The organism is Shewanella sp. ECSMB14101, assembly GCF_000773485.1.
Taxonomy (GTDB): domain Bacteria; phylum Pseudomonadota; class Gammaproteobacteria; order Enterobacterales; family Shewanellaceae; genus Shewanella; species Shewanella marisflavi.
Window position 1 is genome coordinate 1 of record NZ_JSFF01000011.1, and the last position, 56,594, is coordinate 56,594.

58 protein-coding genes are annotated in these 56,594 nt (G+C 49.9%); 39 read left to right on the plus strand and 19 right to left on the minus strand.

Translation table 11 applies throughout. From position 1 onward, the window contains the following. Positions 1–398: 398 nt before the first annotated feature. Positions 399–1,088 (minus strand): YccT family protein, encoded by a 690-nt coding sequence (locus tag NY07_RS09585; protein WP_052125581.1) that lies wholly within the window; start codon positions 1,086–1,088, stop codon positions 399–401. Positions 1,089–1,286: 198 nt separating this feature from the next. Here NY07_RS09585 and NY07_RS09590 point away from each other — a divergent pair, with 198 nt between their 5' ends. Further along, complete coding sequence (locus NY07_RS09590) at positions 1,287–1,658, plus strand: hypothetical protein (protein WP_033539139.1); 372 nt, start codon at positions 1,287–1,289, stop codon at positions 1,656–1,658. Between the two features lie 160 nt (positions 1,659–1,818). Further along, positions 1,819–2,766 carry a magnesium/cobalt transporter CorA gene (corA, locus tag NY07_RS09595; RefSeq protein WP_033539140.1) on the plus strand — a complete coding sequence of 316 codons (948 nt, stop codon included), beginning with the start codon at positions 1,819–1,821 and terminating at the stop codon, positions 2,764–2,766. 32 nt (positions 2,767–2,798) lie between these two features. Here the strand turns inward: corA and NY07_RS09600 are convergent, their stop codons facing one another. Both NY07_RS09600 and NY07_RS09605 read right to left on the minus strand, forming a co-directional pair. After that, positions 2,799–3,107 (minus strand): DUF3135 domain-containing protein, encoded by a 309-nt coding sequence (locus NY07_RS09600; protein ID WP_033539141.1) that lies wholly within the window; start codon positions 3,105–3,107, stop codon positions 2,799–2,801. A gap of 105 nt (positions 3,108–3,212) precedes the next feature. Further along, positions 3,213–4,478, minus strand: a complete 1,266-nt coding sequence (locus NY07_RS09605; RefSeq protein WP_033539142.1) for an HD-GYP domain-containing protein — start codon at positions 4,476–4,478, stop codon at positions 3,213–3,215. Between the two features lie 120 nt (positions 4,479–4,598). On the opposite strand from NY07_RS09605, the gene NY07_RS09610 reads away from it, so the two are divergent. Beyond that, complete coding sequence (locus NY07_RS09610) at positions 4,599–5,294, plus strand: 2OG-Fe(II) oxygenase (RefSeq protein ID WP_033539143.1); 696 nt, start codon at positions 4,599–4,601, stop codon at positions 5,292–5,294. Here the strand turns inward: NY07_RS09610 and NY07_RS09615 are convergent. Both NY07_RS09615 and NY07_RS09620 read right to left on the minus strand, forming a co-directional pair. Beyond that, on the minus strand, positions 5,291–6,640 hold the full coding sequence (locus NY07_RS09615) for an ATP-binding protein (RefSeq protein WP_033539144.1): 1,350 nt from the start codon (positions 6,638–6,640) through the stop codon (positions 5,291–5,293). The genes NY07_RS09610 and NY07_RS09615 overlap by 4 nt on opposite strands. Further along, positions 6,631–7,305 (minus strand): response regulator, encoded by a 675-nt coding sequence (locus NY07_RS09620; protein ID WP_033539145.1) that lies wholly within the window; start codon positions 7,303–7,305, stop codon positions 6,631–6,633. Before NY07_RS09620 ends, NY07_RS09615 begins: the two co-directional genes overlap by 10 nt. A gap of 241 nt (positions 7,306–7,546) precedes the next feature. On the opposite strand from NY07_RS09620, the gene NY07_RS09625 reads away from it, so the two are divergent. From NY07_RS09625 to NY07_RS09635, 3 genes are read left to right on the plus strand one after another with little or no spacing between them, the layout of a single operon-like run. After that, positions 7,547–8,401 carry a putative selenate ABC transporter substrate-binding protein gene (locus NY07_RS09625; RefSeq protein ID WP_033539146.1) on the plus strand — a complete coding sequence of 285 codons (855 nt, stop codon included), beginning with the start codon at positions 7,547–7,549 and terminating at the stop codon, positions 8,399–8,401. A 4-nt stretch (positions 8,402–8,405) separates the two neighbouring features. Further along, complete coding sequence (locus tag NY07_RS09630; protein WP_033539147.1) at positions 8,406–9,080, plus strand: ATP-binding cassette domain-containing protein; 675 nt, start codon at positions 8,406–8,408, stop codon at positions 9,078–9,080. Next, positions 9,073–10,587, plus strand: coding sequence for a PhnE/PtxC family ABC transporter permease (locus NY07_RS09635; RefSeq protein ID WP_033539148.1), 1,515 nt, complete (start codon positions 9,073–9,075; stop codon positions 10,585–10,587). The genes NY07_RS09630 and NY07_RS09635 overlap by 8 nt, the downstream gene beginning before the upstream one ends. On the opposite strand, the gene NY07_RS09640 is transcribed toward NY07_RS09635, so the two are convergent. Both NY07_RS09640 and NY07_RS19020 read right to left on the minus strand, forming a co-directional pair. Next, positions 10,584–10,925: a hypothetical protein gene (locus tag NY07_RS09640; RefSeq protein WP_033539149.1), complete on the minus strand. Its 342-nt coding sequence runs from the start codon at positions 10,923–10,925 to the stop codon at positions 10,584–10,586. The genes NY07_RS09635 and NY07_RS09640 overlap by 4 nt on opposite strands. Positions 10,926–11,020: 95 nt before the next feature. Continuing rightward, positions 11,021–11,800 carry a hypothetical protein gene (locus NY07_RS19020; RefSeq protein ID WP_052125585.1) on the minus strand — a complete coding sequence of 260 codons (780 nt, stop codon included), beginning with the start codon at positions 11,798–11,800 and terminating at the stop codon, positions 11,021–11,023. A 355-nt stretch (positions 11,801–12,155) separates the two neighbouring features. Here NY07_RS19020 and NY07_RS09650 point away from each other — a divergent pair, with 355 nt between their 5' ends. Further along, a complete protein-coding gene (locus NY07_RS09650) occupies positions 12,156–13,742 on the plus strand; it encodes a sensor histidine kinase (RefSeq protein WP_033539150.1) in 1,587 nt (528 codons plus the stop codon). Positions 13,743–13,763: 21 nt separating this feature from the next. After that, positions 13,764–15,116, plus strand: coding sequence for a sigma-54-dependent transcriptional regulator (locus tag NY07_RS09655; protein ID WP_033539151.1), 1,353 nt, complete (start codon positions 13,764–13,766; stop codon positions 15,114–15,116). Positions 15,117–15,124: 8 nt separating this feature from the next. On the opposite strand, the gene NY07_RS09660 is transcribed toward NY07_RS09655, so the two are convergent. After that, positions 15,125–15,565 carry a protein disulfide oxidoreductase gene (locus tag NY07_RS09660; protein WP_081953807.1) on the minus strand — a complete coding sequence of 147 codons (441 nt, stop codon included), beginning with the start codon at positions 15,563–15,565 and terminating at the stop codon, positions 15,125–15,127. A gap of 125 nt (positions 15,566–15,690) precedes the next feature. Continuing rightward, positions 15,691–16,284, minus strand: a complete 594-nt coding sequence (locus tag NY07_RS09665; RefSeq protein ID WP_033539153.1) for an acyl carrier protein phosphodiesterase — start codon at positions 16,282–16,284, stop codon at positions 15,691–15,693. Positions 16,285–16,449: 165 nt separating this feature from the next. On the opposite strand from NY07_RS09665, the gene NY07_RS19610 reads away from it, so the two are divergent. The 9 genes from NY07_RS19610 to NY07_RS09705 all read left to right on the plus strand — a co-directional run bounded on the left by NY07_RS19610 (position 16,450) and on the right by NY07_RS09705 (position 24,302). Further along, positions 16,450–16,611, plus strand: coding sequence for a hypothetical protein (locus tag NY07_RS19610; protein ID WP_157704963.1), 162 nt, complete (start codon positions 16,450–16,452; stop codon positions 16,609–16,611). Between the two features lie 71 nt (positions 16,612–16,682). Next, a complete protein-coding gene (queA, locus tag NY07_RS09670) occupies positions 16,683–17,720 on the plus strand; it encodes a tRNA preQ1(34) S-adenosylmethionine ribosyltransferase-isomerase QueA (protein WP_033539154.1) in 1,038 nt (345 codons plus the stop codon). Between the two features lie 168 nt (positions 17,721–17,888). Then, a complete protein-coding gene (tgt, locus tag NY07_RS09675) occupies positions 17,889–19,013 on the plus strand; it encodes a tRNA guanosine(34) transglycosylase Tgt (RefSeq protein ID WP_033539155.1) in 1,125 nt (374 codons plus the stop codon). Positions 19,014–19,039: 26 nt separating this feature from the next. Next, positions 19,040–19,372 carry a preprotein translocase subunit YajC gene (yajC, locus tag NY07_RS09680; protein ID WP_033539156.1) on the plus strand — a complete coding sequence of 111 codons (333 nt, stop codon included), beginning with the start codon at positions 19,040–19,042 and terminating at the stop codon, positions 19,370–19,372. 40 nt (positions 19,373–19,412) lie between these two features. Next, positions 19,413–21,263: a protein translocase subunit SecD gene (gene secD, locus NY07_RS09685; RefSeq protein ID WP_033539157.1), complete on the plus strand. Its 1,851-nt coding sequence runs from the start codon at positions 19,413–19,415 to the stop codon at positions 21,261–21,263. 13 nt (positions 21,264–21,276) lie between these two features. Continuing rightward, positions 21,277–22,224 (plus strand): protein translocase subunit SecF, encoded by a 948-nt coding sequence (gene secF / locus NY07_RS09690; RefSeq protein WP_033539158.1) that lies wholly within the window; start codon positions 21,277–21,279, stop codon positions 22,222–22,224. Between the two features lie 172 nt (positions 22,225–22,396). Then, entirely contained in the window at positions 22,397–22,714 is a 318-nt protein-coding gene (locus tag NY07_RS09695) for a putative signal transducing protein (RefSeq protein WP_033539159.1), read from the plus strand. A 70-nt stretch (positions 22,715–22,784) separates the two neighbouring features. Beyond that, the gene (locus tag NY07_RS09700) at positions 22,785–23,696 is read left to right on the plus strand and encodes a precorrin-2 dehydrogenase/sirohydrochlorin ferrochelatase family protein (protein ID WP_033539160.1); all 912 of its coding nucleotides are present in this window, start codon (positions 22,785–22,787) and stop codon (positions 23,694–23,696) included. Between the two features lie 66 nt (positions 23,697–23,762). Next, on the plus strand, positions 23,763–24,302 hold the full coding sequence (locus NY07_RS09705) for a YaeQ family protein (protein WP_033539161.1): 540 nt from the start codon (positions 23,763–23,765) through the stop codon (positions 24,300–24,302). Positions 24,303–24,376: 74 nt separating this feature from the next. Here NY07_RS09705 and NY07_RS09710 read toward each other — a convergent pair whose 3' ends face one another. The 3 genes from NY07_RS09710 to NY07_RS09720 form a co-directional block, all read right to left on the minus strand. After that, positions 24,377–25,813, minus strand: coding sequence for a carbon starvation CstA family protein (locus NY07_RS09710; RefSeq protein WP_033539162.1), 1,437 nt, complete (start codon positions 25,811–25,813; stop codon positions 24,377–24,379). Positions 25,814–25,932: 119 nt separating this feature from the next. Further along, positions 25,933–26,643, minus strand: a complete 711-nt coding sequence (gene btsR / locus NY07_RS09715; RefSeq protein ID WP_033539163.1) for a two-component system response regulator BtsR — start codon at positions 26,641–26,643, stop codon at positions 25,933–25,935. Beyond that, positions 26,640–28,337: a sensor histidine kinase gene (locus tag NY07_RS09720; protein WP_033539164.1), complete on the minus strand. Its 1,698-nt coding sequence runs from the start codon at positions 28,335–28,337 to the stop codon at positions 26,640–26,642. The genes btsR and NY07_RS09720 overlap by 4 nt, the downstream gene beginning before the upstream one ends. Before the next feature lie 160 nt (positions 28,338–28,497). Here NY07_RS09720 and NY07_RS09725 point away from each other — a divergent pair, with 160 nt between their 5' ends. Then, a complete protein-coding gene (locus NY07_RS09725) occupies positions 28,498–28,740 on the plus strand; it encodes a YecH family metal-binding protein (RefSeq protein WP_033539267.1) in 243 nt (80 codons plus the stop codon). On the opposite strand, the gene NY07_RS09730 is transcribed toward NY07_RS09725, so the two are convergent. The 6 genes from NY07_RS09730 to suhB form a co-directional block, all read right to left on the minus strand. Next, complete coding sequence (locus tag NY07_RS09730; RefSeq protein WP_033539165.1) at positions 28,737–29,081, minus strand: hypothetical protein; 345 nt, start codon at positions 29,079–29,081, stop codon at positions 28,737–28,739. The two genes, NY07_RS09725 and NY07_RS09730, sit on opposite strands and share 4 nt — an antisense overlap. Continuing rightward, complete coding sequence (locus NY07_RS09735) at positions 29,068–29,736, minus strand: AAA family ATPase (RefSeq protein ID WP_033539166.1); 669 nt, start codon at positions 29,734–29,736, stop codon at positions 29,068–29,070. The genes NY07_RS09730 and NY07_RS09735 overlap by 14 nt, the downstream gene beginning before the upstream one ends. 113 nt (positions 29,737–29,849) lie before the next feature. Beyond that, a complete protein-coding gene (locus NY07_RS09740) occupies positions 29,850–30,149 on the minus strand; it encodes a PilZ domain-containing protein (protein ID WP_033539167.1) in 300 nt (99 codons plus the stop codon). A gap of 241 nt (positions 30,150–30,390) precedes the next feature. Beyond that, the gene (locus NY07_RS09745; RefSeq protein ID WP_033539168.1) at positions 30,391–30,795 is read right to left on the minus strand and encodes a phosphate-starvation-inducible protein PsiE; all 405 of its coding nucleotides are present in this window, start codon (positions 30,793–30,795) and stop codon (positions 30,391–30,393) included. A gap of 111 nt (positions 30,796–30,906) precedes the next feature. Beyond that, a complete protein-coding gene (locus tag NY07_RS09750) occupies positions 30,907–32,079 on the minus strand; it encodes an NnrS family protein (RefSeq protein ID WP_033539169.1) in 1,173 nt (390 codons plus the stop codon). 171 nt (positions 32,080–32,250) lie between these two features. Next, positions 32,251–33,054, minus strand: a complete 804-nt coding sequence (suhB, locus tag NY07_RS09755) for an inositol-1-monophosphatase (protein WP_033539268.1) — start codon at positions 33,052–33,054, stop codon at positions 32,251–32,253. A gap of 156 nt (positions 33,055–33,210) precedes the next feature. On the opposite strand from suhB, the gene trmJ reads away from it, so the two are divergent. The 20 genes from trmJ (at position 33,211) to NY07_RS09855 (ending at position 53,888) form a co-directional block, all read left to right on the plus strand. Then, a complete protein-coding gene (trmJ, locus tag NY07_RS09760) occupies positions 33,211–33,972 on the plus strand; it encodes a tRNA (cytosine(32)/uridine(32)-2'-O)-methyltransferase TrmJ (RefSeq protein WP_033539170.1) in 762 nt (253 codons plus the stop codon). Between the two features lie 4 nt (positions 33,973–33,976). Continuing rightward, on the plus strand, positions 33,977–34,798 hold the full coding sequence (gene cysE, locus NY07_RS09765; RefSeq protein WP_033539171.1) for a serine O-acetyltransferase: 822 nt from the start codon (positions 33,977–33,979) through the stop codon (positions 34,796–34,798). 195 nt (positions 34,799–34,993) lie between these two features. Then, a complete protein-coding gene (iscR, locus tag NY07_RS09770; RefSeq protein WP_033539172.1) occupies positions 34,994–35,455 on the plus strand; it encodes a Fe-S cluster assembly transcriptional regulator IscR in 462 nt (153 codons plus the stop codon). A gap of 77 nt (positions 35,456–35,532) precedes the next feature. Next, positions 35,533–36,747 carry an IscS subfamily cysteine desulfurase gene (locus NY07_RS09775; protein ID WP_033539173.1) on the plus strand — a complete coding sequence of 405 codons (1,215 nt, stop codon included), beginning with the start codon at positions 35,533–35,535 and terminating at the stop codon, positions 36,745–36,747. A gap of 36 nt (positions 36,748–36,783) precedes the next feature. Beyond that, positions 36,784–37,167, plus strand: coding sequence for a Fe-S cluster assembly scaffold IscU (gene iscU, locus NY07_RS09780; RefSeq protein WP_011866113.1), 384 nt, complete (start codon positions 36,784–36,786; stop codon positions 37,165–37,167). 14 nt (positions 37,168–37,181) lie between these two features. Continuing rightward, positions 37,182–37,505 (plus strand): iron-sulfur cluster assembly protein IscA, encoded by a 324-nt coding sequence (gene iscA / locus NY07_RS09785; RefSeq protein WP_033539174.1) that lies wholly within the window; start codon positions 37,182–37,184, stop codon positions 37,503–37,505. Positions 37,506–37,522: 17 nt separating this feature from the next. Continuing rightward, on the plus strand, positions 37,523–38,044 hold the full coding sequence (gene hscB / locus NY07_RS09790; RefSeq protein WP_033539175.1) for a co-chaperone HscB: 522 nt from the start codon (positions 37,523–37,525) through the stop codon (positions 38,042–38,044). Between the two features lie 62 nt (positions 38,045–38,106). Further along, positions 38,107–39,969, plus strand: coding sequence for a Fe-S protein assembly chaperone HscA (gene hscA / locus NY07_RS09795; RefSeq protein ID WP_033539176.1), 1,863 nt, complete (start codon positions 38,107–38,109; stop codon positions 39,967–39,969). Positions 39,970–39,977: 8 nt separating this feature from the next. Next, the gene (gene fdx / locus NY07_RS09800; protein WP_011866109.1) at positions 39,978–40,313 is read left to right on the plus strand and encodes an ISC system 2Fe-2S type ferredoxin; all 336 of its coding nucleotides are present in this window, start codon (positions 39,978–39,980) and stop codon (positions 40,311–40,313) included. Between the two features lie 118 nt (positions 40,314–40,431). After that, positions 40,432–40,623, plus strand: a complete 192-nt coding sequence (gene iscX, locus NY07_RS09805) for a Fe-S cluster assembly protein IscX (RefSeq protein WP_033539177.1) — start codon at positions 40,432–40,434, stop codon at positions 40,621–40,623. A gap of 190 nt (positions 40,624–40,813) precedes the next feature. Continuing rightward, positions 40,814–41,245 (plus strand): nucleoside-diphosphate kinase, encoded by a 432-nt coding sequence (gene ndk / locus NY07_RS09810; RefSeq protein WP_011866107.1) that lies wholly within the window; start codon positions 40,814–40,816, stop codon positions 41,243–41,245. Positions 41,246–41,349: 104 nt separating this feature from the next. After that, on the plus strand, positions 41,350–42,480 hold the full coding sequence (locus tag NY07_RS09815) for a 4-phosphoerythronate dehydrogenase (RefSeq protein ID WP_033539178.1): 1,131 nt from the start codon (positions 41,350–41,352) through the stop codon (positions 42,478–42,480). Between the two features lie 2 nt (positions 42,481–42,482). Beyond that, positions 42,483–43,499, plus strand: coding sequence for an aspartate-semialdehyde dehydrogenase (locus NY07_RS09820; protein ID WP_033539179.1), 1,017 nt, complete (start codon positions 42,483–42,485; stop codon positions 43,497–43,499). 189 nt (positions 43,500–43,688) lie between these two features. Continuing rightward, on the plus strand, positions 43,689–46,364 hold the full coding sequence (locus NY07_RS09825) for a FimV/HubP family polar landmark protein (RefSeq protein ID WP_033539180.1): 2,676 nt from the start codon (positions 43,689–43,691) through the stop codon (positions 46,362–46,364). Positions 46,365–46,509: 145 nt separating this feature from the next. Next, on the plus strand, positions 46,510–47,295 hold the full coding sequence (truA, locus tag NY07_RS09830; RefSeq protein WP_033539181.1) for a tRNA pseudouridine(38-40) synthase TruA: 786 nt from the start codon (positions 46,510–46,512) through the stop codon (positions 47,293–47,295). Between the two features lie 37 nt (positions 47,296–47,332). Further along, a complete protein-coding gene (gene folC / locus NY07_RS09835; RefSeq protein ID WP_033539182.1) occupies positions 47,333–48,601 on the plus strand; it encodes a bifunctional tetrahydrofolate synthase/dihydrofolate synthase in 1,269 nt (422 codons plus the stop codon). Between the two features lie 36 nt (positions 48,602–48,637). Further along, positions 48,638–49,276: a cell division protein DedD gene (gene dedD / locus NY07_RS09840; RefSeq protein ID WP_033539269.1), complete on the plus strand. Its 639-nt coding sequence runs from the start codon at positions 48,638–48,640 to the stop codon at positions 49,274–49,276. A gap of 217 nt (positions 49,277–49,493) precedes the next feature. Then, positions 49,494–49,982, plus strand: coding sequence for a CvpA family protein (locus NY07_RS09845; RefSeq protein WP_033539183.1), 489 nt, complete (start codon positions 49,494–49,496; stop codon positions 49,980–49,982). 85 nt (positions 49,983–50,067) lie between these two features. After that, on the plus strand, positions 50,068–51,582 hold the full coding sequence (gene purF, locus NY07_RS09850; protein ID WP_033539184.1) for an amidophosphoribosyltransferase: 1,515 nt from the start codon (positions 50,068–50,070) through the stop codon (positions 51,580–51,582). Between the two features lie 188 nt (positions 51,583–51,770). After that, complete coding sequence (locus NY07_RS09855; protein ID WP_033539185.1) at positions 51,771–53,888, plus strand: methyl-accepting chemotaxis protein; 2,118 nt, start codon at positions 51,771–51,773, stop codon at positions 53,886–53,888. Positions 53,889–53,989: 101 nt separating this feature from the next. Here NY07_RS09855 and NY07_RS09860 read toward each other — a convergent pair whose 3' ends face one another. Further along, a complete protein-coding gene (locus tag NY07_RS09860) occupies positions 53,990–54,280 on the minus strand; it encodes a hypothetical protein (protein ID WP_033539186.1) in 291 nt (96 codons plus the stop codon). A gap of 152 nt (positions 54,281–54,432) precedes the next feature. Between NY07_RS09860 and NY07_RS09865 the strand changes: the two genes are divergently transcribed. Continuing rightward, entirely contained in the window at positions 54,433–56,484 is a 2,052-nt protein-coding gene (locus tag NY07_RS09865; RefSeq protein WP_033539187.1) for a DNA topoisomerase III, read from the plus strand. The last annotated feature ends 110 nt before the right edge of the window (positions 56,485–56,594 follow it).

Sequence of the window (56,594 nt, forward strand, 5' to 3'; positions counted from 1 at the left end):
GATTTTTTCGTTTATACGCTTCGCGAAAGCACCTCCTTCACATACAGCCCAAAGCTGCTTACGCAGTGTGCGCCCCTCAGCTCGCAGCTTAGCTGCTTCGCGCTACAGCCATCCATCAAGCTTCGCTTGATAAACGGATGTCTTTCGCCCCCATGTGAGCGTATGTTTGTATAAATATCTAAATATGGCTGAAGCTGGCCATGACTAGCGCTTCCTCTATATCGCTGAGCTTGGTCATAAACAGCATCCTGCGTTTATGACATTCGGCACATCCATTCCATGTGCTTTGCCCCTCAGCTCGCAGCCTAGCTGGTTCGCGCTACAAAGCCCTTAGATGCTACACATCTATAGCAGGGCTTCTCCGTCCCCATGTGAGATGAGGGGTGAGTAAACACCTGTTATTTAGTCTCCAAGCCTATGCGTTTTTTAAAGGCTTCACGGGTGGCTTCATCGGCTTGTTCATACCAAAAGTCGAGCATTTGGCCGACATTGATTTGATCTTTTCGCTGAGTTCCTTGGACATTTTTCACTGGCTCGACGTTTGGCTCTGCACTCGTGTGACTTGTTTCTGTGATCGTATGACTTGTTTCAGTGACAGTCTCAGTTGCTTGTGCCGCTGAGCTTGCTTGCTGAACCGTCGCAGCAGGAGAAACTTGCCAAAGGCTTACGGCTGCGATGCCCTGGCCAGTGTTATATGTTTTTATCTCCTCACTGTAATTTCTGCCAACTTGAATCCCTTCTTTTACCAGCGTATCTATCTTATAAGGAATGTTATTGCCATTAGTATCTTTCACTATCACCTGGGGAGATTGGTTAAACGTCTCCGCAGCTTTTGGTGTTGATATCTTAGGTAAGCTCAAGGTGTAATGATTATTTTCTCCTGAGAAGGTGACTATGATGGCTTCTGACACAAAACGCTTTTGCTGACCAAATTCACGATAATTGGCATTGGCGTTCAGTAAGATTTGCTGAGTGCCATTGGCTGAGATTAACTGTCGAGTATCAATATCTTTACCATTGAGCAAGAGTGGCGTGCTGTTGTTCGGCAGAGTGATGGTGACTTCTGCATGGACCTGAGTAAACAACATTAGAAACAGAGAGATGCAATTGATTAGCGTTTTCATGGCAAACCGGAAAAAAGGAATTTATTGTGTTATAGCACCATGGAGGCGAGTTGAACAACTTTAGTTGGTTGATTGAACATTTTTAGTTGTCCTGGGGGATAGGTTGCAGTAATTGCATTGCTAAGACTCTATAATGACGGAGATTAATCCTAGGAGACGCGCGTGTTAACTAAAATTTTAGTCACTCTACTCGTGATCGCAGCGGCGATTGCCTACCTTCGTCGTTCAAAGGTGGAGGCTCGTCAGCCAACTGCCAGTCAGCTGGGTCAGCGAATTTTATTTAAGTATATCGCGATTGGGTTTGCGGCCTTGGCATTGCTTGGTAGTGGCGGGTATTGGTATTGGAGCTGGCGAGAGGGGAATCAAGTGGTTTACGTCACGATTGTTTCGCCGTTACAGGAGGTGGAAGAAGTTTATCAGGTACGTAAGCGCGATCTGCAGGGGGAGTCCTTTACCACTATTGATGGGCTGAAGGTACGTTTGTCTACTCAAGAGCGCATTGTGATTGCCAATACACCGCCAAATATTCGATAAGAGCTGCTTTTTACACTCAATTTTTGCTTTTTGTTTATATTCACTTCGTTAGCAGCCGATTAAGCTGTTCAACGGCGTGTTATTCGGTAGAATAACGCCAAATTATACCCTGCGCTGAGATGTGGTGAGTTTTCATCTGAGTGTTTTTTCAGGAGGCCTTATGATCACAGCTTATGTTTTTCAAGCGAATAAGTTATCCATTGTCGAGCTGAATATTCAAGACAGTGTGCCCGACGGAACCTTGTGGCTGGACCTCTATAAACCTGAAGATGAAGAACGTGAGTGGCTCAGAGGTTATTCGGTAGAAGAGTTGCCGGAAGAGGAAGATATCAACGAGATTGAAGCCTCGGCACGTTTTTACCAAAACAAAGATGGCTTGCACATCAACTCGCTGTTTCCACAGCGTGTGGGGCAGGATGTGAAAGGCGTCAACGTCTCTTTCAACCTGCGACCGCAGTTTTTGGTCACCCTAAGGGAAGATGATGTGGGGCTGATCCGTTTGTTGCGTAACTATCTAAGACTCGGCCGACTCGAGGTGCAAACACCTCAGGCGCTCTTCTTGGAGTTGTTCAACCTTAAGGTCGACTATCTTTCGGATCTGATCGAAGATGTTTATTCTGTGCTCGACAGCGTCGGCGAGCAGGTCTTTGAGAGCGATGAGCTTGATGATGTTTTTAAGCTGATCACCCTACAGGAAGACTCAAACGGTAAAATTCGTTTGAGTTTGCTCGATACTCAACGCTCTTTGCGTTATATGCAGCGCTACTATCGCGGTAAACTGACCGATGATGATCTGAAAGATCTGCGTGAGATGTTATCGGATATCGAATCTTTGATGCCCCACAGTCAGTTTATCTTTGATAAATTGAATTTCTTACTCGATGCGGCCATGGGCTTTAGTGGTTTACAGCAAAATAAGATCATCAAGATCTTCTCGGTTGCCGCAGTGATCTTCCTGCCACCGACTGTAATCGCCAGCGCCTATGGTATGAACTTCGCGAATATGCCCGAGCTTGAATGGCAGTGGGGTTACCCGATGGCGATCTTAATGATGTTTGGTAGCGCCGCTTCTACTTATTTCTTCTTTAAGCGTAAAGGCTGGCTTTGAATAAAAGTCTGGCAAGACCTAAAGGTGCTGCGTTATTTACTTGGATAGCAAAGCACTTTGGCTCTTTTGTCTGTATAGAGATCGGGTTGATTGATAACCTGATTTAGGGTGATGAATTTATCATTCATTAGCTGTAGGGCAAGATAGCAACGTGAGTAGGGATTGGTGCAGCGAGACAGCTTTAATTCCAAATGATAGCGTATGGTCTCCAGTTGAGCGCGATTGCTGGCGTGAGCTTCGCTAATTAACGCTTTATTCAGGTTTTTCTGCAGCGTCGCTAATTGCTGCGGTGCATGCTGTGCTAACCACTGTAAACTGTCGAAGTCGGGTAGTTCTACCATTATCTTTTCCTTAGCGCATATACGCCATAACGCAAGGCCATATTTTAATTTTAGTCTGGCTAGCGCAGAAAGACAGTAAAGCCGCATCAAGCGGCTTTGGGGCGACTATCCTTTCTTATCACCACCGAAGAAATAACTGACTCTTTCTCGGGGGCTGAGGTACTTAAATATCTTCTCCGGCAGGGCCGATGGAGCGATACATCGGACTATGGTTAAGCCCTCGCTTTCCAGATCGACAATAGGTGCTTGTTCTTTGGGAACCAAGGCATCGTAGACCAAGATTCTGGGGAAGAGGATCTTCTCAAGGTTCACGGCCATCACCATGGCAAATTGTCCGCTGGAGAGTTCGACCACACTCCCGGGCGGGTAGACACCCAGCATCTTAATCAGTTTTCCGACGGCTTCTTGATTCAATCGTTCTCTATAGTTCTTATATAGATATCCAAGCGCCGCATAGGGGGTTCTTGCTTTGGTCTGCCCCTCGGGATGGCAGAGTTGGTCGTAAAGGTTCACTGCCGCAACTAATTGTGTTGGCAGGCTGATCTGCTCCGCCTTTAACCCTCTGGGGTAACCGCTGCCGTCGAGAAACTCGTGATGGTCTCTGACTATTGGCGCAGCATCTTCAGGAAAGTTATTGGCGAGCTTTAACAGTTCTACACCCATAGCCGGATGTTGCTTGATGAAGTTGATTTCGGGCTGAGTGAGGGGCGTTTTTTTGCGTAACAGTTGAGATGGGATCTTAAGTTTGCCCGTGTCGTGGAACAGGGCGCCCATGCCGACCGCTTCAATATCTTCCCGTGGCCAATCCAGCTCTTTGGCGATCATCATTGAGAGTACGGCGACGTTGAGCGAATGATAGTAGATCCCTTCGCTGTCTTTAGCATCGCTCATCAAATGCAGCACCAAGTTATCTGAGTTCAGCAGCTCTTCGGTAATGCTGTGGATCAGTTCCTTAGCATCGGAAATGGCATTGAGTGGGCGGTTTCTGAGTTTGGCAACCAAATTGCGCATGATGGCAACGGAGCGATCAAACTCCTGTTCGGTTTTTTTCAGATCTCGCTTGAGCTTCTTAAGGTGTTCGATGCGCTCTTGCTTGTTCTGACTCATCTGCTGACTCAGCTGCTGCAAATCACTTTCATCTTTGAAACTGGGTGTATCGTAGGCATCCTTTTTTGCCAGTGGTGGCGTGCTGCTTTTGTCGAGATCGACAAACACATAGTCGATATCGAGTTTTTTAATCAGTTCTATTTGCGCTTCTTGTTTGAGTGTAAAAGAGTTAAAAAGAAAGGGATGATCTTTCCAAGAGACAGGTAATCTAACAAAATTGCCGACTTGTAATTGGTTTGTGCTTACCTTACAGCTTTTGCTCATGTGACTTTACGCTTGCCTTATTTTTCAGGCTATTTTATCTCAACCAGCTGGCTTTACAATTACTTAAGCAGTGTGTCAGCATAGTTGCATCACAAAATAGTCTAATTTAGCGAGTTATACATGGATTTCATTGAAGTTTACCCCAATGCCATACCCGATGAGTTGTGTGATCGTCTCATGGAGACCGTCAACACACATCCTGGTGTCATTGATGGTATAACCGGTCATGGTGTCGACCTTGAAAAGAAAATTAGCCGTGACATCACCATGGATAACTTTCAGGAGTTACTGCCACTGAGAAACGAACTCCTTAATTATACGCTAAAACACAGCGCCCAATATTTTGAAAAATATGCCTTGGGATTAATGGGGGCCGTGGCGGTGACATTAGCCGATGAGCAGGGCAAGCCGCAGACCTTAACTCCGGAGAACTTCGATACCTTGGGACGTCATAGGGTTCAGCCTTTAGTGCAGTACCTGTATCGTAGTGGCAGCATCAATATCCAGCGTTATCAACAGGGTAAGGGAGGCTATCCGCATTGGCATTCTGAGCAGTTCCCACAGATGGGGCATAACGAAGCGCTGCACAGGGTAGTGCTTTATATGTATTACCTCAATGATGTGGAAGAGGGCGGTGAAACCGAGTTTTTCTATCAGCAGCGTAAGATCCAGCCGAAGAAGGGCACCATGGTGATAGCGCCTGCTGGTTTTACCCATAGTCATAGAGGCAACATGCCCATCAGTGGCGATAAATATATCGCCACCTCCTGGGTGATGTTTAACCGTGCCGAAAAGCTATATGCTCCGCTAGGTTAGAGCGGGATCTTGATGGTGAACCTCGCCCCTTCGAGGGATGAGGTATCTATATTGAGGCTGCCGTTGTAGCTTGAGACAATCTCGTTACAGACGGCAAGCCCTATTCCTTGCCCAGCCTTTTGGGTGTCAGCACGCACGCCACGTTCTATGATGCGTTTACGTATGGCTTCGGGCACGCCCGGGCCATCATCTTCAACGATCAAAACGAACTCACTGTTATCGCTATAACAGGCGGTGACGCTCACCTTGCTGATGCAGAGCTTGAAGGCGTTTTCCATCAGGTTGCCGCAAAGCTCCATCAAGTCGCCTTTGTCCCCGGGGAACACTTGCTCGGCTGGAATATCGGCATGAAACTGGATCTGTTTGTCGCGGTAAACCTTAAACAGCATTTGTGATAGCTGCTCAACTAAAGGGGCGACTAAAGTTTGTTCCTGTTTCAGGCCTTTGCGTCCCAACATGGCTCTTTTTAGCTGATATTTCACCAACTGATCCATTTGGCTCACCTGCTCCATAATCTTCTCGCTGGCGCTTGATTTGCTCAAGGTTTGATCGTCAGTGATCGCTTGTACCGCTGCTAACCTGGTTTTGAGACTATGGGCCAGGTCGTTCATGGCATTTTGGTATCTTTCCTGTTGCGCGCTTGATTGTACCAGCAGCTTGTTTAATGCCTGTGTAACGCCTTCAAGTTCGACCGGGTAGTCTTCAGACAGTGCTTTGGTTTTGCCACTGCTGACCTGTTGTAACTCGTTGCGCATACGCACTAAGGGTCGCATACCCCAGTAGCCCGCACTGATCAGTAATACCAAGGCTAGCGCCATGATCATGCCTAAGCGCCAGTAGGTACGTCGACTGAATTTATCGAACTCCTGTTCCAGCTTTTGTGCATCTTTCATCACCAGCAGGTTGTATTTATGCTGAGCGATTTCTACCGACAATAGGTAGACAAAGTAGCTTTTGCTATCGGCCAGAGTCAGATAATAGGGCGGTGCATCCAAACGGATCTCGTTGAAGCGTTCACAGGTATCGAATAGGCCGCGGTCGACGGCCAAGGATGAGGTCCACACCTGTTTGAAGTGTTCATCACAGCTGGCGATGATATAGCGTTTGGGGGTGTTGTTCTCTTCGAGCCATTCTGAGGTCTCAGGGATGAGATTATGTTCTCTAAGTTCTGCGGCTACCTTTGGGATCTCGGCGATTAGCTTAGCAGTCTCTTCGTTATAGGTGTTTTGCGCGTATAACAGGTTGACCAGCCAAGCGAGACCAAATCCCACTAAGGCGATAATCGACAGCGAAGTGACAAACATCCGCGTGAGCAGACGTTGTTTAGGTTTAAATTTTATTTGCATGGCAGATTAAATTTGTAGCCTTGGCCACGTATGGTAGCGATAGGGTTTTCAAGTCCACCTTTGGTGAGTTTCTTACGCAGGCGGCTAACCATTACCTCTATGGTATTAGGATCCCCTTCCTTGTCACCGTAGATCACGTCCAATAGTCGCTGCTTGGCTACTACTTCATGGCAGTGACGCATCAAGTATTCCAAGATCTGATATTCAAAGGCCGTCACTTCCATGGGAACTTCATCGAGACTGACCTGTTTAGCGGCAAGGTCTAACTCCAGCGGGCCGCTAGTGATCTGCGGTTTTACGAAGCCGGCGCTGCGACGAATCAGGGCGTCGAGACGTGCTACCAACTCCTCCTTTTGAAAGGGCTTGACCAGGTAGTCATCTGCGCCGGCGTTTAACCCCTCTACCTTATCTTGCCAGTTAACCCGGGCAGTGAGGATTAAAATAGGGGCTTTGAGTTCCGCCTTGCGCAGAGATTGAATCAGGTCTATGCCATCTTGATCCGGCAGGCCAAGGTCGATGATGGCGATATCTATCGGGTAGTTAGTTGCCTGGTAAAAGCCCTCTTTGGCCGTTTGAGCCACCTGAACCTGATTGCCCAACTCACTTAGCTGTACCTTGAGGTGGTGGGACAGGAGAGGATCATCTTCAACAACTAAAATTCTCATATACTTTGCCTATTTCATCTTTAACCTGCTCGCTTGGTAACCCTGGGAGGCGATATTTCAGCCAAGCTGAGGACGTTTCATAAAACATTAATTTATAATAGGTTAGCTTAACAGGGACTGACTCATCTTAAAACATGGTTTGAGTGAAGGTTTTTTGTGAGCTAACCGCTATGGTTTCGCCTGTTAATTTGCCGGCTAAATGGTTAGAATTCCGTAAATTTCATACTCGTTTAGGCCCATTATGCCCCTAGTTAAAATATTACCCCTTGTTTTTACATGTCTGTTCGTGCCAGCAACCTTAGCTGAGACCTTCATTTTCACGGCGATCCCTGATGAAAACGAGAGTCAGCTTAAGACACGTTTTGATAAGGTGGCCAAGTATCTAGAGACTCAGCTGGGTGTGGATGTTAAGTATGTGCCGGTAAAGTCTTACGCTGCAGCGGTGACCGCATTTCGTAACAATCAGGTGCAGCTGGCCTGGTTTGGCGGCCTTTCTGGTGTGCAGGCGAGACGTTTAGTGCCCGGCTCACGAGCGATCGCACAAGGGTATGAAGATCAATATTTTAAGAGCTTCTTTATCGCGAATGCTTCGACGCCACTTGAGGAGTCGAGCAATTTCCCTAACCTTAACGGCTATACCTTTACCTTTGGTTCGAAAGGCTCGACCTCGGGACGCCTGATGCCGCAATTTTATATCGAGCGCAACATGGGTAAGCAGGTCGATGAGATCTTTACTCGTGTCGGCTTCTCGGGTGACCATAGCCGCACTATAGCTCAGGTTGAAGCTGGGGCTTACCAAGTCGGCGCCGTTAATTATAAGGTTTGGGAAACCGCAGTGGCTAATGGCAGTGTCGATACCAATAAGGTAAAAGTTATTTGGGAAACCCCTGCTTACCCAGACTATCAGTGGACAGTGCGTGCCGATGCAGACGCGCGTTTTGGAGAAGGCTTTACCGAGAAGTTAACCAAGGCGCTGCTGGATATGAAGGATCCCGACCTTTTGGCCAGCTTCCCTCGTCAGTCGTTTGTTGAGGCGGATAACGCAGATTACGAGCCTATCGAGTCTGTGGCAACGGCTATCGGCTTACTAGATTAACACTGTGCTCAATATTGAATCTCTTAGCCTGAGTTATCAAGATACTCAGGTGATTCGCGATCTTGATTTGTCGGTCAAGCGAGGAGAGGCCTTAGCCATTGTCGGTCCTTCCGGCGCGGGCAAGTCGACGCTGCTGACCTACCTTTATCAGCAGCTCAAACAAGATGCCGCGCTGTGCAGTCAATCCCAGGGACTGGTGGATGCCTTGAGTGTGTTCCATAACGTCTACATGGGCGCTTTGGCGAGGCACTGGTTTGGTTATAATCTACTCAACCTAGTTTGGCCGATGGCCACGCCTTGCCAAGAGGTGCAGCAGCTGTGCCGCGACCTCTATCTTGAGGCGCCCATAGAAACCGCAGTGTCATCTCTCTCAGGTGGACAGCGCCAGCGTGTTGCCCTAGCCAGAGCCCTTTATCAGCAGCAAGCCGTGTTTATCGGTGATGAGTCGTTTTCAGCGTTAGATCCTATGATGGCCCAGCGATTGCTCAATTTGGTCAAGGCGCGTCATGAGACAGTGATCATGGTGCTGCATGACAGTGATCTGGCGCTACAAAATTTTGACAGAATCATCGGCTTGAGCGAGGGCAAACTGGTGCTCGATCAGCCGACGAGCCAACTCGATAGCCAGCAGTTGGCGCGCTTTTTCGATACCCAGATGGCATCGCCGCCACATGGGTAGATTTGTCGGTCCCTGGCAGCGACTGACCCTAGGGCTCTGGTTGCTTATTGCCATCAGTCTCTGTTTTGTCGATATAGCCATCATTAACCTGGATCCCTGGGGAGAGCTGCTGCGCATGGGGCAGGGGCTGCTCACGCCCGATTTCTTTGCAACCGAGTCATTATTGAGCGCCCTGTGGCAGACGGTGAGTTTTGCGCTGCTTGGTGTGACCTTTGGTCTACTGCTGGGTTCGCCCCTGGCGCTGATTTATCGCTCCCCCTGGGTGGCGGCCTGCTGCGCCATGGTGCGGGGCATTCACGAGATCTTCTGGGCGCTGCTCTTCCTGCAAGTCTTTGGTTTATCACCTGTGACAGGGATACTGGCGATCGCCTTGCCTTACGGTGCGACCTTCGCCCGGGTGTTCCACGATATTTTGCAGCAGTCACCGCGTACAACCAGCGACACCTTACCCTTTGGCTGCGATCACCTGAGTCGCTATTTTTACGGTAAATTAGGTCATGTATTGCCCTTGATGCTGGCCTATGTGCGTTACAGGTTTGAGTGTGCTCTGCGTAGTAGCGCGGTTTTGGGTTTTATCGGTATGCCAACCCTGGGCTTTTATCTGGAAACCGCTTTTCGCCAGGGCAAGTATAGTGAGGGGGCGGCGCTGTTGATCCTCTTCGTGGTCTTGATTGGCAGCATTCCCCTTTGGGCTCGTCGCCGTCTGCTTCCTGTCTATCTGCTGGTCTCGCTTATCACTTTACCAGCCATAGTGGGTGTCGATATGCGCTTAGTGTGGCAGTTTATTAGCGTGGATATTTTACCGCCCGGTCTTGGCGAGGTGCTGCACGGCCAGCAAGCCTTTGGGGAGGGGATGTCGCGTTTGTTTAACTGGTGGCAGAGGCTGACCCTGGAACAAGCCCTACCCGGTGCGGCGGCGACCCTGGTCTTGGCGGTTAGTGCCCTTGGTCTGACTCATCTGCTGGCCTTGGTGGGTCACAGATGGGTGAGCATTCATAGCCGAGGTAAGTTGACTGCGGCACTTGGGCAGCTGGGCCTACTTATCATGCGCTCTATGCCTGAGTATATTCTCGCCTTTATCTTTATGATGCTGTGCGGCCCTTCAATGCTACCGGCCATTTTGGCCCTAGGACTGCATAACGGTGCCTTGATCGCTTATCTGCTGACGCGGCAAGATAAAGTGGTTCAGCCTAGCGCCCTGTACCAAGCTCGAAGCGATCACTATGGCTATGAAATATTACCTCGTATCTACCCAAATTTGATGTCGTTACTCTTCTATCGTTTTGAGGTGATATTGCGGGAGACGGCTATTTTCGGGGTACTTGGCGTAATGACTCTGGGGTTCTATATCGACAGCGCTTTTAGCGAGATTCGTTTTAACAACGCCTTTTACCTGTTGATAGTTACCGCCTTGCTTAACGTGTTAGTCGATGCTCTGGCAAGGCGATTACTGGCAAAACGTCTGTCACAGAGTACCTCGGTTGGTCAGGTGTCCTGCGTGGTTTAACTTTGGCGCTTGGTTTGTCTGAGGCGCTGAACACCCTGGCAGCAAAAAGAGGCCAGTAGGGTAAAAAGCGTTACCGCCGACATGATAATAGCCAGTCTTAACCAAGGGGCATCCATGGAGATGCGCATCTGCACATAGTCAATGCCACTCAGTCCCCATACCAAGATGCTACTGGCGATCAGTACCAATTGTAATGAGCGGGTGATCGCTGCATGCCGAATGAAAAGCAGTAGTGGCGCCAGGATAAACGCTGCGCTAATGAAGGTTTGCCCGAAACGCATAAAGTGGGCGCCCAGTAGGGCAAATGCAAGAAAGATGATGAGAATGCGCCACCACATGGTAATTACCTCAATCTGAAGAGTTAGAGTCTAGAGCCTGTTGGCAGGTTACCTTGGGGCGAGGGCGCATTCTATCGCGTTGTTCACATTTTCATTTATTTGCGCTCATCTTTATTTAGCGCCTGTTGAAGTTTGCGCCTTTGGTCATAACTCAACTTGCCGGTTTCGATGAGATGGAGTAGCTGTTCGACGTCAGCCTTGTCGCTGTCGCTTCTTATCACCACAAACTCTCGTTCGCCGTCCCCATGATATTTCATCTCAATATCCGCGATTTCGGTGGCGATCTCGGCGATGTCGTCCGATAGCAGCTCGATATTACGATTAAACTCGCCATCATGGGTGTCGATGATCACTTCAAATTCTCGGGCTTTGGCTTCAAGCTCAGCAGCTTTGCGCTCCATTTCGGCTCTTTTAGCCTCCATTTCAGCACTTTTTGCTGCCACTTTAACTTCTATCTTGGCGATATGTTTGGCGAGTTCGGCCTCTTTGTTGGCCATCTTCTTGGTAAGCGATACTATCCTGGCTTGATCAGCCTCTGACAACTCGCTATGACGCAGGTAATGGTAGTGAGACCCGTCACCGTTGATCTGTTTCAGTAGACGAACCACCTTATTTTGCGTCTCTTCAGAGAGCTTGGCTAGTTTCTCTCGAATGAGCTTCTCGTCTTGTATCTCAGCTTCAGTGAAACGGTAACTGTGTTGTTTACCTTCTGTGTCCAGGGTCAGTTTAGTGACCTTATCGCCATCTTGAATCAACTTGGCGTTGATTTGGTTATCGTTAAAATCAATTTGTCGTAGATCCGTTGGCACGGCGGCTAGGGTAAATGACAGCAGCGCGGAGCAGGCAAACAGTGAGGTCAGTTTATTTAGTTTCATGGTATTTCCTTCCATAGTGGTTAATGCGTTTGCTAAGGGAGTAGCGAGGAGCGTGCCAAGTTGGTTAAGGCCACTAATGATGGGCAATACCGACTATTCTCGGTCTGTAAACGTTAGATTGATGACAGAGGCGATACCTCATATGGGCTAAGAGATTCCTGATATGGGGAATTTATCGGTTGTATGGCCAGCTAAGATGGCGACTTATAAGGGCTTTTATCTTGGTATTGTTTTTGTATAACCTGCTATGCTGGCAGTTATCGCCAGGTGAGTCCTGTTATACAAGTGTCTATGCCAAAAAGGTGCTAGCGATAGCGCACACTCGCAACCTTAAGGCCATTGATTTGAGGAAGATATGTCGATTAAAGGTTATCTGTTCGTGCTGTTTGGCGCACTTATTCTGTTTCTTGGCGGCAGTCAGCTGCTGGTTTCTCATTTCTATAAGGCGCAGCTGCAAAATGAACTGAGCGAGCGCTCGCGGGACCTGTCGCAAAACCTGGTGAAGGTGCTGATTGATAATGTCGGGGCTGAGCAGGAGTTTGTGGTGCAGTTCGACAAGGAGGCGATGCAAGAGTCGATCGCCGATGCCGAGGAGTTGCAACGGGAGTTTGAGCGAGATATTGAAGCTGTATCCGAGGCGATTGCTCAGCTGAGTGAAGAGGTGGTGCGCATGGAGATGGAGACAGATAATGCCACGGCGCAGCAGAAGGCATTTTTTCGCGCCGCGTTAGCCGCCAAACAACAAGAACTGCGCGATCATCTCAATGCCATGATGGTCTACGAAAAGGAGCTTAAACAGCGTCAGAAGCAAAATATTGCCAAGGCGAAAAGACAGGCGGCGGATGAGTATCGCCAGCGTCTGCATGCTGCCGTGAGTCAAATTGAGATAGATGCCAAGAGTTGGCTCGACAAGGGAAATGTCGCCATTATAGAGGCGCCTACATCTCCTACTGCAGCGGATAGAAGGAAGGTCTCCGTGGCCTATACCCAGGATATCGCCATCCCAAATCAAGAGACCAACGAGCAGCTAGAACGCTTCAGCGAATCTATGATTGGCGCCATCATGATGAGCTCGTTGGCCGGCTTGTTGCTGGTCTATATGCTCAGTCACGTGATCAGTGCGCCGCTGTCTAACTTGGCCTTAGGGCATAAGAAGTTGGGAGAGGGGAAGCTTGGTTATCAGGTGGATGAGCGTGGGGTGAAGGAGCTTAAAAGTATTCTCCAGGGATTTAATAAGATGAGTAGTCAGCTTGCATCCTTAAGCGAGCAGAAGAAACAGATGGCGCAGCAGAAGCAGTTGGCAGAGCTTGGGGAAGTGACACGGGGTATCGCCCATAGTCTGCGCAATCCACTGCATACCTTAGGCTTGTTATCGGAAGCGGTCGCCCAATCCGAGTCGCCCGAGGCGGCGAGTGTACAACTGGCACAGATGCAGCAAAAGATCGCCATGATGGATAAAAGCATTCAATCTCTGCTGACGTTGTCGAGCACTCAGGTGAACCGTCAAACTCCGGTGCCGCTGGCGGCGACGGTGCAGGATATCTTGCTGGAACTGTCGATTAACGGCAGCAAACCTGCCATCGCCTTTCATTGCAGTGATCCCGATATCAAGGTGGCTGGCGCCGAATCTGAAATTCGCAGTATCTTACATGCCGTGCTGATCAATGCCGTCGAAGCAACACCAGATGATGGTCATATCGATCTGACCCTGGCGCAGGATGGTGATTGTTATACGTTAAAGGTGGCCGATACCGGCAAGGGGATCCCTCCTGAGATCCGTGACAAGCTGACTCAACCCCATGTGACCACTAAGGCAGAGGGAACGGGAATGGGGATCTATATCGCAGAGCGCTTGATTCAGGGCCACTACGGTGGACGAATAGTATTTGAAGATAATCCTGGCGGGGGCACAATAGTGACGCTCTTTTTTTGCTATCGATAGGCCCAGGACAGAGGAAGTGTAATGGAACAGGCTAAGTTACATATTTTAGTGGTGGAAGATGAGCCCGATCAGCGTGAGCTGATTGTGCAGATGTTGACGGCTAACCAATATCAGGTGGAGAGTGCCGACAGCGTAGAGCAGGCGATTGTGATGATAAAAGCCGCTGCGCCTGACTTAGTCTTTTCCGATTGGAAACTTGGGCAGTTGACCGGTATGGACCTGCTTAACTATGTGCGCCGTGAGCATCCGGACATGGGCTTTATCATAGCAACAGCCTACGGCACTATTACCCATGCAGTGGATGCGATGCAGGCGGGCGCCGATGATTATCTGGCTAAGCCCTATCAGCGTCAGAGCCTTCTGTTAGCGATCGAGAAGGTCGCTAAGTCGATTGCTCTGAAGCGGCAAAATCGTCGTCTCTCCTCCGAGCTGTCACAGCAGCAGGAGTTGGTTGGCTTGGTGGGGCGTTCAGCCTTGATGCAGAAGGTCTACCAGCGGGTACAGCGAGTCAGCGCCACAGATGCCACAGTGCTGATTGGTGGTGAGAGTGGTACAGGTAAAGAGCTGGCGGCGCGTGCTTTGTATCAGCTGTCGGGGCGCAGCCATAAACCCTTTGTTGCCATTAACTGCGGCGCCATTCCTGAATCTTTGGCAGAGGCCGAGTTGTTTGGTGCCGAGAAGGGCGCTTATACCGGCGCCACAACACAAAAGATAGGTAAGCTGGAGGCCGCAGACGGCGGCACTGTGTTTCTCGATGAGATAGGCGAGTTGCCTCTACTACAGCAGACCAAGCTGCTACGTTTTTTGCAAGAAGGGGTGATCTCTCGCTTGGGGCAGAACAGCGAAATTAAATTGGACGTTAGAGTCATTGCGGCGACTCACAGGGATCTGCAGCAGGAAGTGGCCGAGGGGCGTTTTCGCGAAGATCTCTACTATCGTCTGAATGTGGTGCCCATACATATGCCTGCGCTGCGAGAACGCACCGAGGATATCGGCCGCTTGGTAGAGCATTTTCTTAAACTGCATGCCAGTCAATATGGTGTGGAAGTACCAAAGCTTAGCCGAGATACCTTAAAGGCATTGCTGGACTACAGCTGGCCCGGCAACGTACGTGAGCTGGCTAATCGTATCGAGCGTTTTGTCTTGCTCGGCGATGAACAGGAGATGGTGCAGGAGCTGATCGCCGCGCCTCAACCTCTGGATACCAGACGTTTTGTGCTGCCCGAAAATGGGATCCAATGGGAAAGTTTTGAGAAGGATTGTCTGCGCCAGGCAATGAACCGCTTTGAGGGAAATCGCACCAAAGCGGCGCAATGTTTAGGTTTGAGTTATAAGGCGTTTCTTTATCGCTTAGAGAAGTATCAGCTGGTGTAATGTGTCGCTTACCAGTTGGCCAAATAGAGCCTAAGTTTCATGCCCCAACTGCTGGTGGCACCTGAGGTTTTAAAGCGAATTTGGCCCTGGGCATCGACAATGTAGATAGCGGGAAACACGGTTGCTCCCCAGGTAGGGTGTAGCTTATCGCTATCGCTAACCACATCAAATTGATAGTCATTTTCAGCCATAAACTGATTAATCTCGGCGTCACTGCCCGAGGCAACGGCAATGCTAATCACCTTGGCATGTTTCGCGACCTCATTCACCATGGGTGAGGTGACGCGACATACCGGGCACCAGGTCCCCCAGAAATAGATGAGGGTCACTTCGCCGTTATTCAGCTGCACGGTTTTTCCACTCGTGGTGACGCCGCTTAAGGCTGGCGCCTCGCCTGTTATCATGTTGCGCTGCTGATAACTTAATACGGCAAAGGCAACCAGTAACATAAGGACTGCATCCCTCAGGTAACGGTATCTTTTTCGCTGAGGTTTTAGGTAAGGCGTCAGATAAGATGCAAGTTTATTTAAGGCTGAAGACACTGAAAATGACCTTATAATTTGTCACATCTGGACTAAAGAAATTCAGGCGGAGTCTGACGAGTCCAGATGCGGCTGTAGGCCATCAACTGTGGATAGAAGGTGCGAAATGCAATTTCGATCTCCACATCCATGCGTTTAACCGTCTCTACCGCACCATCAAAAATTTCAGGCTTAGAGACTCGTTTGGCCACAGACTTAATGGTTTGGTTTAATCCATTGCGTTGCTCATAGGCAATGAGCCAGTTTTCCTGCTGCATCCTGGCGACAAGCTCATTGAGTCGTATGGGGAGATCAGGCGTGTTGGCCATCGCCTGGTAAGCTTGTTTGGCAAAGGCATCCAGTGAGAGGTGATGATACTCTTCCCAATATCTTGCCAGCATATGGTCGAACGCCAGATCAATCAGGATAGGCGCGGCGCGCCGAAGATTTTTCGGAAAAGCGGCCCTAAGTTCCCTAGTTAACTCGTGATTATCGGTTAGCGAATCTATCTGTCGATGTAGCCAGATCCCCTGCTGCAAACTCTTAGGGTGGTCACTAATATTGCCTTTCGCGAAATCACCTGCGAGATTGGCAGCAAGGCCGGTTTTACTGTTATCTGCCAGATGCAGATGTGCCAAAAAGTTCATTGAGATAAAGTTTAATTGCTTTGTTAAATCACGGTTTTCACGTTATCATGTCAAGAGGTGCGATGAAACCTTTATCTGATTTAATGGCGTTAGCCGACGATAAAGGGATCAACAGGATGTGCACCAAAGCACCCTTCATATTTTTATCGGTTTAAAGGATCAGGGATGATGTGGAACTGGTTAATCAAACGCTTTAGCAGAAATACTCAGTCCCGTCGGCGCCGCGTCGAGGTGGACATTCCTTTCGAGCAACACAGCTACCGTAAAACCAGCGCAGATCTGCAACCCAATATGGCGGTTGTCGACAAAAGGAAGAAGGCTAGCTAAGCCCTGTGTCTTGATCTTATCATCATCTGCCAATAGACTAGCGGCCGATTTATGCTAAGCAGAGACAGACTATGCGCGTTGCCGATTTTTCTTTCGATCTTCCCGATGAGTTGATCGCCAGATACCCTATGCCGAATCGCACGGCTTCTAGATTGTTGACCCTTGATGGCAACACTGGTGCGGTAGAGGACAAGCAATTTACCGATATACTGGAGATGGTCAATCCCGGTGACCTTATGGTGTTTAACAATACCCGAGTGATCCCTGCCCGTGTTTTTGGCCAAAAACAAACCGGTGGTAAGTTGGAAATCCTGGTCGAGCGTATGCTTGATGACAAGCGTATTCTGGCTCATGTGCGTAGCTCTAAATCGCCCAAGCCCGGCACCATCATCTGTCTCGACGGTGGTTATGAGATGACCATGTTGGCGCGCCATGACGCTCTGTTTGAGCTTGAGCTGAACAGTGACTCGACCATACTCGAGGTGCTTGAAGAGGTGGGGCATATGCCATTACCTCCTTATATCGATCGTCCCGATGAGGATGCAGATAAAGAGCGCTACCAGACGGTCTATAACCAAAACCCTGGTGCGGTGGCCGCACCCACGGCGGGGTTGCATTTCGACGATGCCTTGCTTGCGGCGCTTAAAGCGAAAGGTGTGAATACCGCATTCGTGACTCTGCATGTGGGCGCGGGGACTTTCCAACCGGTACGCGTCGACAATATCTTAGATCACCAGATGCACTCTGAGTGGGCCGAGGTTCCTCAGGATGTGGTAGATAGCATAAAAGCAACCAAGGCAGCTGGTCATAGGGTCATTGCCGTGGGAACGACTTCTGTACGTTCTCTGGAAAGTGCTGCCAAGGCCAGCGAAGGTGAACTGCAGGCCTATAGCAATGATACTGATATCTTTATCTACCCAGGTTATGAGTTTCAAATTGTCGATGCCATGGTGACTAACTTTCACCTGCCGGAGTCGACACTTATCATGTTGATCAGTGCCTTTGCCGGTTTTGATGAGGTGAAAAACGCCTATCAGCATGCGATTGCGCAAAAATACCGCTTTTTCAGCTACGGCGATGCCATGTTTGTGACTAAAAAAGCGAACTAGACGGTAATTTTGTTTTAAAATACCCACCCACACATGAGGTGGGTATTTTTTTAGAGATTTTTGGTGATAAGGGTTGATACTGAGTTGTTTGCCCTTATCTCTATTGTTCAGCTGTGCCGATTTTAGCGGCACGAAAAGAGTCAGACTGTTTCTCTGGCGAGGTTAAAAATGAAATTTGAATTAGATACAACCGATGGTCGCGCACGTCGCGGTCGCCTAGTGTTTGAGCGCGGTACCGTTGAAACCCCGGCATTTATGCCTGTGGGCACCTACGGTACGGTGAAAGGCATGACACCAGAAGAAGTTCGCGCCACGGGTGCAGACATTCTGCTGGGTAACACCTTTCACCTTTGGCTACGTCCAGGTGAAGAGATCATGCGTAAGCATGGCGATCTGCATGATTTTATGAATTGGCAGCGTCCTATTTTGACCGATTCGGGTGGATTCCAAGTCTTCAGTCTCGGCGATATTCGTAAGATCACCGAAGAGGGCGTGCATTTCCGCTCGCCAATCAACGGTGAAAAAATCTTCATGGACGCGGAAAAGTCTATGCAGATCCAAGACTCACTTGGCTCTGACGTAGTAATGATCTTCGATGAGTGTACGCCTTACCCGGCGACTCACGACGAAGCCCGTAAGTCGATGCAGATGTCACTGCGTTGGGCGCAGCGTTCACGGGATGAGTTTGACCGCTTAGAGAATCCTAATTCGCTGTTTGGCATCATTCAGGGCAGTGTTTACGAAGATTTGCGTGACGAAAGCCTTAAGGGCTTGCTAGAAATTGGTTTTGACGGTTATGCCGTTGGTGGCTTAGCAGTTGGGGAGCCAAAGGAAGATATGCATCGTGTTCTCGAGCATGTTTGCCCGCAGATCCCGGCTGATAAGCCGCGTTACTTGATGGGGGTAGGTAAACCGGAAGATCTTGTTGAAGGTGTACGTAGAGGGGTTGATATGTTCGATTGTGTCATGCCAACTCGTAATGCTCGAAACGGTCATCTGTTTACCAGTGAAGGTGTTATCAAGATCCGCAATGCGCGTCATCGCGATGATACTTCACCACTCGATGCTAAGTGTGATTGCTACACCTGTAAGAACTATTCTCGGGCGTATCTATACCATTTAGATCGTTGTAATGAAATTTTAGGTGCACGTTTAAACACCATCCACAACCTGCGTTACTACCAAATGTTGATGGAAGGTTTGCGTGGTGCAATCGAGACAGGTACATTAGACGCCTTTGTTGAGGAGTTCTATACCAGTCAAGGTCGCGAAGTCCCTAAGTTATCCGATTAATTTACTGCTAATAAGAAGAGAGAAATATGTTCATTTCAAATGCATACGCTGCCGATGCGCCAGTTAATGGCGCGGGTGGTACCATGGAATTGGTTTTCATGTTGGTCATCTTTGGCCTGATCTTTTACTTCATGATTTTCCGTCCGCAATCTAAGCGTGTAAAAGAACATAAGAACCTAATGAGCTCATTGAGCAAAGGTGATGAAGTGCTCACCAGTGGTGGGATCTTGGGTAAGATCGCCAAGATCAGCGATGACAACGATTATGTGTTACTGACGATCAACGAAACTTCAGAAATCACTATTAAGAAGGATTACATAGCGGCTGTTTTGCCTAAAGGGTCTATTAAGTCACTTTAAGTTAAAAAATTAAGTCACTTTAAGCCAAGAGGGCGATGGTGTGTTAAATAAATACCCAATGTGGAAGAACCTGATGGTGATAATTATTATCGCCGTCGGAGCCTTCTACGCAATACCAAATTTATTTGGTGAAGATCACGCAGTGCAGGTCGTGGCGACCCGTGGTGCGGAAGTTACTGCATCGACTCAGACTCAAGTCATCGATACCCTGTCTGAAAAAGGGATTGCTGTTAAGCGTTCTGAGTTGGAAAATGGTCAGCTATTGGTGCGTGTTGCCGATGCGGATCAACAGTTACTGGCGAAAGAAGCGATTGCCGAGTCTCTCGGTGAAAAATATACCGTGGCGTTAAACCTGGCGCCGGCCACGCCTCAGTGGTTGGAGTCTATGGGCGGCAGCCCGATGAAGCTAGGTCTCGACCTTCGTGGTGGTGTACATTTCTTGATGGAAGTGGACATGAGCGAAGCGATTCGTAAGATGACCGAAGCCAAAATTGCCGATTTCAGAACCGATCTTCGTGGTGAAAAAATTCGTTATGCGGGCATTCGCAATACCCCTAAAGGGATTGAGATTAAGTTCCGAGATGCCGAGAATCTTGCTAAGGCAGAACGGTTCCTAAAGACGCGTACTAACGAAATGGTGTTCCTCGATGCCACCTCTGGTAGCAATTACGTGCTGCTGGCGAACATGAGTGATATTTACCTCAAGCAGGTAAAAGAGGAAGCGCTACAGCAAAACATCACTACTTTGCGTAATCGTGTAAACGAGTTGGGTGTTGCCGAGCCAGTGGTTCAGCGCCAAGGTGCAGAGCGCATCATCGTCGAGCTACCAGGTGTACAAGATACGGCGCGAGCTAAAGATATTTTGGGCGCTACAGCTTCGATTGAGTTCCATATGGTCGATGAGAAGGCTGACGCAGCAGCAATTGCTTCTGGTCGTGTTTCGCCAGGTTCAGAGATCTATGAGCGTCGCCAGGGCGGCAAAGTGGCTCTGTATAAAGAAGTGATGCTCACGGGCGATCATATTCAAGGTGCGCAGCCAACCTTCGATGAATATAGCCGTCCTCAAGTTGCGATTAACTTGGATGCTAAAGGTGGCTCTATCTTCTCGAACGTGACCAAAGACAATATCGGTAAGCCGATGGCGACTCTGTTCATCGAGTACAAGGATAATGGTGCCAAGAACCCTGATGGCAGCGTGAAAATGGATAAGATCGAAGAGGTGATCTCGGTCGCAACCATTCAGGCTCGCTTAGGGCGAAACTTTGTCATCACAGGCCTTGATCATTCAGAAGCGCAAAACCTAGCTTTACTGCTTCGTGCCGGTGCCCTGATTGCGCCAGTTTCTATCGTCGAAGAACGTACCATTGGTCCGAGCTTAGGTGCCGAAAACATTGAAAACGGTATGCAGGCGATGATCTGGGGTATGGCAGTTGTCCTTATCTTCATGTTGGTTTACTACCGTGGTTTTGGTCTTATCGCTAACCTGGCACTGACCGCTAACTTAGTGATGGTGGTAGGGGTGATGTCTATGATCCCTGGCGCTGTACTAACGCTACCGGGCATCGCTGGTATGGTATTAACTGTCGGTATGGCTGTTGATGGTAACGTACTGATTTATGAGCGTATTCGTGAAGAGCTTCGTGCTGGCCGTAGTGTTCAGCAGGCGATTCATGAAGGCTATGGTAATGCGTTTTCGACCATCGCCGATGCTAACATCACGACCTTTATGACAGCCTTGATTCTATTTGCCGTGGGCACAGGCGCCGTAAAAGGCTTCGCCGTGACACTCATGATAGGTATCGCCACCTCAATGTTTACCTCCATCGTGGGTACTCGCTCGATAGTGAATGCTATCTGGGGCGGTAAGCGCGTGAAGAAACTGTCTATTTAAGGGGAAGTTGACCATGTACCAGATTTTATCAATTAAAGGCACGATCAACTTCCTGCGTCACGCTGTAGCCATAAGCGGCTTATCACTGTTTTTGGTGCTCGCTTCGCTAGGTTCTTTGGCGGTGAAAGGAATTAACTGGGGACTCGATTTTACCGGCGGTACCGTCGTTGAGATGGAGTTTACCAATCCTGTTGATCTTAACCTGCTCCGTTCAGCCCTGACCACTGATGAGACAGATGGCGCCGTGGTGCAGAACTTTGGTTCGAGCCGCGATGTGTTGATTCGACTACCGGTTAAAGAGGGTGTGAAGAGCGACCTACAGGTTGAACATGTGATGGAAGCGGCTTCTGAGGTCGATCCTAGTGTTATGCAAAAGCGTGTTGAATTTGTTGGACCTCAAGTGGGTAAGGAGTTAGCAGAGCAGGGTGGCCTAGCGGTATTGGTTGCGCTTATCTGTATTCTTATCTATGTCTCTTTCCGTTTCGAGTGGCGTTTGGCGTTGGGCTCTGTGGCGGCATTGGCGCACGACGTGATCATCACTCTTGGTGTTTTCTCTCTGTTCCAACTTGAGTTTGACCTGACGGTATTGGCAGGGGTGTTGACGGTTGTAGGTTACTCGCTCAACGATACTATCGTTGTGTTTGACCGTATCCGTGAAAACTTCCTCAAGATGCGTAAGGGGACGCCAGAAGAGATTGTGAATACCTCAATCACCCAGACCATGAGTCGTACCATTATCACAACAGGTACAACCCTGGTTGTGGTGGTGGCGCTGTTCCTTAAGGGGGGCACCATGATCCATGGTTTTGCAACGGCATTGTTGATGGGTATCTTTGTGGGTACTTTCTCTTCTATCTATGTGGCGAGTTTCCTAGCGATTAAACTGGGTATCAATCGTGAACATATGATGCCAGTTGAGATTGAAAAAGAAGGCGCCGATCAAGATGCGCTGATGCCTTAGACCTAAGTGCACTTGTAATCTTGCTAAAAAAGCCACGTTATCGTGGCTTTTTTATTGCCAATTTGGCCGGATTCCGCCTCGACAATCAATAAGCTTTAAGGCTAGGATGTTGAGCGATTGATCAAAACACCTGATAATTTGCCAGTAGAGCAAGAGCAGTAGGGGATAATACATGGAAGAGCGCAGTAAGATGGTGGCCGGCGGAAACCTGTTACAGGCCCATGCCTGGAAAGGAATGTTAGAGGCCTGTGGTATTGGCGTCGAGCTTAAGGGCGAAGCCCTCCTCGGCGGGATTGGCGAGCTGCCAGTTGATTTACAAGATGTCGAGCTCTGGGTGGCCGAGTCACAATATGAGGCGGCCAGGGCTCAACTAGAGACGCTTAATAGCGAGAGTCCTAAGTGGCAATGTGTTAAATGCCATGAGATGAATGAAGGAAATTTTGAGCTATGTTGGCATTGCAGCGCCGAGCGAAGCGAGCAGCTTAGCTAGTAGTGCTTGCCGCTCGATAAGCCTTACTTTACTCTTGTCCTATCCTTATTTGAGACAAGTCACTTAGACTATGCAATATTTCCCTATTTTCGCCCAAGCCGATGGGTTGAAAATCCTGATGATTGGTGCTGGCGAAGTGGCCAGTCGTAAACTTGAGCTGCTAACGCGCACCCAGGCCCATATTCATGTGATTGCCCCAGATGTCTGTGATGTCGTGATGTCGATGGCGAATCAGGGACAGATAGCCTTGGAGCAGCGATTTGCTGAACTCGATGACCTTCAAGGCATAGATCTTCTTTATATGGCCACGGCAGATGATGAGTTAAATCGTCAGTTTGCCCTGCAAGCCAAGACACTTGGACTCTGGGTCAATGTCGTCGATGCTCCCAAGCTATGTAATTTCATCACACCTGCTATCGTCGATAGAGGGCGGTTACAGGTTGCCATCAGCACCAGTGGCGCGGCACCTGTCTTTGCCCGTGAACTCAGAGCCCGTCTGGAAACCTGGCTGCCAGAGTCATTAAGTGACCTATTTGACTTTATTGCTGCTAAGCGTGTTGAGGTGCAACAGCGTCTGCCTGTGTTTAGTCAGCGTAAGGTTTTTTGGGAGCAATTTTTCCGCTTAAACGGTGACAGATACGACGGCTATACCCCTAAGTATTTCGAACAGGCCTTCGAGAGTCTTGAGGCCAGCGGTGAGCTGCTACTCGTTGAAGAACATACTCCTATCGATCTGCTACCTTTAGCGGCGGTGCCTATGATGCAGCGCCTTGATTGGATCTGTAGCGATCTTAGCTTGCCAGAGCGTCTATCAGAGCTGGTAAGACGCGATGCGGGTCGTATGCCTTTAGTCGCGATGAGCGAGTTAGCTCTGAAATTAGATAAGGGGGAGCGCTTGCTTGTTTATGGCAGCAGCTCATTTGTCGCGCAGCTTAAGGCGCACTTTCCTATGGCGAAGCATCTGCGACCCGGCGCACTTTAACGCCTTTTGCTCACAAGTCGCCTAAATAGGGTAAACTAGGCGCTTTATTCATAACGACTGAGCATTATGGCGCCCAAAGCAACCGTTTATAAAGTGCAACTGCAGATTGCTGACATGGATCGTGGCTACTATCAAGATCACTCTCTAACTCTTTCTCAACACCCGTCGGAAACTGATGCCCGCATGATGGTCAGGCTGCTGGCCTTTGCACTGAATGCCAGCGATACCTTGGCTTTTAGCAAGGGGTTGTGTGTCGAAGGGGAACCCGAGCTATGGCAGAAATCCTTAAGCGATGAGATAGAGCTGTGGATCGAGTTTGGCCAAAGTGATGAGAAGTGGCTGCGTAAGGCGAGTAGTCGCGCCGATAAGGTGCTGCTTTACACCTATGGTGGTCGCGCAGTGCCTATCTGGTGGCAGCAGAATGAGCAAGCCTTAAGTCGCTATCAAAACCTTGAGGTGTGGAATCTTGCCGAAGAGTCAGTCAAGGCGATGGGTGAGATGGTAACGCGTAACATGAGTCTACAGGTTAACATCAGCGAAGGTGAAGTCTGGCTTTCAAATGACAGTGCCAGTGTTCATATTTGCCCCGAGTGTCTCAAGGGCTGAGCTTGTGTGAGTTGATTTGACCAACAAAAAAAACCAGTCTTGCGACTGGTTTTTTGTTGGTATAGCCTATTGAGTTAAGCTTCTTCTACAAGCTCTTCTTCACCGCGGCCCTTGGTTTTAATGATGATAAGAGCAGCGATCACCAGAGTGCCAACAATGCCAGCAACGGTCGATACAGTCATAGGCAGACCCGCACCCAGGGTGGCTGAGTTAAGCAGGAAGCTGATCACCACTGTCGTCATGAACATGGCCGGTATAGTACAGATCCAGTGCAGTTTGTTATGACGCAGTAGGTAAGCCGAGGCGGTCCAAAGCATCATTACCGCTGTGGTTTGGTTGGCAACACCGAAGTAGCGCCAGATAACACCGAAGTCCACCTGTGTCAGAATCGCACCGATAATAAACAGTGGGATAGCCAGTATCAGACGCTTAGGCAGTGCAGTCTGTGGCATCTTAAAGAACTCAGATAGGATAAGACGCGCTGAGCGGAAAGCAGTATCACCAGAGGTAATAGGCAGTACAATCACACCCAGAATCGCCATGAATCCGCCAACTGCGCCCAGTAGACCCGTTGATGCTTCATACACTACGTTTGCAGGGTTACCCGCCATGCCTGCGTTCAGACCTTCAACACCACCGAAGAATGACAGTGCGATAGCACACCAGATAAGTGCAATCACGCCTTCACCTATCATTGCGCCGTAGAATACGAAGCGACCGTTAGATTCATTTTCAACACAGCGTGCCATCAGTGGTGACTGAGTCGCGTGGAAGCCAGATACGGCGCCACAAGCGATGGTGATGAACAGGGCAGGCCAGAGTGGCATGTCGTTCGGGTTAAGGTTAGACAGGAAGTCACCGGCAGTGAAGCCAGGTAGCAGCGTATGCTCGCTCGATACGATCAGCGCTATGGTAAGACCTACAGACATGAAGAGGAGCAGGGCACCGAAGAATGGATAGAGGCGACCGATGATCTTATCGACAGGTACGATAGTAGCGATAAGGTAGTAGGCAAAGATAACGCCTAGGAAGATGCTAACATCCCAACCTGTAAGCTTGCCTAATAGGCCAGCAGGTGCCGAGATGAAGACAACACCCACAAGCAACAGGAGTATGATGGCAAACACGTTCATGAAGTGTTTTGCACTTTTACCCAGATACTTGCCGGCAAGATTAGGCACAGATTGACCATTGTTGCGCACCGACAGCATGCCCGAGAAATAGTCGTGCACTGCACCGGCGAAGATACAACCGATAACAATCCATAACATGGCTGCTGGGCCATATAGCGCACCTAAGATAGGGCCGAAGATAGGACCTACACCAGCAATGTTAAGCAGTTGGATAAGATAGACCTTGCCTTTAGACATAGGCACATAGTCAACGCCGTCAGTCTTAGTAAAAGCCGGGGTTTGGCGAGCGGTATTGATACCGAACACCTTTTCAACAAACTTGCCATAGATGAAGTATCCACCGAGTAGCAGGCCGACACACATTAGAAACCACATCATAATAAGTACTCCCATTTAAAGTTAACAAGAGTGTAACCTGTCGGTAATTTAAGGAAACCGACATTTAGGTGAGTGGTCGAATAAACAGATTAAGCGGTTATTTCAGGCCCGTAACGGTATTAGTGAAAGCCGAAGAGTTGTTTGAGTGGTTTAAGAAAGCGTCTGGATACTGGCACTGTCTTACCTGAGTGGGTGAGCACTTCGGCACCATTTTCTAAGATGACGATCTCGCTGATGGCTTGGGGGGAAATCAGGTATTGCTTGTGGCAGCGTACCAGATCCGTTTTCTCCTCTAATACCTTGAGGGTCAGATGGGTATGAACCTGCTCGTGCCCTGTATTGACATGAATACCGCTAAGATCGCTAAAGGCGAACTCCACCTCTTCGACATTGATCACCTTGAGGCGATTGCCGCAGTAGCAGGGAACATGTTCAAGCTGTGTGGGTAACACCGCATCAAGGGGTTGTTGGTGAAGATCACGGCGAACCCGGGCGATGGTGGTGGCAAGACGGGTCTCATCGACGGGTTTTAGCAGGTAATCGAAGGCGTGGTTGTCGAAGGCTTTGATGGCATACTCATCGAAGGCTGTGACAAATACCATCCTGGGCATGCTGTCGGGGTCGAGCATGGCCACCATCTCCAAGCCTGAGATTTTAGGCATCTGTATATCGACGAAGATCAGTTGAGGCTTGAGTTTGCCTATGGCCTGCATGCCCTCGATGGCGTTGCTGCACTGCCCAATCACCTGTATATCGGGATAGGCAGAGAGTTGATCATCTAAAGCGTCTCGAGCAAAGGGTTCGTCGTCAATTATTAAACAAGTGATCACGCTGTGGGTTCCGTTTGCGCCGCATGGTTAAGCGGCAGAGTAATTATAACTTGAGTAAAACGGTCCTTCTCGCAGTTGATCTTAACGCCATATTGGGGGCCAAATAGGCTCTGGATCCGCTTATGGACGATGGACATACCTAATCCTGAGGTGTCTGTATTGCGTTCCGGCTGATACAGACCTGCATTGTCTTTTACTTCCAATACTAATAAATCTTGCTCTACTCTGCCACTGACCCAGATCTCACCGGGCTCCAATAGGTGAGAGGTACCGTGTTTTACCGCATTTTCTATAATGGGCTGCAAGGTAAATGCCGGTAGTCGATAGAGGTTTAGGCTCTCTGGAATATCGATATGTACAGTGAGTCTGTCGATAAACCTCGCCTTTTCAATGGTAAGGTAAGCATCGATATGCTCCCGTTCGTCGCTTAAGGTGACCAGACCCGTGGTGCGCTTAAGGTTGATACGCAGAAACTGCGATAGGTGTTGGATAAGCTGTCTTGCCATCAGCGGGTCTTTACCTATGATGGCGGCAATGGTGTTGAGCGCATTAAATAGGAAATGGGGATTAACCTGGGCCTGCAGCAGTTTAAGTTCAGCCTGGGTTAGCAGGCTCTGTTGCAGTTCATAGCGGCCGTAGAGAATTTGATTGCTCATTAACCTGGCAATCCCTTCACCCAGAGTGCGATTGATATTGAGAAATAGCTTATTTTTCGGCTCATAGAGCTTGATGGTGCCAATCACCTCAGATTCGCAGCGTAAAGGGATCACTAGGCTTGAGCCCAGCCGACATTGAGGTGAAATCGAGCAGGCATAGGGGGTCTCGACGCCATCGGCAAACATGACGCAGTTTTGCTCTATTGCATCTTGGGTGATCTTAGATGAAATAGGGGTACCAGGTATATGGTGGTCGTCGCCGATGCCGATAAATGCCAGCAGTTTCTTTCTGTCGGTAATGGCGACTGCGCCGACGTTGGTCTCCTCTAGAATGATCTGGGCAACCTTAGTGCTACTCTCCTGATCGAAGCCTTTAGAGAGAACTCCGACACTTCGCTCGGCAATTTTTAGCGCCTTGGTGGAGAATGCCGATGAGAGCTTGTCGAACATGGTTTTCTGATCCCGCACCATACTCATGAATAGGGCCGCACCGATAGAGTTCACCAGCAACATAGGTAAAGCGATCTGCTTCACCAGGGCAACGGCATCGACATAGGGCTTAGCGATGGCGAGGATCAGCGCCATCTGTAACAACTCGGCGGAGAAGGTGACTAGGGCAACAACTAGCGGGGCGTATACCATTTCACTGCGGTTTTGTTTACGCAGATAGTAGCCAACGATGCCCGCGGACAGGCCTTCGAGTGTGGTGGAGATGGCGCAGGCCAGATCGGTAAAACCGCCCATACTGTATCTGTGTAATCCGCCGGTGAGCCCCACTAGAAAACCGGTAACCGGCCCGCCAAGTAGCCCACCTAATACGGCGCCCATGGCACGGGTGTTGGCGATGGCATCGTTGGTTTGCTCACCAAAATAGGTGGCCATGATACAAAACCCTGAAAATATCAGATAGATATATATCTTATGGGGCAGGCGAGTTGCGGTTTCGGCAAACAACTTAAAGAGTGGGGTTTTACTCAATAGGTAGACAATGACCAGATAGAAGCACATCTGTTGGGTGAGTAATAGGATAAGCGGCATAGGGACAATAATACTCGTTTAGATGAGAGGCCATAGTGAGATCAGCATAGCATCCACGCTCGATTCAGAACAAGTGGCGGGCTTTGCCAAGCGGATCAAAGTTTTCATATTTCAGATAGGCTATAAAAGGTATATCTATTTTGTGTCTTTTAGGAAGATCATGTCAGATTCAATACACGGCCATCAGGTGATGGAACTTATGCTCTCTTTGGGACGCGCGGTATCTAAAGGGGAACTGACTCAGTTGATGTCTCAAACCTTTGGTGAAAATGCCCGTTATCACACCTGTTCGGCCAGTGAAATGGACGCTCAGGAGTTAATCGCTTTCCTTGAGCAAAAGGGCAAGTTTACTGAATCGGAAGCGGGAATTGAAACCGCCGCCGATCGCATCTGCCATCACTAATCTTCGCTAACCTCAATTAAGGCTTGCAGCTGCTGCTTCGATTTACTGGCGAACTCGGTGATCATCATTCGGATCAGACGAGACTTGGCGATCTTACTCTCCTTCGCCAGTTCATTGAGTTGAGCGATACTGGTTTCTGTTAGGGTAAAGGTCGCATGGCGAAAGATGCGGCTGGCCTGCTTTTTTTGGTTGACCGTGGTATTGGTTTTGCGTTTCTTTTTGATCCGCTTCGCCAGGCTGGGTTGGCCAAAAGCATAGTTGTTAGCATCTTCGATAAACTCTTCAACCGATAGTTTTTTTCGTGGTTTAGGTTTACGACGTTTAAGATCAGTTAAGCTCATAAGAATTTTCTGGTGGTATTGCAAACAGCTCATCTGCAATAGCACGTATTTCGGCGGCGGCTTTTCCATCCGGTTCAATTTCGATGACCGACGATCCCTGTTCTTCACTGTCATCGTAGATGTTACGGCTAAAGGTCACCGAATCCAGCACTCTGAGTCCAAACGACTCCACCACCTCTTTGGCTTCGAGAATGCGCTTGTATTGGCTGGGAAGGGCTGGACACTGGGTCATGACCACAGTGGCAACCATCTTAGGGTTCACCATCTTACAGGTGCTGAGCATATCTTCCATGTGAGGCAAGGTTTTGAGATCCCGCCGTTTTGGACGCAGTGGCAATACCACATAGGTGGCCACCGACATGGCGGCGCGCATTGCAAGGTTATCTTGTCCACCACAATCGACGATAACATAGTCGAATCTCTGGTCTAACCCTAAGAGATCATTACGGATTTTACCATAAAGCTGAATACAGTTAATGGCGGGGAGGCTGGCATCTTCGTTACGGGCCTGGATCCAATCCGAGGTGGTGCGCTGGGGATCACAGTCGACCATTAATACATTGGCCTGGTATTTTTGAGTGATATGTACGGCGATATTTTGGGCGAGGCAACTTTTACCCGCACCTCCTTTTTCACCCCCAACAAGCAAAATCATAGCGTGTCTCCCTCGAACTGTAGCACAGGTTCATCTCACGGAACTGATGCTGTTTAGTATAGAACAGAGTTATAGATACTGCCTGAACTCTCGTTTTTAGTTGACTGAAAAGGCTAAACAATTTGCATTGCGACCTGGTAACGTAAGGGGCCACATTCGGAGCAACGACACACCTGAGCTTTAATGCTGTTCTGCTTATCGGTCTTGGGGTTAAAGGTTATTTCTATCAGTTCGCCAAGGGTAAAGGGCTTCTTATATTCGATGAGTACGCCGCGGCGGGCCAGATCAATACAGATCCCATCATCTGTGTGTGCTACGCCCAAGCCGTCGGTCCAAGAGATGAGGACCCGCTCAGCTTCCATGTCGACTCGTAGCGATTTGCGGCGTTCTTCAAAATCTTCGTTTTGATCCATCAGAGTAGTCCTTGCTGTAATAGGTAGTAATTTAGCCTTTTAAACGTAGCACAGTTTTAACGGGAAATAATAGTTATAACAACATGAATAACGGTTAGTTATTCATGTTGCTGCATCGATGGGACTTGGTTGTCGATTTACAAAAGAAAAGCAGTTGGCTAGTGGGGCATGCTGTGGTCGGTAGTCGCCTGCGATTCAGGTTGAAATAAGGGGGAGTCTAAGTAGACTCCCCCTCAAGGTGCTAGTGATCATCCTCTTTACGTGGATAGGGCAGTTTAAGTTGTCCCCAACGGATCACGATAACCGTGCTGGCTAGCACTAAGGTAGAGACTGAAATTGCCAATATCCGCCAATCTTCCATAGCTTTCATATCAAGGATCAGATAACGGGCCAGCGCGACAATGGCGATATACAGAGGCATACGCACCGGTAATTTACCGGATTCTGCGTAGTTGGCCACCATGGCCAACACTTCCAAATAGATGAAGAGCAACAGAAGATCGGCCAGTGCGACTTCGCCCATCTTGATGATATGCACTACCTCTTGACCGATAGCGATAATGGTGGCGATGGCGATGATAATTAAAACAAAATGTTCTATTGCTTTGAGGCTTTTAGAGCCGTATTGCGAGTAGAGTTTTCCCATAAATAGCGCTCAATAGTGTTTTTATAGATGGTAACAACTATTGGGCGCTATGCTAGGGGCTGTTTGTGACGCTTTTCACATTCTGAATGTTTACCGTCGATTTAACCACGCTTAGCCGGGTCGACCATCGACTCTTGGACGCAGTAAAATGGGGGCATAACAGAGCACGAATGCCCCAAACGCTATGATCCATGCAAGCAAGGCTAGCGTCAGCCAGAAGATAAATTGTTCAGGGTATAGATTAGCCAATACCCGAGTTATCGTTGAGAGTAAGATTAAGCCAAAGGCAATGGGCATCACTTTGGGCGGCAGCAGGTTACGCCCCGTATGACCCAGAGATACCCTGGCCATCATAGCTAAGATCATCCCGCCCAGTCCCCCGACTGTCATGGCATGTAGACCCGCTGAGACGCCGGCCCCGCTGGCAATCAACAAAAGCCCTGCTGGAATGCAAAGGTAACTAAGGTGTAGTGACCAAAGTAGCGGCACTTTAAGGGTCGATTGGACGCCCCAACGAGACCAGCGTACCAAAAGGGCAATGCCGGCGATGGCGGCGCAGATCATCACGGGCAGTGGTTGGCCGATAAGCATGGCAATAAACAAGGCAATTAAGCTGACAAAGGTGAGCTTTTCGAGCCATGAGATATTATCTAGTCTCTGCCACTGGGTGGCTCGGTCGGTAAAAAATGGGATCACTCGACCACCGATTAACGCCACTATGGTGACCATCAAGATGGTCGCGCCGTGAAAGGCATGAGATACCAGCAAGCTGTTTTGACTGCTGACGCCATAGTAGCTCAGGGCGTTAGCAAGGGTGAGCAGCAGCAAGATAGGGATAAAGGCGAAGTTGCGCCACTGTTTAACGGCGATCACTTGTTTGGCGAGCACCAGTGCAGTTACAGGCGCGAAAAGGAGATCCAGCAAGGCGATAACCTCAAAAGATCCCCATTGATTATTGATCAGTAAAATGCGTGGGCTTAGCCATAGCAGGAAGAGGGCACCCAGTGGCCAGCCCTTGATGCTCTTTTGCCCCGTCCAGGTTTGTGATGCAGTGAGCAAGAAGCCGGCAACAATGGCCATCACGAAACCGAACAGCATCTCATGCCCATGCCACCAGAGTGGATTGCCGTGAGGGGCAAAGCCGAGACGGCCGGTAAGAAAACTGCCCCAAAGTGCCAGGGCAATGAGGCTAAACAGAGCGCCAAATAGGAAGAAGGGACGAAAACCTAATCTCAGTAAAGCCAGCTTGGGTTGTCGATGGGCGGGTTCATCTATGTTAAGCATATGCGTCTCAATATATCCGAGTAATTATGTCGGGTATTATAAGGTGTATTATATATGCATGTAAATAAGCGGGTGTGGCTTTTATATTTGCCAAGGATAAAAAGTTGAAGGCATAAAAAAACCGCCACAGAGGTGGCGGCTTTTAGCATAAATTAGGATTAGCGGCTGTGATTAGCGCTTTAGGGCGTCGCTCAGTAGAGGGCGGAAGCTCTTGACCATGGCAACAGTTGCCTTAGGGCTACCGGCGATGATGTTGCCTGAGCTCATGTAACCGTGATTACCGGTAAAGTCAGTGACTGTGCCGCCTGCTTCGCGGACAATCAGTTCGCCGGCAGCGATATCCCAAGGCTTAAGACCAATTTCAAAGAAGGCATCCATACGGCCCGCTGCGACGTAGGCGAGATCGAGTGCAGCAGAGCCTGCACGGCGAAGATCGGCGCACTGGCTGAAAGTTGAGGTGAGCAACTTCATGTAAGTTTCAGAATGCTGCTTCGCCTTGAAAGGGAAACCAGTACCAACGATGGCATCGCTTAAGTCATTGATCTTGCTGACACGAAGACGGAAATCGTTCAGTTTGGCACCTTTACCGCGCACGGCAGTATACAGCTCGTCACGAACGGGATCGTAAACGACGGCAACTTCAGTCTTACCTTTGTGTTGTACGGCGATAGATACCGCGAAATGGGGGATGCCTCTAACAAAGTTGTTAGTGCCATCCAAGGGATCAACAATCCATATATAGTCGCTATTACTTCCCTTATTCTCACCATTTTCTTCACCAACTATGGTGTGGTCTGGGTACGACTTACGAATTTGATATGTAATGGCAGCTTCTGCTTCTTTATCTACGTTAGTCACGTAGTCATTGATACCTTTTGCGCTAACTTCGATACGATCGAGTTCAGTATAAGCGCGCATAATTGTTTGGCCGGCAGCGCGAGCGGCGCGCACAGCAATAGTCTGCATCGGATGCATTACAATCCCCTGGATGTTAAAGAACAGATATAAATAATCGGCGCACATTATACGTCGTTTTACTGTTATATCAAATATAGATTTTTGTATTAAGGGATCTTAGCGCCCTGTGATACCATCAATCCACTGTTCTATAGAAAGAAATCAAATTGTTTCATGCTTAGCAATATTCGTGTCGTTCTCGTAGGAACCACCCATCCTGGAAATATAGGTTCAACCGCCCGTGCCATGAAAACCATGGGACTTTCCACCCTTTATCTTGCCGAACCTAAGGTCGCACCGGACGGCCAGTCGGTGGCGCTGGCAGCCGGTGCTTCTGATATTCTCAAACATGCGGTGACAGTGGATTGTCTGGCCGATGCAATCGCCGATTGTAGTCTGGTGATCGCCACCAGTGCCCGTAGCCGCACCCTAGATTGGCCTATGCTGGATCCACGTCAAGCCGGTGAGAAATTGGCGAATGCTGCCGTAAACGGACCCGTTGCCATTGTATTTGGCCGTGAGAGTAATGGCCTTAGCAACGATGAACTGCAAAAGTGCAACTATCATGTGACTATTCCGGCAAACCCTGAATATACTTCGCTGAATCTGGCGCAAGCGGTGCAGCTCATCTGTTATGAGGCTCGTGTTGCTCACCTGAATATGACCCCTGAAGTGGTTGAGGAACAAGATTATCCGCTGGCCAAAGAGCAGGAGAATTTCTTTATCCACCTGGAAAATACCTTGCTGGGTACCGGATTTATCATCAAGCAGCATCCAGGTCAGGTAATGACTAAACTCAGACGTTTATTTAGCCGGGCGAGGATTGAAAGTCAGGAGATGAATATTCTTCGTGGCATCTTGACCTCGGTAGATAAGAAAGTCGAATTGGCACAACAAGTGGTTGAACAAGATAAGCGGTCAACGAAGGAAGAATAGAGCCATGGGCGTGATTTCCAGAATTAAAGATGACATAGCCTCCATTTATCATAGAGATCCGGCGGCTAACGGTACGTTAGAGATCTTGCTGAACTATCCGGGGATGCAGGCTATCTGGATCCATCGCATCAGCCACAAACTTTGGAAGCGCAAATGGTGCCTGACGGCGCGTATGATTTCGACCTTCTCTCGCTGGTTGACCGGGGTGGAGATTCATCCTGGCGCCACCATAGGCGACCGATTCTTCATCGACCATGGCATGGGCGTTGTGATCGGTGAGACCGCCGAAATTGGTAACGATTGTACCCTGTATCACGGTGTCACCTTGGGGGGCACTACCTGGCAGGCGGGCAAACGCCACCCAACCCTGGGAAACAATGTGGTGATCGGCGCTGGTGCTAAGATCCTCGGGCCTATTACTATGCATGATGGCGCCCGTGTTGGCTCCAATTCTGTCGTGGTGAAAGAGGTGCCTAAAGACACAACTGTGGTGGGTATACCGGCCCGTGTGGTGGCGAAACCCAGTGATGAGTCTAAAGAGCATGCTCAGCGCCGCACCGAGATGGCCAAGAAATATGGCTTTGATGCGTATGCTGTCTCACCAGATAATCCCGATCCAGTGGCAAATGCCATCGGGCAGATGTTAGATCATATGCATCTGATGGACTCTAAGGTACAAGAGGTGTGTCAAGCGGTTCAGAGTATGGGTGGAAGTGTTTGTACCGAGCGACTACCAGAGCTCGAAGTGGGCGAATTTAGTGATGCTGAACAAGCCGCGGCCGAGAAGCGTCAGCAAGCGATAGATGAGTTTGATCCCATTATTTGATAAAGAGTGAGATTTATTGCCCCTCAGCGTTGAATCTTTGCGTTGAAACAGGTTAAATACCCCAGCAACGAAGCAGGGTATTTCCTGTTTCCGATAACGTCCTTAATACCTGACTAACTTGCTAGGTTTTATACTTGACTAAAACAGTCAGGTATGGTTGAATTGACTTAAGCATTTTAGAGAGCAGTGGTAGCTATGAAACTAACTTCAAAAGGTCGGTATGCGGTAACGGCAATGTTAGACGTTGCAATGCATTCTACATCTGGCCCAGTCCCATTAGCTGACATCTCCGAGCGTCAGGGAATCTCCCTTTCCTATCTTGAACAACTCTTCGCCAAATTACGTAAACATGGATTGGTCTCTAGCGTAAGAGGACCTGGTGGCGGTTATCGCCTCGGGTATGACGCCAGCGATATCTCTGTGGGCATGGTCGTCAGGGCGGTGGATGAGTCAGTTGACGCCACGCGTTGTCAAGGACTGGGAAATTGCCAGAGCGGCAGTCGGTGTTTAACCCATTCGCTCTGGGGTGATTTGAGTAAACAGATTTCAGATTTTTTAAATGGCATTAGCCTTGCGGGTCTGATGAATAAAAGAGATGTGCAATTTATCTCAATAAAGCAAGACAAGATGCAACAGGAACAAAGAGTAACCGTATAAGTTAACTTTGTTATTTAATTATTACTATATGTACGTGGTAAGTGGTCGAGCGAAGACTACTAAGTACGGAGTGTGAGATGAAGCTTCCTATTTATTTAGATTATGCTGCAACGACGCCAGTCGATCCTCGAGTTGCAGAAAAAATGATGCAATACATGACGATGGACGGGATTTTTGGTAACCCCGCTTCACGTTCTCACCGTTACGGTTGGCAAGCTGAAGAGGCGGTTGATATCGCCCGTAATCAAGTTGCTGAGCTGATTAACGCCGATCCTCGTGAGATTGTTTTCACTTCTGGTGCCACCGAGTCTGATAACTTGGCCATTAAGGGTGTTGCGCATTTTTACCATAAGAAAGGCAAGCACATCATCACCAGTAAGACAGAACACAAAGCCGTGTTGGATACCTGTCGTCAGCTTGAGCGTGAAGGCTTCGAAGTGACTTACCTTGAGCCAGAATCAAACGGCATCATTCCGATTGAGAAAATCGAAGCGGCGATGCGCGAAGACACCATCTTGTTGAGTTTGATGCATGTCAACAACGAGATTGGCGTGATCCATGACATCGACGCCATCGGCGAACTGTGCCGCGCCAAGAAGGTGATATTCCATGTGGATGCCGCTCAAAGCGTAGGTAAGCTGCCAGTCGATCTGCAAAAGAGCAAGGTCGATCTGATGTCTATTTCAGCGCACAAGATGTACGGTCCTAAAGGTATTGGAGCCTTGTACGTACGTCGTAAGCCACGTATCCGTTTGGAAGCGACCATGCACGGTGGTGGACATGAGCGTGGTATGCGCAGTGGTACCCTGGCGACTCACCAGATTGTGGGCATGGGTGAAGCTGCGGCGATTGCCAAAGCCGATATGGAAAGTGATAACGCTCGTATCCGTCGTCTACGCGACAGACTGTGGGACGGTATCAAGCATATCGAAGAAACTTATATCAATGGTGATGCAGAGCAAAGATACTGCGGCAGCCTGAACGTCAGCTTTAACTTCGTCGAAGGTGAATCTTTGATGATGGCCCTTAAAGATCTGGCGGTCTCTTCAGGGTCGGCCTGTACCTCGGCAAGCTTAGAGCCTAGCTATGTGCTTCGTGCATTAGGGTTAAACGATGAAATGGCGCACAGTTCAATCCGTTTCTCTATCGGTCGTTTCACGACTGAAGAGGAGATTGACCATGCGATCGAGACCATTACCAAGTCTATCGGCCAATTGAGAGAGATGTCTCCACTGTGGGAGATGTTCAAAGATGGTGTCGACCTATCAACAGTGCAATGGGCACATCATTAATCCGGCTGATAAACGAATAAAGAGTGGAGCAGAATCATGGCTTACAGTGAAAAAGTAATAGATCATTATGAGAACCCGCGTAACGTAGGTTCATTCGACAAGAACGATCCTTCAGTGGTTACCGGTATGGTAGGTGCGCCTGCCTGTGGTGACGTCATGAAGTTACAGCTGAAGATCGATGACAATGGCATTATCGAAGATGCCAAGTTCAAGACTTATGGTTGTGGTAGCGCTATCGCGTCTAGCTCTTTGGTCACCGAGTGGGTGAAAGGCAAGACGATTGAAGAAGCGCAAGCCATTAAAAATACGGATATTGCTGAAGAGCTTGCCCTACCACCTGTGAAGATCCACTGCTCAATTTTGGCAGAAGATGCGATTAAAGCAGCGTTAGACGAATATAAGGCCAAGCACGAAAAGTAATAGTCGGAGTAACAATGGCAATAACGATGACACCGGCGGCGGCCGAGCGAGTAAGAAGCTTCTTGGCCAACCGTGGTAAAGGTATCGGATTACGTTTGGGGCTGAAAACCTCGGGATGTTCCGGCATGGCTTACGTGCTGGAATTTGTCGATGACCTTAATGATGACGATGAAGTTTATGAGATCGATGGTGTGAAAATCATCATTGATGCTAAGAGTTTCATCTACCTGCAAGGTATTGAGTTGGACTTCGTCAAAGAAGGGCTCAACGAAGGTTTTCAGTTTAATAACCCAAATGCTAAAGGGGAGTGCGGCTGCGGCGAAAGCTTTACCGTTTAGCGACCGAATCTAGATTCATGAACTATTTTGAGCTGTTTAGTTTATCGCCAGAGTTTGACCTGGATACCGCCATATTGTCAGAACGCTATCGCGAGCTGCAAAGGGCGGTCCATCCAGATAAGTTTGCCAATGCCAGCGAGCAAGATAAGCGCCTGGCCGTGCAACGTACCGCACAGGTAAATGATGGTTATAACACCTTAAAACATCCTATCTCGCGCGCCGAGCATATGCTGAGCCTCAAAGGAATAGACTTAAGCCACGAGTCGACCACAGTGAAAGATACTGGGTTTTTGATGCAGCAGATGGAGTGGCGTGAGGCCTTAGAGGAGATTGCCGACAGTGACGATCCCGATGAGGTAATCGAGCACCTGCACCAATCCTTTAGTGAGTATCGCAGTGCCATCACGGCACAACTTGCCCAGTTTATAGAGTCTTCTGATCAGCCGATTCTGGAACAGGCCGCCGATCTGGTGCGTAAGCTCAAGTTTATGGCGAAGTTGCAGGCGGAACTCGAGCGAGCGGAAGACGCTCTCTTTTAAGCGTGATTCATGTTTAGTTGGCTCAATATTGCTTGAGCCTTTATTTTTTAAGTTGGAAAGATATGGCACTTTTGCAGATCGCTGAACCCGGACAGAGCGCCGCACCGCACCAGCATAGGCTGGCGGTAGGCATTGACTTAGGTACAACCAACTCTCTGGTGGCGGCAGTACGCAGCGGCGTCGCCGACACCTTGGCAGACGAATCTGGCCGTCATGCATTAGCATCAGTGGTGCGTTACAGTGAAGATGGAGTCCAGGTAGGAGTCGATGCCGAGCGTTTTTCGGCCCAAGACCCGCTTAATACTGTGGTCTCGGTGAAACGTTTCATGGGACGCAGCCTGAGTGACATTCAGGCCAAGGATGCCTCACTTCCTTATCAGTTCTCCGCCAGTGAAAACGGCCTGCCGTTGTTTAATACTCAGGCGGGCCAGTTTAATCCTATTCAAATTTCGGCTGACATTCTAAGACCCTTGGTCGAACGCGCCGAAAAGACCCTAGGCGGTTCGTTAGAAGGTGTGGTGATCACAGTCCCCGCCTATTTTGATGATGCCCAGCGTCAGGGCACCAAGGAAGCGGCAAGCTTGCTTGGGGTCAAGGTGCTGCGTCTGCTGAATGAACCCACCGCCGCGGCTATCGCCTACGGGCTCGATTCGGGTCAAGAAGGCGTGATAGCCATCTATGATTTGGGTGGTGGTACCTTCGATATTTCTATTTTACGCCTCAACAAAGGGGTGTTTGAAGTGATGGCCACCGGCGGCGATTCGGCCCTGGGCGGCGATGATTTCGATCACGCCTTAGCCGAGCATCTGCAGCAGAGCTGGCAACTTTCAAGCCTCACGGCCAGTGAGCGTCGTGCACTGCTTATTGAGAGTCGCCGCGTGAAAGAAGCGCTAACCGAGCAGGAAAGCGTAACTGCTCGCCTGACGATGGCTGCGGGCGAGGTATTTGAGCAAGTGGTCGACAAGGCACAGTTTGATGCCCTGATTGAACCACTGGTTAAGAAAACAATTGCCAGCTGTCGCCGCGCTTTGCGTGATGCCGGTATCAGTGCCGACGAGGTGCTTGAAACCGTCATGGTGGGTGGCTCGACCCGTGTGCCTTTGGTGCGTGAACGTGTCGAAGGTTTCTTCGGTAAGGTGCCTTTGACCTCTATCGATCCCGATCGCGTGGTCGCTATCGGCGCAGCGATTCAGGCCGATATTCTGGTGGGCAACAAGCCTGAATCTGATCTCTTGCTATTGGATGTGATCCCTCTTTCTTTAGGGATCGAGACCATGGGCGGACTGGTGGAAAAAGTGGTTTCCCGCAATACGACTATTCCAGTTGCCCGTGCCCAGGAGTTTACTACCTTTAAAGATGGTCAAACTGCCATGGCATTCCATGTGGTGCAGGGCGAGCGTGAGCTGGTGGCAGATTGTCGCTCTCTGGCGCGTTTTACCCTCAAAGGTATACCGCCAATGGCAGCAGGTGCGGCGCATATTCGCGTTACCTTCCAGGTTGATGCCGATGGTTTGCTCAGCGTCACCGCCATGGAGAAATCGTCTGGCGTTCAGGCAACCATTCAGGTTAAACCTTCATTCGGTCTTACCGATGAAGAGATTGGCACTATGCTCAAAGATTCGATGGCCCATGCTAAAGATGATATCGAGCGTCGTATGTTGGCTGAGCAGCAAGTAGAAGCCGCTCGGGTGCTTGAGTCTTTATCGGCCGCGTTGGCCAAAGATGGTGCCCTGCTTGATGCCGAAGAGTCTGCGGCGATCGCCAAGGGAATGACTCACCTGGCTGAAGTGGCCAGTCAAGAAGATACGGATGCTATCGAGAAGGCTATAACGTCGCTTGACGATGCCAGCCAAAGCTTTGCTGCAAAACGTATGGATAATTCCATTCGATTGGCGCTTAAAGGCCAGTCGGTTGACAAACTATAGGTAACAATATGCCTCAAATCGTTTTTTTACCCCATGAAGAGTTATGTCCAGATGGTGCGGTTGTCGAAGCACAGGTGGGCGAAACCGTATTAGATGTTGCACTGCGTAACGGCATCACCATTGAACATGCCTGTGAGAAATCTTGTGCTTGTACCACTTGCCACGTGATCATTCGTGAAGGCTTTGATGAACTCGAAGAGAGTGATGAGCTCGAAGATGACATGCTCGATAAGGCATGGGGCTTGGAGCCTGAGAGTCGTCTATCGTGCCAGTCTAAGGTGCCAGATAGCGATCTTGTGGTAGAGATCCCTAAATACACTATTAACATGGTTAGCGAAGGATAGACTGAGTTAACGGGTGCATAGAAGAGAAAGGCCGGTCATGATGACCGGCTTTTTTGTCTCTGAAATAGGCAAAAGGGCTAGACTTAAGGTACCGCATTTAAGACTAAGAGGCGTTACTATGAAATGGATAGATTCTCTCGATGTTGCTCTGGCGCTACTTGAAGCGCACCCAGAAGTTGACCCTAGCCAAATCCGCTTTACCGATCTGCGCGATTGGGTGCTGGCGCTCGATGAGTTTGATGATGATCCCGAACACTGTAATGAGCGGGTGTTAGAAGCGATTCAAGTCTGCTGGATCAATGAGTATTAACCCTGACCCGAGCGGCTAAAGCCTCGCAGCCGCTCGATTATGCTACTTGCTGTGCTAACTGGATCCCATTGGCCTTGATGACAGTTTGATGAATGTCTCATTCATCTGGTTATAAAGGTAGGTTTTTCGGATTTTATTTCGTATAATCCGCGCGAATTTTTAAAAACCTGTTTAATGAAGGAAGCTAGACATGGCTATCGAACGTACTTTTTCTATCATCAAGCCTGATGCAGTTGCTAAAAACCACATTGGTGCTATCTATAACCGTTTTGAAACAGCTGGCCTGAAAATCATTGCTTCTAAAATGGTTCACCTAAGCAAAGAGCAAGCTGAAGGTTTCTACGCTGAGCACAGCGAGCGTCCTTTCTTCGGTGCATTGGTTGAGTTCATGACTTCTGGTCCTATCATGGTTCAAGTGCTAGAAGGCGAAAACGCTGTTTTGGCTAACCGTGAAATCATGGGTGCCACTAACCCAGCTGAAGCTGCTCGCGGTACTCTGCGTGCTGATTTCGCTGACAGCATTGACGAGAATGCCGTTCACGGTTCAGACGCTGTTGCTTCTGCTGAGCGTGAAATCGCTTACTTCTTCAGCGCTGAAGAGCTTTGCCCACGTACTCGTTAATTCGAGCGTGATGCAAACATTAACGAGAAGGAGCCCTAGGGCTCCTTTTTTGTATCTGGGATTTGGGGCAAAATAGCCCGAAAGTAAATCATGATGAGAAGTCGATGAAAATTTTAGCCGATGAAAACATGCCCTATGTCGAAGCCCTGTTTGCAGATCTTGGCGAGGTGGAGCGTGTCGATGGCCGTACCTTGACCGCAGATCAGGTAAAAGAGGCTGATGTCCTGCTGGTACGCTCGGTCACCAAGGTGAATAAGTCATTGCTACAGGACTGCGAGCGATTGACCTTTGTCGGCAGTGCCACCATTGGCATGGATCATCTGGACTTAGACTATCTCAAACAGCGCGGCATCTTTTGTACCAATGCGCCGGGCTGCAACGCTGTGGCTGTTGGCGAGTACGCCTTCAATGCCATGCTCGAACTGGCCAGACGCTTTAATACCCAGCTCAAGGGGAAAACCGTCGGCATCGTTGGCGCGGGTAACACGGGTACGGCGCTGCAAAAGTGCCTTGCGGCCTATGGGGTCAAAACCTTGCTCAACGATCCCCTGCTTGAAGAAGCGGGCGATGGGCGCGAGTTTGTCTCTTTAGATGAACTCGTTGAGCGCTGTGATGTGATCTCTTTGCATGTGCCTTTGACCCGTGATGGCGATCATCCGACATATTATCTTTTCGATGAGGTGCGCCTTAAGTCGCTCGCAGATGGCTGCTGGCTGCTGAACTGCTGCCGCGGCGAGGTGATCGACAACCGAGCTCTTATCGAGGTGAAAAAGCTGCGGGATGATCTCAAGTTGGTGCTGGATGTGTGGGAAGGTGAGCCCCATCCCATGGACGAACTCGTGCCATTAGTTGAGATCGCCACACCGCACATTGCGGGCTATAGCCTAGAAGGTAAGGCCCGCGGTACCTTTATGTTGTATCAGGCCTTAATGGCACGCCTTGGCAGAGAGGCCGACAAGTCCCTCACCAGTCTGTTGCCGCCATTGTGGAGCCATCAATTGTCGCCCCTGTCTGTGCCCGATGAAAAGGCGCTGCTTAGCCTAGTGCGTCTGGTTTACGACCTGCGTGATGACGATGAACTGTTTCGTCAGCGATTCCAAAACGACAAGGGCTTCGACCAGATGAGAAAAAATCACAAACATCGGCGTGAATTTAGTGCGTTAATGCTAGCCAATAACGCGGGTTCTGATGTAGATTGGTTGCTCGAATTAGGTTTTTCAGGAGTCGGTCTGTAATTATGTCGCAGGAATTTAACGTAGTCGTTTTAGGTGCATCGGGAGCCGTGGGTCAAACAATGATTGAGATCCTCGAAGAACGCAACTTTCCCGTTGCGAATTTGTACCCTTTAGCCAGTAGTCGTAGTGCGGGCGATACGGTAACTTTCCATGGTAAACAGGTCGAAATTTTAGACGTGGAAAGCTTCGATTGGTCTCAGGCGCAGTTGGGATTCTTCTCTGCTGGCGGTGACGTATCGGCCAAGTGGGCGCCCATTGCAGCAGAGCATGGTTGTGTTGTGATCGACAACACCTCACATTTCCGTTACGACATCGATATTCCTCTAGTGGTTCCCGAGGTTAACCCTCAGGCAATCGCCGATTTCCGTAACCGCAATATTATTGCCAACCCTAACTGTTCAACCATTCAGATGCTGGTGGCCCTAAAGCCTATCTATGATGCCTTTGGGATCTCTCGCATCAATGTGGCGACCTATCAGTCGGTATCGGGTTCAGGCAAGCAGGCGATCGAAGAGCTGGCCAATCAGTGCGCTAAGCTGCTACAAGGTCTGCCAGTGGAACCAAAGGCTTACCCTAAGCAGATCGCCTTCAATGTGCTGCCGCAGATCGACAAGTTTATGGATAACGGCTACACCAAAGAAGAGATGAAGATGGTGTGGGAAACGCAGAAGATCTTTGGCGACGATCAGATAGTCGTTAACCCAACGGCGGTGCGTGTGCCTGTGTTCTACGGTCACTCGGAAGCCGTACATATCGAAACGGTGCAGTCGGCGAGTGCAGATGATGTTAAAGCTGTGTTGCATAACGCTCCAGGTGTAGAGCTGTTTGAGTCTAACGAAGAGTACCCAACTGCAGTGACCGAGGCGGCAGGTACAGATCCGGTTTATGTGGGGCGTGTGCGTGAAGATATCTCTCACCCTAACGGTATAAACCTTTGGGTAGTCTCTGATAATATTAGAAAAGGCGCGGCGTTAAACAGCGTGCAGATCGCTGAAGTTTTGATTAGAGATTATTACTGATCCCATCAATAGGATGAGTAACTGTAGAAAAAGCCTGCATCATGCAGGCTTTTTTTGTGTTATCACTTGTTTTTGAAATGTGAACAGTAGCAGGCCACCTAAATCTGGTTTATAGTAATCTCAATAAATACAATTGCCTAAAGCATGCTGCCAAATGGCAGTTAATCATCGCTTGAAAGGGAAGAATTGATGAACTTTCGCACATCGCATCTTGCTGGTCTGCTAGCCAGCGCACTGCTTGTTCTCTCGTCGACATCGGGTTTTTTATCTGCTGCTGAACCCCTTAATATTACAGGTCCTGATGGCGAAACCCGCCAGACTCTGCGCCAATACGGACCGACGACTGCGTCTGATACCTTTTGGAGCATTGCTCAGAAGACTCGTCCCGATTCCAGTGTGACAGTGTATCAGGTGATGGCGGCTATCTATGAAGCCAACCCTCACGCCTTTTCCAGTGATAACTACAACAGCCTAGAGAAAGGCATGATTCTGCTTATCCCCTCTAAAGAGGTGATGCAGGCGATTCCTAAGAGTCTGGCGAAACAGCAGGCACAAAATAACGACAAAGGCTGGCGCCAGAAACCACAAACGGTTGCAGCTAGGCCTATTCCCGCGCCGCAAACCGAGGCAAAGGTAGAGCCTCAGGCAGAATCACCATCAGAGCCACAGCCAAGCAGCCAACCTGTGTTGAAGGTCAGTGTCGAGCAGCAAAAACAGATTGAAGAGCTCACAGCCAAGCTGGAAAGCGAGCAGGCCAAGAATCTGTCGCTGACCGATGAGCTGGCAAGGGCTCAGGATCAGCTGAATCTGGGTAATAACGATACCGAGATGCTGCAAAGCAAGATAGATGAACAGAGCGCGCGTATCGCCGAGTTAGAAGAGGCGCTGCTGATCCAAAAAGAGCAGAAAGCGCAGCTTAATAGCGAAGTCGAACAGCTACGTCAGCAGCTGGTCGCCGCCACTCAGCCTGTCACGCCGAAAGAACCTGATGACAGCTGGCGCACCATGATGAGCAACCCACTCTATATCGGGCTGGCCGCTGCCATTCCGGCGTTGCTGCTGCTCGTATTGGTCTGGTTAGGGCTCAAGCGCCGCAATAGTAAAAATGAAGCGGTAGAGCAAGAGCAAGCTGCGCCCATCACGCCGCCAGTCGATGATGCACCAAAAGCGCCTGCGCCAGAAGCTAGCGAAGAGCTTATGGCGATACGTCTTGATAATGACGATGAGGCTGACTCCCTCGATTCATTGATGAAGGTCGATGACAATGCACTTAAGCCTGAGGCTGACCTAAGTGACGAGGCTGCACCGCTCGATAGCGCTGCCGATATGGTGGTGGATGCCGGCGATGAGCAGGTGATGTCACCTATCGAAGATGAAGGTCAATCTCTGGACGATCTTTGGGCCGAGGCGATGGGAGAGCAGGAGCAAGAAGAGGCTCAGGCTCCTCAAGAAGATGATTTGGACAGCTTGCTTGCCGAGCTTGATGCACCCGCAGAGGAACCGGTTGAAGCGCCGAAGGCTGCGGCTGATGAATCGGCACAGACCGAAACCGATCTTGATGACTTGTTAGCTGAGTTCGAACAGGCAGAGACAAGCGCCGATGAACCTAAAGAGGAAGATCTTGATGCGCTGCTGGCTGAGTTTGATCTGCCTGCCGACGAGCCAAAGGTCACGCCAGAGGAGGAACCAGAGGCGCTAGCCGAAGAAGCGCCGTCACTTGAGGTTCCAACAGAAGACGAGACGCTTGCCGATGAAATAGCCCAAGAGCTTGAGAGCGCTATCGAAGATAAAGGTGATGAGCAGCTTGTTGATGATACCGATCTCGATGCCTTGTTAGCTGGGTTTGATACCGAAGAAGCGTCAGAATCCGCTAAAGAAGAGCAAGAAGCGACTGCTCAAGATGAGGACGCCGAGGAGATAGCGCGTCAGCTGGCTGCAGAGCTCGATGAAGGCGGTGATGAAACCGCAGAGGCGGATCTGGACGCGCTACTTGCCGAATTTGAACCACAAGCAACAGCGGTCGAGGATGACTCGTCCGAAGAACAGGCTCCCCAAGAAGAAACGCCTCAAGATGACGCGCCCTCGTTAGAGGCCGCAGAGGAAGCCGTTGAGCCTAGTGAGGTTGCCCTCGAGGAGCCAGAGCAGGAAGAGGTCAAAACATCGACTCTTGAACCTTTAGCCTTTGAGCTTGATGAAGCGCCTGCCGATAAGGGCGATGCAGATAAAGACGATGAAGCGGTGGATCTTGATGCCTTGCTGGCCGATCTCGAGTCGGCTGAAGAGAGCGAGGATACGCCCAAGTCCGATAAGGGCGAGTCAGGTTTCTTCGATGATTTGAAAGGCAACAAGCGTAGCAACGACAATATGCTTGAGTGGGATGCGTCTGCTTTAACCGGTGCGGAACCGAGTGCAGATGAGTCTCTCGATGATGACGATGATAGTATCGCTTTGCAGCTTGATGATGACGATAGCCTAACGGTTGATCAGGCATTGGCGGCCCTCGATGCGGCCGAGAAGAAGCGCCCGTCGAGAGCCGTTCCTGAGCACGATCTTACCGCATTCCAACAGGATAATGGTTTTATCGATATCGATAGACTGCTCAATGAGGCCGATGAAGAGCAACTCGATGTCGACCAGTATAAAGAGCTGGATGTGGATATGGGCGAGCTGGATAATCTGATGGGCAACGCCACTATGGTGGATGTTGACGATGAAGAGAACGCCGTCAATGCCAAATTGGATCTGGCGCGTGCCTATATCGAAATCGATGATATGGACAGTGCTAAGGCCCTGCTGAAAGAGGTCGAGCTAGACGGAAACGATCGCCAGCAGGCGGAAGCCAAGAAACTGCTTGATGATCTTTAAGGTCTAGCGTTCGGTATAAAAACGGTGCTCAGGCACCGTTTTTTTATGTCGCAGCTTGATACAGTTAGCTATCCAGTTCGGCGTGACACTATGCTAGAATCCGCCGCCTAGTGAAATTTTAATAAACCATGAGGACAGGTATTTCATGCGCGTAGCATTAGGTATCGAATATGATGGCAGCCGTTATTTTGGCTGGCAACGTCAGGCCGAAGTCGATTCGGTACAAGCCCAGCTCGAGAGAGCGCTCTCTTTTGTTGCCAACGAACCCATTTCGATTCAATGCGCCGGACGCACAGATGCCGGTGTGCACGCCACGGGGCAGGTGATCCATTTTGAGACTAGCGCCGTGCGTAAAGAGAGTGCCTGGACCTTAGGTGTTAACGTTAACTTGCCCGATGATATTGCCGTGCGTTGGGCCAAGGAGGTGGACGATGAGTTTCATGCCCGTTTCACCGCCACCGCCCGTCGTTACCGTTACATGATCTATAACCATCAGTTCCGTCCGGGGATCCTCCGCTCTGGGGTGAGTCATTATCCGGGGCTGATTGATGAAACCAAGATGCATGAGGCGGCTCAGTATCTGCTGGGCGAGCAGGATTTTACCAGCTTTCGTGCCATTCAATGTCAATCCAACACCCCGTTTCGCTGTGTTCACGAGGTCAATGTGACGCGTCAGGGGATGTATATCTGCGTCGATATCAAAGCCAATGCCTTCTTGCATCACATGGTACGTAATATTGTCGGCTCCCTGCTTGAGGTGGGCTATGGCCGTCAACCTGTGAGCTGGATTGAAGAACTGCTGGCATTAAAAGATCGCACTAAGGCGGCGGCAACGGCTAAGCCTAATGGCCTGTATCTGGTGGATGTGACCTATCCTGAGCAGTATGCCTTACCTAAGCTGGCCCTGGGCCCGCTGTTTATGCTCGATTAACCCTGAATTGAAACCTAAGAATTAGACCAATATCGCTATGACGCCTGTACCCAATGCACAATCAAGCCTCGACACTTGGCTGGCACACCTGCTGGCTATTCATCCTACCGAAATCGATATGGGCCTTGGCCGTGTCTCGGCGGTGGCCAAAACCATGGGACTGGAGAGCCTTGGCAGTACCAAGGTGGTCACCGTTGCCGGCACTAACGGCAAGGGAACCACTTGCGCCATGATAGAAGCCATCATGACGCAGGCGGGTCAACGAGTGGGGGTATACAGCTCTCCCCACATGCTTAAATACAATGAGCGTGTGCGTATCAATGGGGTTGATGCCAGCGACGAGGCGCTTATTGAGGCGTTTTGCGCCATCGATGCGGCGCGCGGCGCCACCTCTCTGACCTTTTTTGAATATGCCACCTTAGCGGGCCTCTACCTGTTTAAACAGGCAAAGCTGGATCTTGTGCTGCTTGAAGTGGGTCTGGGTGGACGACTCGATGCCACTAACATCATAGATGCCGATATCGCGGTGATCACAGCTATCGATCTTGACCATCAGGAATACCTCGGTGACACCCGGGAGCTGGTGGGGCGTGAAAAGGCTGGAATAATGCGTACTGCTCGCCCTGTGGTGATAGGGGAGCCGGACCTTCCCGAGACAGTGGTTGAATACGCCCATGCTATTGGTGCCCAAATGGTGCGGGTGAATCATGAGTTCAGCTACCAGGTCACTGAGTCCGACTGGTGCTTTAGCGCCAACGAAGCAGTGCTGGGCAACCTATCACTCCCCGATCTGCCACTGCCTACGCTACCACTTGCTAACGCCGCGACAGCGGTTGCCGTAGTGAGCCTATTAGAGACCGAGTTGCCGCGCGGCGCAATCGATTCAGGTTTGAACCGTGCCAGATTGAGCGGGCGGCTCGAAGTGGTCAGTGAGCAGCCTAAGATCATCTTAGATGTTGCCCATAATCCCCATGCGGCGCGCTATCTCTCGCAGCGGCTTAAGGCCTATGACGGCCAGCGGATCTTCGCTCTGTGCGGCATGTTAAAGGATAAGGATTGCCGCGCCGTGCTCGGTCTGCTCGATGAACAGGTGCATGCCTGGTATCTGACGGATCTTGACTGCGAACGCAGCGCCAAGGCTGAAGATCTTCTAAGTTACCTAGGAGAGGGCAAGCAAGCCATGGCTTTTTCATCGGTTCGCCATGCTTATCAGGCGTTAAAACAGGAGATTAACCAATCCGATGTGGTAATTGTGTTTGGCTCCTTTTACACTGTGGCTGAGTTTAAGCAATTGGACCTTGGGTGAATGCAGGTGGATGAAGTAGAAGTCAAACAAGAGAAGATATCGAGCCAGTTTCAAAACCGTTTAGTCGGCATCATAGTATTAGTGGCTCTGGGGGTCATTTTTCTGCCCGATATCTTAGACGGTAAGAAACAGCATCAGGAAGAGCAGTTTGCCGAGATCCCTTTGCGTCCTCAGTTTGAATCTGACAGCAATGCCCTGCAGTCATTCGAGCCTATCGATCTCAGTGAGCAGGAAGAGCAATTTAATCAGAACTTGCCGGCATCAGAGACTGATAGCACTACGGCAAGCGGCAGCACCTCTTCGGCCAAGCCTGGTGATTCTGGCTCAAGTAACCCTGAGGCCAGCAATTCAGCTTTAAGCAAAAATGAGCCAAGTAAGACTGAAGCGGTAAAGCAGGATAGCAAAGCGACCAGTGAGCCAGCAGTCGCTAGCTCAGCCTACACGCTTCAGCTGGGCAGCTTTAAGAATGCCGCTAACGTTAATGCCCTAGTGAAACGTTTGCGAGACCAAGGTTACCGAGCCTATACAGTGCCGAAAAAACCTGTTGATGGTCAGTTGACCAAGGTATTTGTGGGTCCGGATATCTCTAAGGCGAAATTGCAGAAACTGCAGACCAAGCTGGATAAGTTTACCGGTCTTAAATCGGCTGTGGTCGACTATAACCCGCTGCTATAGTCCGCTGCTATAGTGGTCCCGATGTGAGATACTAAGCCCAGGCAATTGCCTGGGCTTTTTTATTCTAAGGTTAAGGAGAGGTGGATTGAGTTCAGAATTCAGTGTCCGTAATTGCGGATAAACTAAATCAATTTTAAATCAGGCTAGGGGGTGAGAATGTCTTCAGTCTCTGGTAAAATCCCGCCGTCTTAATGCTAATGCTGGATCACCTTATTCAATGGTTTGGATCGATTATGCCATTATTGCGGTTATCGCAATCTCGACTTTAATTAGTCTACTTCGTGGTTTCGTTAAAGAGGCTATGTCACTCGTGGTCTGGTTTGCAGCCTTCTTTGTTGCAAGTCAGTTTTATGAAGACCTTGCCGTCTACCTGACCCAGATGAAAGATGAGTTTGTGCGCAATGGCATTGCCATCGCTATCCTCTTTGTCTCAACTCTTATCCTCGGCGCTTTGGTTAATTATCTTATCGGCCAGTTAGTGGCCAAGACTGGCCTGTCGGGCACAGACAGAGTGCTGGGCCTTTGTTTCGGTGCCTTGCGCGGCGCCTTGATCGTCAGCGCGATACTCTTTTTCTTGGATGCGTTTACCGGCGCGCCCAAAACAGATTGGTGGGCCAGCTCGCAGCTGGTTCCCGAATTCGGAGTGGTTATCCAATGGTTTTTTGACTATGTGGAAAACACCTCAAGCTTTGTACCCAAAATATAACAATCTTAAGCGGATTAACGCCTCTGTCCAGAGCAAAGGCGAACATAATAATTATCAGAACATCTTAAAATGAGGAAACCTACCCATGTGTGGTATCGTCGGAATAGTTGGCCGATCATCGGTTAATCAGACAATCTATGATGCACTTACTGTGCTACAGCATCGTGGCCAGGACGCTGCGGGTATTGTCACCGTAGATGGTAATGCGTTTAGATTGCGTAAGGCCAATGGTCTGGTAAGAGACGTTTTTGAACCTAAGCATATGCAGCGTCTGCAAGGCTCTGCGGGCATAGGTCACGTACGTTACCCAACTGCGGGTAGCTCAAGTGCTTCAGAGGCACAGCCTTTCTATGTTAACTCGCCATTTGGTATATCTTTGGCTCATAACGGTAACCTGACCAATACGGTTGCGTTGCACGAACGCCTGCTGAAGCAGCGCCGTCACGTTAATACGACCTCTGATTCTGAGGTTCTGCTCAACCTGTTAGCAGATGAATTGCAACACACCAATAGTCAGTTCCTGACTGCCGATGAGGTATTTGAGGCGGTCACTAAGGTACACGATGTGACTCGTGGTGCTTATGCTGTGGCGGCAATGATTATCGGTCAAGGCCTGGTAGCGTTTCGCGATCCTTACGGCATTCGTCCTCTGGTACTGGGTAAGCATGAGACAGAGCAGGGCACCGAATATATGGTGGCCTCTGAGAGTGTCGCACTCGATGCCGTCGGCTTTGAGACAATGCGTGATGTCGCGCCAGGTGAAGCTATCTATATCTCACTCGATGGCCAACTCTATACCCGCCAGTGCGCCAAGTCGCCTAGCTATTCACCTTGTATCTTCGAATACGTTTACTTTGCCCGCCCTGACTCGACTATCGATAAGGTGTCAGTCTATGGTAGCCGTGTGAACATGGGTACCATGTTGGGTGAAAAGATTAAGAAAGAGTGGGAAGATCACGATATTGACGTGGTGATCCCTATTCCTGAAACTTCTTGCGATATCGCCCTTGAGATCGCCCGTAATCTTGACTTGCCATACCGTCAGGGCTTCGTGAAGAACCGTTATATCGGGCGTACCTTCATTATGCCTGGTCAGCAGGAGCGTAAGAAGTCAGTACGCCGCAAGCTTAACGCCATTAACGCCGAATTTAAGGGTAAGAATGTGCTGCTGGTGGATGACTCTATTGTGCGCGGTACCACTTCTGAGCAGATCATCGAGATGGCACGTGAAGCCGGTGCCAAGAAGGTGTATTTCGCCTCTGCAGCCCCTGAGATCCGCTTCCCTAACGTCTATGGCATCGACATGCCGACTTCGAGCGAACTGATCGCCCATGGTCGCGACGCCGATGAGATCAATAAGCTGATTGGTGCCGATGGTATTATCTTCCAAGATCTAGAAGATCTGATCGAAGCCGTCCGTCAGCAAAACCCAGATATTAAGCGTTTTGAAACTTCGGTGTTTGATGGCAACTACATCACCAACGATGTTGACCAAGCCTATCTGGATCATTTAACCCAGCTACGTAACGATGATGCCAAGGCCAACCGCATCAAGGATATCGGTACCAACCTGGAATTGCACAACGTCTGTCACCCATAGGGGATAGCACTGGTGTGAGTAAAAAACCGACCCAAAGGGTCGGTTTTTTTTATGGTACATTTTGCTAAGTCACTCCCTCTGTAGCCCTAATTAAATGCCTGATAGCATGGTGTTTTAATGCTTTAGTGCTATTTTTAATAATTGAACATGCATCGCCTCATGCCTGTAGCCACCCTTAGGAGTGATAAATGAAACAATTGTCCATCAGTACTAAGTTGCTTTGGATCACCTCTGCACTGTTTTTGATCATCGTTGCCATTCTCTCTTTTAGCCTCTGGTGGTCCTTAAGTGATAAGAATGCGCAGCTGGCGCAGCAGGTGCAAAGCACCCTACATAACGAGACGCGGCAGCGTCTAAGTGCCAGAGCCAGTGAGTACGGTGAACGAGTGGCGGGTTTTATCAACGAGGCTTATCGGATCCCCTATTCTTTTGCCGGCATGATGGAGCAGAGCGCTAGCTCTCAGCCCCTCTCTCGTAATGGAGTCGAAGAGGCGGTGACTGGTGTGCTGAAAAAGAATAGCCAGCTCTCCTCCATGTACGCCCAGTTCGATCGCAATGGTTATGATGGCCGTGATGATGAATATACCGGCAATGTCAGCCACAGCGTACCCGAGACGGGGTCGCTGGAGATCTATTACACCCGTAATAGCGATGGCAGCGTCGAGCACCAGCAGGTGGATGATGCGCAAGAAAAATATGTCGATACCCTTAACGAGTTTGGTGTACGCGAAGCCGAGTGGTATCTGTGTGCCAGAGATAAAAAACGCCCCTGCTTAATGGAGCCCTACCTGTACGAAATTAGCCCTGGCAATAATGCTCTGATGACTTCGCTCACTGTGCCTGTGGTGGTAGACGGGAGTTTTCGTGGTGTGATTGGTGTGGATGTTAACCTGCCAGTGTTTCAGAAACTGATCGATGAGTTATCGGCCAGTCTCTATCAAGGCAAGGCCAAAGTGACGCTGCTTAGTCAGCAGGGCTTGGTCGTCGCGGCTAGTCATTATGATAAGAAGGCGCGGCCCTTGTCTGAGTCTATCTCGTCTCAGTTAGCCTCACAGTTGACTGGGCTGCACCGTCAGGGAGGCTATCTTGAGCAGGAGAAAAGTATTGTTGTGGCGTTTCCTATCGACATTCCACTTGCTGAGGCGCAGTGGTCTCTGGTGATTGAAGTGGATAAGGAAGATGCCTACCAGGCCGCTAATGCCATGGACGCTTCTATGTCTGCTATGGCAAGTTCTCTGGGAAGCCTGTTGCTGATGGTCGGCGCCGTAGTATCTGTGATCGCCATAGTGACCATTAGTGTGGTGATTCGCTCGATAATCGCACCTCTTAAAGTGATTCAGAGCCGGGTTGAGAACCTCGCCAGTGCCGAGGGGGATTTGACTCAGCAGGTGACGGTTGAATCTCACGCCGAGCTTATCGCCTTAGGCGGCGGCATCAATGGGTTTATTACTAAGCTCAGGTTATTGATCAGTGAGCTGAAAGATTTGGCATCGCGCTCACAGGCCGAAAGTCAGGTGGCGGCAGATATTGCTCAGCAGACCCATGACAGTGTTAATCGTCAATACAGTGATATCGAGAGCGTGGTAACCGCAGTGAATCAGATGAGTGCCACCGCGCTTGAGGTGGCTAAGGCATCTGAGCAGACGGCCTCGGAAACAGAGGCGATGAGCCTTAATGTCAAAGCCGGCGAAGACAGCCTGAGTCAGGCCATGGGGTATGTGACCCAAATGTCCCAAGAATCGCTGTTGGCTAAGGAGGCCGTAGGTAAGGTGGCGGAAAGCAGCACCAATATCAGCAAGATCCTTGAGGTGATTAGCGCCATTGCCGAGCAGACTAACCTGCTGGCCCTCAATGCCGCCATCGAGGCGGCCCGCGCCGGAGAGCAAGGACGGGGTTTTGCCGTGGTGGCCGATGAGGTGCGGGCGCTAGCGTCTAAGACGCAGAGTTCGACCGATGAGATTAGTAAGTTAATCGAGTCATTGCAGCGAGAGGTCACCAGTGCCTCACAAATCATCGACCAAGGGGTAGATGGTGCACAACGCGCAGTGGCGCAAACCGAGTCGGCCTTGAGTTCACTCAACACTATCGTGAGTCAAATTCAGGAGGTCTCAGGTCAGGTGACGCATATTGCGACGGCTGCAGAGGAGCAGAGCGCGGTGACGGAGGAGGTTAATCGTAATATCACGGGTATTTCCGATTCCGCTTCTGAGCTGGCACGTCTGGCCGATGAGGCGCAGCAAAGCAGTGCCAGTCTGGCGGCTTTAGTTGAGCAGCAGCATCAGCAGCTGGGCAAGTTAAAAACCTAAGTTGATCCTCTAAGCTTTTAGGCTAGCTAGGCGTCTCTTATGAGGCGCCTTTTTAATTTGTATCGTTAGAATCATATCTCGTGAGTCGAAGAGTGCATTGGCTAGCCACTGCGAAATGATAAGGGAAGCAGCAGTCCCTGGCTGAACCATACCAGTAACCAAATGCTAAAGAGCAGGGTAAGCGCCGGGCGATGCACTCTGCTACGCCGAGCGATTGCCAGCAAGGTTACGGCGCAGCTTAGCAGAAGCAGCAGGCTAAATAGTGGCAGGGGAGCGGCATGCCAAGTCACTTGCGAGTATGGCATCAAAAGCAGGACCAATGCCGTCGCCATTAGCATAGCGTAGCTCAGCAAGCGGTCGGGTCGGTAGGGGGTCTTGAGTCGTGTGTGCATATTAGCCTCCGTGAATTAACCTTAGGCTACTCTTTAATGAGAATAGTTCTCAACTAAATTTACACGTAAGCATCAGATTGGCTTCTTACATTTGCGCCGACGGCGCGAGTGGTTTAAAGTTACTGTTAATTTATACAGTAATTGGTGCCAACATGATCCTTTACATAGCAGAGAAACCCAGCTTAGGTCGGGCGATCGCCGATGTGTTACCTAAGCCCCTCAAGAAGGGGGAGGGATATATCACCGCGGCCAATGGCGACACAGTTTCCTGGTGCATCGGCCACCTGTTAGAGCAGGCCGAGCCCGATAGTTATGATCCTGCCTTTAAGTCCTGGTCGTTCGAGCACCTGCCTATTGTGCCACAGCAGTGGAAGATGACTCCCAAGAGCAAGACCCGGGGCCAGCTCAGTGTACTGCGAAAGCTTGTTAAGCAGGCGAGCCAATTGGTCAATGCCGGTGATCCTGATCGAGAAGGTCAATTGCTGGTGGATGAGGTGATCGCTTATCTGGGCGTAAAAGGGGATAAGCTCAATCAGACCCAGCGTCTGCTGGTAAGCGATCTCAACCCCCAGGCGGTGAAACGTGCCTTGGGGCAGCTTCGCAGCAACCGCGAGTTTATCCCTCTGTCGACCTCGGCCCTGGCGCGTTCCCGCGCCGATTGGCTCTATGGCATGAATATGACCCGCGCTTATACGTTACAGGGGCGAAAGGTGGGCTATCAGGGCGTGCTCTCTGTCGGCCGGGTGCAGACGCCGCTGCTCGGTTTAGTTGTGCGCCGTGATGAGGCGATTGAAAACTTTGTCAGTAAGCCTTTCTATGAGGTGCTCGCCAATCTCTATACTCAAGAACAGGCTCACTTTAAGGCCAAGTGGCAACCCAGTGAGGCCTGCCAGCCCTATATGGACGAAGAGGGACGGGTGTTGTCGCGGCGTCTTGCGGAAAATGTGGTGGGGCGGATAACCGAGCAGGCGGCAGTGGTGAGCAACCTAAAGGCAAAAGATAAACAGCAGGGGCAGCCGCTGCCCTATAATCTGTCGTCGCTGCAGATTGATGCGGCCAAGCGTTTTGGTATGAGTGCCAAGGCGGTGCTCGATACCTGTCAGTCTCTGTATGAGAAACATAAGCTGATCACCTATCCGCGCTCCGACAGCCGCTATCTGCCCAAGGAGCAATTGGCCTTAGCCCCTGGCGTGATAGGCGCCGTGCTCAAGGGCGCGGGCGAGCTTACGGCCCAGCGTGATGCGCCAGACCCTAAGATAGTCTCCAAGGCCTGGAATGATGCCAAGGTGGACGCTCACCACGCCATAGTACCGACCGAGAAGGTGGCTAACCTGAGCGCCCTAAGTCAGGCCGAGCGGCAAATCTATCTGCAACTGGCCCGCCAATACCTGGCGCAGTTTTATCCTGTCTATCGTTATCATGAGACCCAGGTCGAGGTGGAGATCGCCGGGGGGCATTTTCATACCAAGGCAAAACAAGAGATCGCCCTTGGCTGGAAGCAGCTGTTTCCCAAGCGTAGCGATGACAAAGCAGAGAGTGAAGGTGAAGAGGGGCTGGCGCAGTTACCACCGCTGCATAAGGGACAGGCGCTGCATTCGGGGCTGGGAGAGCTTATCGAGAAGCAGACCCAGCCACCTAAGGCTTTCACCGATGCGACTCTGCTCAGCGCCATGACGGGGATCAGCCGCTATGTCACTAATGCTGAGATCCGCAAGATCCTAAAAGAAACTGATGGCCTGGGTACAGAGGCGACTCGCGCTGGGATCATCGAGCTTCTGTTTAAGCGCGGCTTCTTGGCGCGTCAGGGGAAATCTATTGTCTCCACCGCGGTCGGTCGTGGACTCATCAACAGCCTGCCAGAGTCGGCAACAACGCCAGATATGACGGCGCTGTGGGAGAGTCACCTAGATGCCATCAGCCGTAAAGAGGCGAAATATTTAACCTTCATGGCGCCGCTTATTGAGTCGCTTAATGGACTTATCATGCAGGCGGGTGCCCAGCTGCCCAAGGCCTTACAAGGGGTCGAGGCGCCTAAGAGCCAGTTTAAGAAGCGCGGTTATGGAAATCGCCGTGGCAGCACAGCAGGTGGCAAAGGCAATACGAGCGGCAAGAATAGCGGCGCGGCTAAGGGAAGCGCTAAAACAGCCTCCAAGGGCAATGCTAGAGGAACGGCTAAACCGCGCTCATCTAAAGCAAGGGCCTAAGCAAAAGCCTGAGTGCATACCCATTAATGCAACTTTGCAACTCAGTACGGCCAAGGTTAATGAGTGCTCTGTTGTAGGGCACAAGCGCAGTCGGGGAGTTGCTTCATTAA

Bases quoted from the DNA above. Each gene is read 5' to 3' on its own strand.
- NY07_RS09585 (WP_052125581.1), bottom strand. From the start codon at position 1,088: ATGTTGTTTACTCAGGTCCATGCAGAAGTCACCATCACTCTGCCGAAC.
- corA (WP_033539140.1), top strand. From the start codon at position 1,819: ATGATCACAGCTTATGTTTTTCAAGCGAATAAGTTATCCATTGTCGAG.
- NY07_RS09600 (WP_033539141.1), bottom strand. From the start codon at position 3,107: ATGGTAGAACTACCCGACTTCGACAGTTTACAGTGGTTAGCACAGCAT.
- NY07_RS09605 (WP_033539142.1), bottom strand. From the start codon at position 4,478: ATGAGCAAAAGCTGTAAGGTAAGCACAAACCAATTACAAGTCGGCAAT.
- NY07_RS09610 (WP_033539143.1), top strand. From the start codon at position 4,599: ATGGATTTCATTGAAGTTTACCCCAATGCCATACCCGATGAGTTGTGT.
- NY07_RS09615 (WP_033539144.1), bottom strand. From the start codon at position 6,640: ATGCAAATAAAATTTAAACCTAAACAACGTCTGCTCACGCGGATGTTT.
- NY07_RS09620 (WP_033539145.1), bottom strand. From the start codon at position 7,305: ATGAGAATTTTAGTTGTTGAAGATGATCCTCTCCTGTCCCACCACCTC.
- NY07_RS09625 (WP_033539146.1), top strand. From the start codon at position 7,547: ATGCCCCTAGTTAAAATATTACCCCTTGTTTTTACATGTCTGTTCGTG.
- NY07_RS09635 (WP_033539148.1), top strand. From the start codon at position 9,073: ATGGGTAGATTTGTCGGTCCCTGGCAGCGACTGACCCTAGGGCTCTGG.
- NY07_RS09640 (WP_033539149.1), bottom strand. From the start codon at position 10,925: ATGTGGTGGCGCATTCTCATCATCTTTCTTGCATTTGCCCTACTGGGC.
- NY07_RS19020 (WP_052125585.1), bottom strand. From the start codon at position 11,800: ATGAAACTAAATAAACTGACCTCACTGTTTGCCTGCTCCGCGCTGCTG.
- NY07_RS09650 (WP_033539150.1), top strand. From the start codon at position 12,156: ATGTCGATTAAAGGTTATCTGTTCGTGCTGTTTGGCGCACTTATTCTG.
- NY07_RS09655 (WP_033539151.1), top strand. From the start codon at position 13,764: ATGGAACAGGCTAAGTTACATATTTTAGTGGTGGAAGATGAGCCCGAT.
- NY07_RS09660 (WP_081953807.1), bottom strand. From the start codon at position 15,565: ATGTTACTGGTTGCCTTTGCCGTATTAAGTTATCAGCAGCGCAACATG.
- NY07_RS09665 (WP_033539153.1), bottom strand. From the start codon at position 16,284: ATGAACTTTTTGGCACATCTGCATCTGGCAGATAACAGTAAAACCGGC.
- NY07_RS19610 (WP_157704963.1), top strand. From the start codon at position 16,450: ATGATGTGGAACTGGTTAATCAAACGCTTTAGCAGAAATACTCAGTCC.
- queA (WP_033539154.1), top strand. From the start codon at position 16,683: ATGCGCGTTGCCGATTTTTCTTTCGATCTTCCCGATGAGTTGATCGCC.
- tgt (WP_033539155.1), top strand. From the start codon at position 17,889: ATGAAATTTGAATTAGATACAACCGATGGTCGCGCACGTCGCGGTCGC.
- yajC (WP_033539156.1), top strand. From the start codon at position 19,040: ATGTTCATTTCAAATGCATACGCTGCCGATGCGCCAGTTAATGGCGCG.
- secF (WP_033539158.1), top strand. From the start codon at position 21,277: ATGTACCAGATTTTATCAATTAAAGGCACGATCAACTTCCTGCGTCAC.
- NY07_RS09695 (WP_033539159.1), top strand. From the start codon at position 22,397: ATGGAAGAGCGCAGTAAGATGGTGGCCGGCGGAAACCTGTTACAGGCC.
- NY07_RS09700 (WP_033539160.1), top strand. From the start codon at position 22,785: ATGCAATATTTCCCTATTTTCGCCCAAGCCGATGGGTTGAAAATCCTG.
- NY07_RS09705 (WP_033539161.1), top strand. From the start codon at position 23,763: ATGGCGCCCAAAGCAACCGTTTATAAAGTGCAACTGCAGATTGCTGAC.
- NY07_RS09710 (WP_033539162.1), bottom strand. From the start codon at position 25,813: ATGATGTGGTTTCTAATGTGTGTCGGCCTGCTACTCGGTGGATACTTC.
- NY07_RS09720 (WP_033539164.1), bottom strand. From the start codon at position 28,337: ATGCCGCTTATCCTATTACTCACCCAACAGATGTGCTTCTATCTGGTC.
- NY07_RS09725 (WP_033539267.1), top strand. From the start codon at position 28,498: ATGTCAGATTCAATACACGGCCATCAGGTGATGGAACTTATGCTCTCT.
- NY07_RS09730 (WP_033539165.1), bottom strand. From the start codon at position 29,081: ATGAGCTTAACTGATCTTAAACGTCGTAAACCTAAACCACGAAAAAAA.
- NY07_RS09735 (WP_033539166.1), bottom strand. From the start codon at position 29,736: ATGATTTTGCTTGTTGGGGGTGAAAAAGGAGGTGCGGGTAAAAGTTGC.
- NY07_RS09740 (WP_033539167.1), bottom strand. From the start codon at position 30,149: ATGGATCAAAACGAAGATTTTGAAGAACGCCGCAAATCGCTACGAGTC.
- NY07_RS09745 (WP_033539168.1), bottom strand. From the start codon at position 30,795: ATGGGAAAACTCTACTCGCAATACGGCTCTAAAAGCCTCAAAGCAATA.
- NY07_RS09750 (WP_033539169.1), bottom strand. From the start codon at position 32,079: ATGCTTAACATAGATGAACCCGCCCATCGACAACCCAAGCTGGCTTTA.
- suhB (WP_033539268.1), bottom strand. From the start codon at position 33,054: ATGCATCCGATGCAGACTATTGCTGTGCGCGCCGCTCGCGCTGCCGGC.
- trmJ (WP_033539170.1), top strand. From the start codon at position 33,211: ATGCTTAGCAATATTCGTGTCGTTCTCGTAGGAACCACCCATCCTGGA.
- cysE (WP_033539171.1), top strand. From the start codon at position 33,977: ATGGGCGTGATTTCCAGAATTAAAGATGACATAGCCTCCATTTATCAT.
- iscR (WP_033539172.1), top strand. From the start codon at position 34,994: ATGAAACTAACTTCAAAAGGTCGGTATGCGGTAACGGCAATGTTAGAC.
- NY07_RS09775 (WP_033539173.1), top strand. From the start codon at position 35,533: ATGAAGCTTCCTATTTATTTAGATTATGCTGCAACGACGCCAGTCGAT.
- iscU (WP_011866113.1), top strand. From the start codon at position 36,784: ATGGCTTACAGTGAAAAAGTAATAGATCATTATGAGAACCCGCGTAAC.
- iscA (WP_033539174.1), top strand. From the start codon at position 37,182: ATGGCAATAACGATGACACCGGCGGCGGCCGAGCGAGTAAGAAGCTTC.
- hscB (WP_033539175.1), top strand. From the start codon at position 37,523: ATGAACTATTTTGAGCTGTTTAGTTTATCGCCAGAGTTTGACCTGGAT.
- hscA (WP_033539176.1), top strand. From the start codon at position 38,107: ATGGCACTTTTGCAGATCGCTGAACCCGGACAGAGCGCCGCACCGCAC.
- fdx (WP_011866109.1), top strand. From the start codon at position 39,978: ATGCCTCAAATCGTTTTTTTACCCCATGAAGAGTTATGTCCAGATGGT.
- iscX (WP_033539177.1), top strand. From the start codon at position 40,432: ATGAAATGGATAGATTCTCTCGATGTTGCTCTGGCGCTACTTGAAGCG.
- ndk (WP_011866107.1), top strand. From the start codon at position 40,814: ATGGCTATCGAACGTACTTTTTCTATCATCAAGCCTGATGCAGTTGCT.
- NY07_RS09815 (WP_033539178.1), top strand. From the start codon at position 41,350: ATGAAAATTTTAGCCGATGAAAACATGCCCTATGTCGAAGCCCTGTTT.
- NY07_RS09820 (WP_033539179.1), top strand. From the start codon at position 42,483: ATGTCGCAGGAATTTAACGTAGTCGTTTTAGGTGCATCGGGAGCCGTG.
- NY07_RS09825 (WP_033539180.1), top strand. From the start codon at position 43,689: ATGAACTTTCGCACATCGCATCTTGCTGGTCTGCTAGCCAGCGCACTG.
- truA (WP_033539181.1), top strand. From the start codon at position 46,510: ATGCGCGTAGCATTAGGTATCGAATATGATGGCAGCCGTTATTTTGGC.
- folC (WP_033539182.1), top strand. From the start codon at position 47,333: ATGACGCCTGTACCCAATGCACAATCAAGCCTCGACACTTGGCTGGCA.
- NY07_RS09845 (WP_033539183.1), top strand. From the start codon at position 49,494: ATGGTTTGGATCGATTATGCCATTATTGCGGTTATCGCAATCTCGACT.
- purF (WP_033539184.1), top strand. From the start codon at position 50,068: ATGTGTGGTATCGTCGGAATAGTTGGCCGATCATCGGTTAATCAGACA.
- NY07_RS09855 (WP_033539185.1), top strand. From the start codon at position 51,771: ATGAAACAATTGTCCATCAGTACTAAGTTGCTTTGGATCACCTCTGCA.
- NY07_RS09860 (WP_033539186.1), bottom strand. From the start codon at position 54,280: ATGCACACACGACTCAAGACCCCCTACCGACCCGACCGCTTGCTGAGC.
- NY07_RS09865 (WP_033539187.1), top strand. From the start codon at position 54,433: ATGATCCTTTACATAGCAGAGAAACCCAGCTTAGGTCGGGCGATCGCC.